The sequence below is a fragment of the Thermodesulfobacterium hveragerdense DSM 12571 genome, assembly GCF_000423845.1.
Lineage (GTDB): Bacteria > Desulfobacterota > Thermodesulfobacteria > Thermodesulfobacteriales > Thermodesulfobacteriaceae > Thermodesulfobacterium > Thermodesulfobacterium hveragerdense.
On the sequence record NZ_AUIT01000003.1, the window covers coordinates 57,672 to 114,104 of the forward strand.

Consider the following 56,433-nt stretch of genomic DNA (forward strand, 5'->3'; position numbering starts at 1 on the left):
CCCCTGCTAAAAGACTGACCATTCCAATAAAGGCAAATAAGGATCTGTCAAGTCCAAAAAGGATTCCAAATGTGTTATCTGCGGTTGCTCTTACAAAAAACACAAAGGGGTAACAATTCCTCCGCTACCCCCGAAGTTTAGGGTAATAGAAGTAAAAAGAATTTTTAAAATAAAGGCTATAGGAGAGATGGGTTCACCTACGATGGCTTTTTTATCGTCTCAAGTCCAAGACCAGGTAGTTTTCAGAAAATATAAACGTAAGGACTATAAGAATTAAACCACCTATGATGGGTTTAGAAAACAGATTTAGTTTTGAATTTTTGCTAATCTTTTCAAAAAACGGAAGGTTTCTATAAAAAGAAGCGAGATAAGTCCAAAAAAAGATTCCGCTAAAGCAGACTTTTATAAACAATAAACTGGTAAACATAGGGATAACTTTTAATGGTTCATGGAAGTAGGTAATCCCAAGGAAGGAGAAAAGGTATGAATAAAAAAATTGTTTCTAAAATCGCTTTACTATCTATTTCTTCACTTGTTTTCACGTTTAGCCTTATTGGCGAAGTAAAAGGAGTGGAAATTTTTGTTGAATACCTATTTCAGGGCCGTGATAAAGGCTTTTCTTCAAACCGGGAACTGATTGAGGATGCTATAAAAAAATGCATTCCAAACGCATTCTTGATGAAGAGCTACTTCCGGCCTAGCATGTAGTTTGTCCTGCGTTTGAAGACGTAGCTGTTTTCGCGATGCTTGCAACGTGATTTTTGGTGCTTGCGAACAAATATAAGGTTTTTCAGACACCACTTGACACATCAAAATACCTTGTTCTTAATGAAAGGTTTGTGAATGTAGGAGGAAGTGACCTTGGAGCTAAAAGCTGTAAGTTGGCTGGGGGGATGTGTTGGAACTGGTACCAAAAATCAGGTTCTCCTATGGACTACCCCATCGTAGCTGCCGAAATGCCTTTCTCAATACAACTTTTGGAATCTACTATACGTTCTCTTGAAAGCATAGTGAAAAGGAGTTCTGTTCTCAAAAAGTTCACGAGATGTGGTATCCCTTCTCCAAAAAGTTGTAGCTGAGTTTTCCAGTTAAAAAACTTCTGGCATAGAGAAAGAAGAAAAAAATGTCTCAGAAAAAAAGAAGAAACTTTTGGAATGACAACACAGATGCTATCTCAGTTTCAAACTTTCATTGCGTACGGACTTTTAGGTCCAGTTTGGTCCTACAGTATCCCTCCCTTTGTGTTTGCGTGTGCCGCTGACTTTTTACTCTATGTGTACGAAAAAGGAAACTGGGATTCTCTGATCCACGCCTTCCTTTTGTGGAAAGCTCTCTCTCCTGAAGCCGTGGAGCTTTCCAGGAATGATTCTATTTTGAATCGTGCCAAATTTTTCTACCTCTATCAGCGTGGAATCCTTGAGAATACTAACCTAACTCCATACGAGAAAGAGAAAGAGAAAAAGATAATCTGGGCAAATGCACTTTTGAACACGGCTCTTGTAGAATTCCCTGAGTTTCAGCATATGAAAGAAAAAATCCAGGTAGAAATCCAGAAGGCACATGAACGATACCAGATGTTGAAAAAAAACACACAGGAGATACGGGAAAAAGACCTTGTGCTTGCTTCTTTGAAATTCAAAGCTGACGAAGAGATCGTTGATACAAGCACAAAAGAACTATCTCCTGAAAAATAGCAGAAACTACTGGAGGAATATCAAAGATGGCCTGTGGTTTATTTATACTCCAATGATCCCACTCCTTTTAGAAAAGAAAATCTAAATTTCATAACTTCGCAACTAGAAAACGCAACAAAGCAAAACGATCCACGGCTGGCTACTGTATTTGTTCCTTCCAGTCTAAAAGTGGGGGTAGGAATAGGAGCAGGAATGCCGGGAGCAATAACCTTGGGAGCAGCAGGTGTAACTGGAGCGTTGTATTGGAGGAAGAAAAAAAGGATGTGAATTAAAATGGAAAAAATTCGCAATTTTTACCTAAATTTTTTCAAGATGAAGCAGTGCAAAAAGTATGGATAGAATTTTGGAAGAAGCATGAAAAGTTTATCTTGGTTCTCGGTGGGATGATTTTTTCACTGATTTTGCAACTATGGATGTCTGCCCTGTGAGTGACCACGGCTATAATTTTTCTAGTCTGGCGGTTTTACCGCCATGTAGTGTCTTTGTCTGGAGAAGAGGTGTAAGATGAAGGAAAACACTGAAATTCTCAGAATGATTCTAGAAAGACTTGACTTAATTGCCCAAAAACTTTAGGCTTTTGATCTTTTACTGGATTTTGAAGAAAAAAAAAAAAACATGTTATTAAAACGATGGCGAGGCGAAAAGTGATGGAAATTTTAGAGAGAATAGAAAGAAAAACATAAATAGCTAATGGCTATAAGACCTTACAAGAACAAAAAAGATTGTTGGATCGTTGATATTTCTCTAGGTCGGAAGCACCGTTTTAGGCAAATCTTCCACGGGACTTATGAGGAGGCCAAAGTCTTTGAACAAGAGCTAAAAAAGAACTTTCTGTCTATATATGAAAAGTTCCAAACAAGCCTAATATTTCAAATATAGCCTATGAATACCTTCAATATGTCGGGTTCACCAATCTCAAAAAACGTTCTCTGAAAAAAAGAGAATCATTCTGAAACATATAATTCCTTTTTTCGGCCACCTTACTTTCTAAAAGATTTCTCCTTCTTTGATAGAGGCTTATAAACTAAAAAGATTGAGAGAGTTAGAAAAAAAGGCGTGAAAGGAACCAGAGCGGTGAATGTGGAGCTAAACACCCTTTCTGCATTTGTAAGGTGGGCTATGGAGATGGGTTATGCCAACCAACCACTGAAAATCAAAAGATTAAAACATAAATACCGACTTCCCTAACCTTTAGACCTACAGACTACCGTGAAATTCATTGAAACTGCGAAGTCAGAACCCTTTTACTATGCTCTATTTCTCGTTATGTACCATATGGGGCTGAGGAAAAATGAAGTAGTCGCACTCAGATGGAATGATATTTTCTGGGAACATAGTTTTATCCATGTCCGTGGAAAAGGAAATAAGTGGAAAAGGAAATAAGGAAAGGTTTGTTCCCATGAGCCAAGTTGTTTATTCAGCATTGCAAAATCTGAGAGACACCATAAAAACAAACACCCAGATTGTCTTCCCTTCACCAAAAAATCCAGAAAAGACCATCCGAGACTTACGGAAGGCAATCAAAAGGATAGTAAAGAAAGCTGGCATAACCCAACACATCCACCCTCACCAGCTCAGACATTCCTTTGCAACTCACCTGCTTGAACAGGGAGTAGACCTGAGAACAATTCAGGCTCTTTTAGGATACAGGACATCAAGACCACACAGATATACACGAAAGTAGCCTTTCCTCAATTAAGAAAAGCCATAGAAATTCTTGAGTCTAATGTCGTCAACACGTTGTCACAACTGAACCACAGTCCCTGGAAGACCAGAAAAAATCGGGGCGAGAGGATTTGAACCTCCGACCCCCTGCTCCCAAGGCAGGTGCGCTCCCAAGCTGCGCTACGCCCCGAAAGTTTTTGCTTTGATTAAAATATAACTTATTCGTTAAATTTTACAACACTTAAATAGCTAAGATTTTTTTGAAATTTTTAATCCTGTACATGCCTTCGGATAAGGTTTAAAAAAAATAATTTGTTGTTCAGGCTTAGTCGTTTGATTTTAAGGCTATATAGTAGCTTTTAAACTTTGTTAAAAACTTGTTTTTATTTTAAATATGATTATAATTCTCAATATCAAAAACTTGAAAAAGGGGGGGTTATAAAATGAGGATAGCGGTGGCTACAGAGGATGGATATGTGGATCAACATTTTGGAAGATGTCCAAAGTTTACCATCGTAGAGGTGAAAGATGGACAGATTGTTAATCAGTTTGTTTTAGAAAACCCGGGTTACAGGGCGCATCAACCAGGGTTAGTGCCTACTTTCTTGAAAAATCAAGGGGTAGACTATGTTATAACTGGGGGGATGGGGCCAAATGCAGTAAATATGCTTAAGTCTTTTGGGATAAAGGTTATCCTTGGTGTAACAGGAAAAGTTGAAGAAGTGGTGAAAGCTTTTATTAGTGGAAGTTTAAAGGGAGGAGAAAGCCTTTGTGATCATGGAGAACATAAATGTCAACATTAAAAAATAACTTTTGGGTCTTGACTTTTTAAAGAGTATGGTTAAATTTAATAATGAAAATCATTTTCAATAAAAACCTAAAAGGAGGTGTTGGGTATGCCTTGGGGAGATAGAACAGGTCCATTTGGGTTAGGACCAAGAACAGGAAGAGGTTTAGGATATTGTTCTGGGGCTAATACCCCTGGGTTTATGTTTCCTGGAGGGTTAAGATGGGGTAGAGGCAGGAGAGGTGGTTGGGGTTGTTGGAGATGGTTTGCAGGTCTTGGAAGAGGTTGGAGAGGGTTCTGGAGAAGAACCTTTGGAGCAGGTTTTCCTTCAGTAGATGAAGCAGAAATACTAAGGCAGGAGGCAGAGATTTTAAGAAGAAATCTTGAGGCTATGGAGAAGCGTTTAAGCGAAATCGAACAGGGTAAATAAATTAAATAAAAACAAACAGGAGTTAATGCCATGAAAATTTGTATAACTTCTCAAGAAAGGATTTTAGAGGCAGAGATAGACCCAAGGTTTGGACGTTGCAGATATTTTATTTTCTACGATACAGAAACAGGTGAGAAAGAGGTAGTAGAAAATACCTGGAGAGAGGCTGTTCAAGGGGCTGGGGTTCAGGCTGCCCAGTTTGTGGCTTCTAAAGGGGTTCAAGTTTTAGTTACTGGTGGTAAGTTAGGCCCGAAAGCAGAAAGGATAATTAGTTTGGCTAACATAAAAATTATAGAAGTTCAGGGTAAAGTGATAGATGGAATAAATCAGGTTAAAAATCTGAGGTAGGAGGCCTGTACGATGGAAGAAAAAGGTTGTAGCTGTGAGACTCAATGTGGTCCTCAATGTGATTCAAAAAAAAGATTAAATGAAGAGGGTCAGGATGGGCTTAAAAATACGGTTTCTAAAATAAAAAGAAAAATTTTGGTGTTATCTGGAAAAGGAGGGGTTGGTAAAAGTACAGTATCTACTAACCTTGCTGTAGGGTTATCTCAAAAAGGATATCTTACTGGACTCTTGGATATTGATATCCACGGTCCTAATATTCCTAACATGTTAGGCTTACAAGGTATTCCTCTTTTGGTTACTGATGCCGGACTTTTTCCTTTGAAGCCTTTTGAAAATTTAGAGGTGATTTCGATAGGATTTTTCTTGCAGGAAAAAGATACTCCAGTAATTTGGCGAGGCCCCCTGAAACATCGGGTGATAGAGCAGTTTTTAACAGAGGTTCGTTGGGGACCACTTGATTACTTAGTGGTTGATTCTCCTCCAGGCACAGGAGATGAGGTGATTTCTATCCATCAACTCTTGGATAAGGTTGACGGAGCTGTCATAGTAGCTACCCCTCAAGAGGTAGCTTTAGCTGATGTAAGAAGGTCTATAAGATTTTGTTTAGAGACTTCGATCCCTATTCTTGGGGTTGTAGAAAACATGAGTGGGTTTGTTTGCCCACGTTGTGGAGATATAATCGAAATATTTAAGACAGGTGGAGCCGAAAAAATCGCTAAAGAGTATAACATTCCCTTTTTAGGGAAAATTCCTCTTGACCCAAGGATAGTCCAAGGTGGAGACGAAGGAAAACCAGTTTTATTATACTATCCTGACAGTGAACCTGCTAAAGCTTTTGCAAAAGTGGTAGATAAAATCGTGGAGTTGTTAAAACCTTGATAGATCTTACCATAGTTTTTGATAACTATAAGGGTGAACCAGGTTTTGAAACAGGTTGGGGATATAGCTGCGTTGTTAAGAGAAACGATGAATTTTTACTTTTTGATACCGGGGCCGACGGTCAAAAGTTGATCAGTAATATCAAAAAAGCCAAAATAGATCCTTTTTTGATCTCAAAAATTATTCTCTCTCATGCCCACAAAGACCATACAGGTGGTTTAAAAGAGATACAAAGTTTAATGCCTGAGGCTGAGATTTATGCCGGAGTCTCTTTTTATGAAGAGGTTAAAAAGTTATTTCCTTACGCAAGGTTGTTTAAAGTTTCTTCAGAAGTTTTAAAGGTCAACCAAGGGGTTTATCTTACCGGTGAGCTTGAAGGAGAGGTTAAAGAAACTGCCTTGGTTTTAGAAGCCAAAGATGGGGTGATAGTCCTTACAGGGTGTGCTCATCCTGGGATCGAAAAAATTATCGAAAAAGTTACCTCTGAGATCAAACCTAAGGTTTTAGCGATTTTAGGAGGTCTTCATCTGCTTGATAAAACCGAGGAAGAAATTAAGAACGTAATAGTTCGTTTAGAAAGCAAAGATGTCCGATTGCTCGCACCCTCACATTGCACCGGAGAACTTGCTTTAAAGCTTTTTAAACAACATTTTAAAGAAAGGTTTTTAAAGGTAGGGGTAGGGACTACAATCAATTTTGAGGACAAACAAGAAAAGGTTTTACAGGATAAAAAGGATGATAATTTCGGTTGCCAGTGGAAAGGGTGGAACAGGTAAAACTACGGTAGCGATTTCTTTAGCCTTAACCATAGGTGATGCCCAGATAATCGATTGTGATGTAGAGGAACCAAATGTTCGACTCTTTTTAACCTCAGAGATCAAAGAAACCTATCAAGTAAATACCCTGATTCCTGAGATAGACAAAGAAAAATGTACTTATTGTGGCTATTGTAGCAAAATATGTGTCTATAATGCTTTATCTGTGTTAAAGTTTGAACAAGGTGGAGAGGTTTTCTTTTTTTCTCATCTATGTCATGGATGTGGAGGTTGTATTTTACTATGTCCTGAAAAGGCTATTTATTCAGGATTCAGGCCGATAGGAGAAATAACCAAAGGTGTTAAAGAAGGCATAGAGTTTATAGAGGGGAAGCTAAACATTTCGGAGGTGCTTGCTCCTAAGGTAATCGAAGAAGCTAAAAAGTTTATCGATCCTGATAAGATTGCGATCATCGATGCCCCACCTGGTACTTCATGCCCTGCGGTGGCCTCAATAAAAGGTTCTGGTTTCTGCATTCTGGTTACAGAGCCAACCCCTTTTGGACTTCATGACTTAGAGCTTGCTTATGAAATGACCAAAGTTTTAAACATACCTGCCGGGGTAATCATCAATAAATCTCAGGAGGATAAAATTGTGGAAAACTTTTGTGAAAAGGTTGGCCTTCCTATTTTGATGAAGATACCTTTTAAAAGAGAGATAGCTGAGGTTTATTCAAAGGGCATTCCTTTGGTAGTTGGTATGCCTGAGTATCAAGAAAAGTTTTTAAATCTTATTGAAGCGATAAGGGGATTTATAAGATGAAACAGATTTTGGTGATAAGTGGAAAAGGTGGAACAGGTAAAACCTTTTTTACAGGTTGTTTGGCAGTAGGTATCTCAAACAAGGTTATTGTAGACTGTGATGTTGATGCAGCTAATTTGCATCTACTTTTACATCCTTTTATAGAGCAATCCTTTGAGTTTTTTGGAGGAAAGAAAGCCTCCATAGACAAAGAAAAATGCACCTTATGTGGGATTTGTAGAGAGGTTTGTCAATTTAGGGCTATAACTGATGATTTTCAGGTGGATACGATTTCTTGTGAGGGTTGTACCATTTGTAGTTATGTGTGTCCAGCCTCAGCCATTGTGTTTTATGAAGCATTATCAGGATACTACTTTATTTCTCAAACTGAGTATGGAAAAATGGTTCACGCAAAACTTGGGATTGCTCAAGAAAACTCAGGGAAATTGGTAGCTAAACTGAGAGAAATAGCTAAAGAAATAGCTGAGACAACCAAGGCAGATTTTATCATTCTTGATGGTCCTCCTGGGGTAGGTTGTCCGGTAATGGCCTCTATGACTGGTGTTGACCTTGCCATAGCCATTACAGAACCGACTGTAGCTGGTGTTCACGATGTAAAAAGAGTGATAGAGCTTGCTAAACATTTTAAGGTGGACCTAAAGGTGCTTATAAATAAGTATGACTTAAATCCTGAGATGAGCCAGCATATAACCACCCATCTTGAGAAAGAAGGAGTTGAGGTAATAGGTGTAATTCCCTTTTCTGAAGAAATTTTAGAGTCAGTAAAAGCTGGGATTCCTTATTTGAAATTTTCACAAAGTATTTTAGCCATAAAGATACAACAACTCATATATAAAATTCTTGAGAAGATCGCTTAGTTATTCTTTTGTAAACCGCAAAAAATCGAGATCAGGGTTTAGATTCATCAACCTTCGAAACAAAAATTCACATAAAGAATAATTTTAATTTTATAATCAATTAAATTTAAAAAATCGGTCTTGACTTTTATTCAGTTTTTTATATTGTAAGTGGTATATAGTGGTAAAAAGTGGAAGATAATGTTTAGGGGCAAGTTTAAGCACTCTTTAGATGAGAAAGGTCGGTTTAGTCTTCCAGTTAAGTTTAGGGAGGTTCTAAGGGTTAAGTATGGGAGTGAAAATTTAGTGGTTACCAACTATCCTGAGTGTTTGGTAGCCTATCCTGTAGAGGAATGGCAAAAGATAGAAGAAAAGTTGTTGGGGCTTCCCTGGGATGTCCCAGAGGTAAGGGAATATGTAAGGTATTTTTTAGGTTCTGCTGAGGAATGCCAGCCTGACAAACAGGGAAGGATTTTGTTACCCCAGTCTTTGAGAGAAGAAATTGGGTTAGGAAAAGAGGTGGTGCTGTTAGGAATGCTTTATCACTTTGAGATATGGAATCCAGTTCATTTAGAAAGCAGGTTTAGAGAGACAAAGAATAATTTCAACCAGATTATGCAGATGATAAACCCTTATCTGACCGGGAGGTAGAGTATTTCTTTCCATGAGCCTGTGCTTTTAGAGGAGGTTATAGATTTGCTTAAGGTGGTTCCAGATAAGATCTATGTAGACGGTACCGTAGGGATGGGTGGGCATAGTGAGGCTATTCTTGAAAGGTCTTCTCCTACAGGTGTTTTATACGGTTTTGAATGGAATGAGCCTTCTTTTGAGCTGGCTAAGCAAAGGTTGAGTAAGTATGGAGATAGAGCAAGAATTTTCAACCTAAGTTTTATTTACATAAAAGAAGTTTTACAGAAACAGGGTGTGTTAGCAGATGGGGTTTTATTAGACCTGGGTATTTCTTCTTTTTTGTTAGAATACAGCGGACGGGGTTTTTCTTTTCAAAAAGATGAGCCTTTAGACATGAGGATGAGTTTGGAAAAAGAGCTTACCGCAGAAAAAATCTTGAATACCTATGATGTAAAAAGGCTTTCTCAGGTTTTTTTAACAGGGGAGGTCCCAAGTGCCCTTAAATTTGCTCAGTTTATCTGCGACAGAAGAAAAAGAAAACCATTTAAAACCACTAAAGATTTGATAGAGGCGGTTAAGGAGTTTTATAAAAGTAGCAGAAAGAGCCTTCTTGCTGTGATCTTTCAAAGCTTACGAATAGAGGTTAACGAAGAACTTAAGAATTTAGAAAAAGTGCTAAAAGAGGTGCCAGAGGTTTTAAAAACAGGAGGAAGGATAGCGATAATTTCTTTTCATTCCTTAGAGGATAGGCTGGTAAAAAACTATTTTAAGGGTGACCCAAGGATAAAGCCTGTGTTAAAAAAGCCGGTTGTTCCTACTTTAGAAGAGATAAGAAGAAATCCAAGGGCCCGTAGTGCCAAACTAAGGGTGGGGGAAAAAATATGATAGCCAATAAAACCTTGGTCTATAAGCCCCATTTAGACCGTAGGGTTAGCCAGGATTCGAGCTCTCAAAAGAAAAACGTAACCAAGTTTTGTTTTAAAGAATGGATAAGACAGTTGGCTTTTAATACAGCTCTTATCCTAACCACGGTACTGCTATTTGTAATGTCAGTTGCTACAGCCTATAAAACCTATGTTTGGATTAAGCTAAAGGTAGAAAAACACCAGCTTCTTAGCAAAAATAAAGAGTTAAAAAATCAGTTTTATAGCTTAACCAGTCGGGAAATAGTGTTAGAAAAGGCAAAAAAACTTGGGTTAAGACCACCTCAAAACGGTGATTATATCTTTCTAAGATGAGTAAAAGACAGCATTACAGTTTATGGTGTTTTTTGGGCATATTTCTGTTTTTTTTGGTGTTGGTGCTCAATTTTTCTGTCGAAAAGGTTACCGGCAAATCTTCTCTTCCTGAGGTAAAACGAGGATATATCTTTGATAGAAACTACGAGCCTTTAGTCATTACTTTAGAAAACTATAAGGCTTACTATGTTATTAAAAACAACAACTGGATGGCTGAGTCTATCCCTGAGGTTGTAAAGGTTTACCTTCCTTCTACTTTAAACCTTCCAAAAAAAGGGATTATCCTTCTTTCTGAGGATTTGACGTTAGATGAAGTAGAGAGACTTGCCAGAGAGTCAAGCGTTCTTATAGAAAAATCTTTTAAAAGAAAAATACTGGTTCCAGAGATAGATTTTCTTATAGGAGAAACGTTTAATGGTTATGGGGTTTCAGGTTTAGAAAAAAGGTTTGATGTTTCTCTACAGAAGGGAGAGTCTTTGGTATTATCTTTAGACCTCAAAAAGGAAAAAAGGTTTCTAAATCTTAAAAAACAGTTAGAAACGAATTATCAATTAGGTTTAGCAGAAATAGACCTTTCTACAGGAGAGGTTTTAGCCTACGTAGATGAAAAAGAAACCCCGTTGTTTGAAGAAGCCTATCCTTCGTCAGTTTTTGGGATATCTAATAAAAATCAAAAGACGACTTTATGGGGTTTAGGAGAATACTTTTTGGCCAGTCTTTGTGGTCAGAATATTTCTATCGATTTTGTGAAAAAAAACAAAAAAGTTTGCAATCCAGAGTTGAAAAATTTCTCCAAAGACAAGATGATGTTTTTATTTGATAAATCAGTGGTAAGGGTTTATTTTAAGGAGAATAAAATGTTAATCGTAGTTTTAAAAGAAAAGGAAAATCCTTCTGAAGAAAAAAAGGTTAGTCTTTCTTCAGAACGGTTTGACTATTTATTTGCAGGTTTGTTATGAAAATTCTGAAGGATATTATTCAGGATGTGGAAATACTAAAGGTTTATCCTGAGGATGAAGGGTGGTTAACCACCCAAATATATGGAATTGCTGACAACTCTAAAGAGATATCAAAAGGCTATGTTTTTATAGCAAGGAAAGGGACTAATCTTAGGGGAGAAGACTTTATCCCTGAGGCTATTAACAGCGGGGCTAAGGTTATCGTTAGAGAGACCCCTATAGAGCCCCAAACAATTCCCTCAGGGGTTTATCAAATCCAGGTAAGAGATGTTAGAAAAGCTCTTTCTCAGATGGCTTTGAATTTTTTTGACCACCCTGAAAAGAAACTAACCCTTATAGGAGTTACTGGAACCAACGGAAAAACTTCGGTATGCTACTTCACAAAAACATTGTTACAAACTTTGGGGGTAAAAACCGGGTATATAGGAACCATTTTTTATGAGATAGAAAGAAGAATTCCTGCTGCTGAGACCACACCTTCTATCATAAAACTTGGTTGGTTGATGAAAGAAATGGTAGATAAAGGATTTAAAGTCTGTGTGATGGAGGTTTCTTCCCATGCTTTAGACCAAAAAAGAGTAGAAGGGCTTTCCTTTGAAATAGCAGGTTTTACTAATCTTTCAAGAGATCATCTGGATTACCATAAAACCATGGAAGCCTATTTTCAGGCTAAAAAGTTACTTTTTACCGATTATTTAACTCCAGAAGGCAAAGTAGTTTTATCTTTTGAGACAGAGTATGGAAAAAAACTTTATCAGGAGTTAAAAACCTTTTTACCTGAAAACCGGATCTATATCGTAAATGACGGTTGTTTGAGGGTAGAAATTTTAGGGATGGAAGAGGGGCTTGAGATAGAGTTAAAATTTTTAGAGACGGGTGAGGTGTATAGGGTCAAAACCTCACTTTTTGGAGAATACCAGGTAAAAAACCTGGCTACGACAGTAGGGATTTTGACGGCTTTAGGATATACTAAGGAAGAGATAGTTTTAAGGCTTAATGGACTTAGAAATCCGGTAGGAAGGTTAGAGCTGGTAGCTGAGTTTAACGGGGCTAAGGTGTTTGTAGACTATGCCCATACTCCTTCTGCTCTGGAATATGCCTTAAAAAGTTTATTACCTCTAAAGAAAAACAGGCTTGTCGTGGTTTTTGGTTGTGGAGGGAATCGAGATGCTGGTAAAAGACCTCTTATGGGTGAGGTAGCTGAAACTATTGCAGACTATGTAATTATTACCTCAGACAACCCTCGTTTTGAAGATCCTGAGAGTATCATCGATGAAATAAAGAAGGGGCTAAAAGGCATAAAACCCTGTGCAGTGATCCCAGACAGAAGAGAAGCCATCGAGTTTGCGATAAAACTTTTGGAAAAAGGAGATGTATTGTTAATCGCAGGAAAGGGGCACGAAACCTATCAGGAGATTCAGGGAAAAAGGTATCCTTTTTCTGACCAGGAAGAGGTTTTGGAAACTATAAAGAGGCTGAGAGGTTAAAGATATGAACGTAGAAAACGTGTTTTTTACCGAAGATATCATCAGAGCTACCTCTGGGATGTTGTTAAACGGAGACATGGGCTCGAGTTTTAGAGGGATTTCGACTGACACCAGGATCATTAAGCCAGGTTATCTCTTTTGGGCTTTAAAAGGTAAAAACTTTGATGGACATGATTTTTGGAAAGAGGCTATAGAAAAAGGGGCTAAGGGACTGATTATTTCTCAATTTCCTTCTGGTTTTAGGTTAGAAGAATTACCTAAAACCATCTCTGTTATTTTGGTAAAGGATACGTTGATAGCTTTAGGAGATTTTGCAAAATTTTGGAGAAAAAAACTTAATTTTGTTGCAGTAGCCATCACCGGTTCTTGTGGTAAAACCACCACTAAAGAGCTTTCCTTTGAAATTCTTTCACGATTTTTTAACACCTTTAAAAACTTAGCCAATTATAACAACCTTATAGGGGTTCCCCTTTCTGTCCTTTCCATCAAGGAAGACACTGAGGTAGCTGTTTTAGAGCTTGGGACCAACGCTCCTGGAGAGATTGCCCGCTTGTCAGAAATAGTTTTTCCTCAGGTTTCAGTAATTACCTGTGTGTATCCTGCTCATTTAGAAGGTTTGGTTTCTTTAGAGGGGGTTTTAGAAGAAAAAATATCTATTTTTAAAAACACAGACCCTAATGGGAAGTTAGTTTATTTCTATGATCAAGAACCTTTAAGAGAAAAGGCAAAAATTTTTAAACAGGGAAAGATCTCCTTTGGTTTTGAAGAAGGAGCTGACTTGAGGGTTCAAAACTTAAAACTGGATAAAGACAGGGTTAAAGTAGAAATACTCTTTAAAACCCAAAGAAGGTCGTTAACCTTACCTCAAATAGGGAAACATAACGTTTTAAACCTGCTTGCAGCAATAGCTGTGGGTTTAAATCTAAACTTAGAGTTAGATCTCATCATAGAAAAGGTAGAAAAAGAGGTTTCTTTTTATCAAAGGGCTAAATGTTATAAAAAAGGAAGGTTTTTGGTGATAGACGATACTTATAACGCCAACCCTGGTTCTATGAGAGCCTCTTTAGAGTGGTTAAAAACCTTTTCAAATTATCTACAAAAGATAGTTATTTTAGGAGATATGTTAGAATTAGGGTCTGAAAGTAAACGTTATCACGAAGAGATCGGAGATTTAGCTAAACAAATAGCTGATCAGGCCTACTTTATAGGGGAAAATGCTAAATTTTATGCCACTACCTTTTCTCCAAAGCCTTGTGAGGTCTTTGCAACCACAGAGGATTTCTTAGAAAATCTTAGATTTTTGAGGATTAAAGACCTATTCTCTGAAAATACGGTTATTTTAGTAAAGGGCTCAAGGGGTTTAAGGCTTGAGAGGGTGGTAGAAAGACTTTTGGAGGAACTTGAGTAATGCTTTATCAATTTTTGTACTCTTTAACCGATTATTTTTCGTTGTTCAACGTGTTCAAGTATATTACGTTTAGGATGATATGTGGTGCGATAACCTCGTTTTTTTTGGTTTATTTTTTGATGCCACCTTTTATTCGGTTTATGAAACTCAAACAGTTTGGACAGATAGTAAGAGAGGAAGGACCATCTCATCATAAAAAAAAGACAGGAACCCCTACGATGGGGGGGACTGTGGTACTTTTTTCTATACTGGTGTCCTGTATTCTTTGGTGTAAGCTTTCTAATCCTTTTGTATGGTTAGTCCTCTTGGTTACTATGGGTTTTGGTTTGGTAGGGTTTTTAGACGACTATTTAAAAATAAAAAGAAAGAAAAATTTAGGGCTTAGAGCCAGAGAAAAGATCCTTTTACAGGTTTTTTTGGTAGGTCTGTTTTATTTTATTACGTTTAAAGGGCTTGGGTTTTCCTCTCAGTTGGTTTTCCCGTTTTTTAAAAAATTGATTATAGATTTAGGGATTGGCTATCTTTTGTTTAGCATGTTGGTTATCCTTGGGAGTTCTAACGCAATGAACCTTACAGACGGGCTTGATGGTTTAGCCACGGTGCCTTTTGTTGTGGTTGCCGGGGTTTACAGCGTTTTAAGTTATGTCGTAGGTAACATAAAGTTTTCTACCTATCTTTTATTACCTTACATACCTTATGCCGGTGAATTAGCCATCGTTTGTGCCATCTTTATAGGAGCAGGATTAGGGTTTTTGTGGTATAATTCCTATCCAGCAGAGATTTTTATGGGAGACGTAGGGTCTTTAGGATTAGGGGCAGGGTTGGGGTGTATTTCTATTTTAGTAAAACAGGAATTTTTGTTGGTGATAGCCGGGGCTATTTTTGTGATGGAGGCACTTTCTGTAATGTTGCAGGTAGGTTATTTTAAGCTTACCCATGGAAAAAGGATTTTTAAGATGGCTCCGTTACATCACCATTTTGAACTTTTAGGTTGGCCAGAAAATAAAGTAGTCGTAAGGTTTTGGATTATTTCTTTAATTTTTGGTCTTATAGCTTTAAGTACTTTAAAAATTAGGTAGGTGAAAGATAATGGAAATCTCAGAAAAAAAGATAGTAGTTATCGGTTTTGGAAGAAGTGGACAGGCTGCTACTAAACTTTTACTTAAAAAAGGGGCTAAGGTTTTGGTTTCTGAGACCAACCCCAGAGAAAAATTTGATCCCTCTTTGATTTCTAAATTTGAAACCCAGGGGGTTGAGTTTAAGTTTGGAGGCCATGAGATAGAAGATTTTTTGAAATCCGATTTAGTAGTTGTAAGTCCAGGGGTGCCAAGAGAGGTCTATCAGGAATGTTTGGAAAAAGGTATCCCGGTGTTAGGAGAGATCGAACTTGCCTGGCAGTTTTTAAAAAGCAAAGACCAGGTTATAGCTATCACCGGTACCAACGGAAAAACCACTACTACTGCTATGGTTTCTGACCTTTTAAAGCTTTCAGGATATAAGGTGTTTACCGGTGGAAATTATGGTATCCCCCTTTCAGAACTGGTTTCTCGGGATACCGAGGTAGACAAAATCGTACTTGAGGTGTCCAGCTTTCAGTTGGAAACCATAGAAACTTTTAAGCCCAAAGTAGGGATTTTGCTTAACATTACCCCTGACCACTTAGAGAGGTATGAATCAGAAAAAGAGTATGCCTATTACAAGTATAGGCTTTTTGAAAATCAAACCTCTCAAGACTATAGCATCCTTCCTTTAAACGAACCTTGGTTTTCTCATTTTCAGGACTTGGTGAAGGGTAAGGTCTGCTTTTTTTCTGAAAAAGAAGACAAGGCAGCTCAAGCTTATCTGAAAGATGAAAACCAATTTGTATTAAGGATAGGGGATAAAGAAGAGGTATATTCTTTTAAGGGTTTTAAGTTATTGGGTTTACATAACAAGTTAAACTATATAGTGGCAAGCTTGGGGGCACGTCTTATGGGGGCATCTCCCTCAAGCGTTGAAAGACTGATAACAGAGTTTAAAGGGTTCCCCCACAGGATAGAGTATGTAACCTCTTTAGGAGGGGTGATTTTTATCAATGATTCTAAGGCTACTAACGTAGATGCCACTTTGCAGGCTTTAAAAGGGCTTGAGGGAAGATTTATTCTTATCATGGGAGGAAGACATAAAGGAGCCTCCTATAGTCCTCTAATTCCTTATATTAAACAAAAGGTTAAGGCTTTGGTGTTGATGGGTGAGGCAAGGTATGTGATAGCTGAAGAATTAGGTCAGGTAGTGGAAACCTATCTTGCGGAAAACTTAGCCCAGGCTGTGGCCATTGCTTTAAAATTAGCCGATCCTGGAGATTGTGTGCTATTATCTCCTGCTTGTTCCAGTTTTGACCAGTTTAAAAACTATGAAGAGAGGGGAGAGGTCTTTAGAGAACTGGTTTTTAAGTATGCCCCTCTTTTTCTTAAAAGCCACGAAATAAACGAGGTATACCATTGAGGTGGTTGATTGTAGCCGGAGGAACAGGAGGACATCTTTTCCCAGGGATAGCGGTTGCAGAAGAATTGCAGAGATTGGGTAAGGAGGTTTGTTTTGTTTCTGGCAAAAGAAAGATAGAAAAGACCATACTTAAAGATAGACCTTTTAAAGTTTATGAAATCGACGTAGAAGGGTTTTTAGGAAGGTCGATGTTAAATAAGTTTAGGGCTGGATTAAAGATGGTAAAAGGGATATTTCAGTCTTACCGGTTAATAAACCATCTTAATCCAGATATTATTTTTGCTACTGGTGGGTATATTTCTTTCCCTGTGGTGATTGCAGGAAAAATAAAAAACAAGGTTACTGCCCTTCATGAGCAAAACGTAGAACCCGGATTGGCTAATAAAATACTTTCTTATATGGTAAACAGGGTTTTTATAAGTATCCCAGGTAGCGAAAAGTCTTTCCCCAAGGGAAAGGTAGTTTTTTCAGGAAATCCTGTGAGAAAGTCTATCTTGGCAAAAAGGCCTAAGGAACATACAGGTTTAGGGTTGTTGATTTTAGGAGGGAGTTTAGGGGCGAGGTTTATTAACGAGTTAGCCTTAGAAATCATGCCTAAACTGTTGATCCATTTCAAAGATTTATTAGTTTTTCATCAAACAGGGATAGAGGAATACGAAAAGGTTAAGAATACTTACGAAAAAACAATACCTAAGGATTGGCAAGAAAGGGTTAGGGTTTTTCCGTTTATAGAGGATATGGGTTGGGCGTATTCTCAGGCAGACCTGTTTTTAGGAAGGGCTGGGGCTACCACCTTGGCTGAGCTTTTTGCTGTAGGATTGCCAGCTGTTTTTATTCCTTTCCCTTATGCTACCCGAGACCATCAAAAGAAGAATGCCTTGAGGGTAGCTGAAAAAGGAGGGGCGGTGGTTGTAGACCAAAAAGAGGCAACCCCAGATAAAGTTTTACAGGTTTTGAAGAATCTGCTTAACGATAGGAAAAAACTACAGGAGATGGCTGAAGTTATGAAAAGTTTTTTTGTTCCTTCTTCAGAAAAGATTATCATCGAGGAGCTTGAGAGGTTGGCTAATGTTTAAGGTTTTTGGTCATAAAGATGGGCCTAAAAGGATACATTTTATAGGGATAGGTGGCGTAGGGATGAGCAGCTTAGCCATGGTGTTGTACTCCTTAGGACATAAGGTCAGTGGTTGCGACCTTAACAAAAGTAAATATACCGAAATGTTAGAGAAACAAGGGATAAAAGTTTATTACCAGCACCATGAAGACCACCTTAAAAAGGTAGACATAGTGGTTTATTCGTCGGCGATTTCTCAGGACAATCCAGAGCTTTCTAAAGCTAAAGAAATGGGAATTTGGGTTATCCCTCGGGCTCAGATGTTGGCAGAAGTGATGAACCTTTATCCAAAAAGTATTGTGGTAGCAGGTTCTCATGGTAAAACCACGACTACCTCTATGATAGCAGAAATGCTGCTTAAATTGGATAAAAGCCCTACGGTCATAGTGGGAGGGATCATATCTAACATCAAAACCCATTCTGTTTTAGGTAAAGGAGATTATTTGGTGGCTGAAGCTGATGAGAGCGACGGTTCCTTTTTATGTTATAACCCTTATATAGAGGTAATCACCAACATCGACGTAGAACATTTGGATTTTTATGCAGACTTCAACGCTATCAAAAAGGCTTTTATCAATTTTATAAAAAAATGTTCTCCTGAGGGACGGGTTATAATCTGTGGAGACGACCCAGGGGTAAAAGAGGTACTTAAAGAGATTGCAGGACCTTTTTTACTATATGGTTTTTCGTCAGGAAATCAGTTGAGGGCAGAGGTTATAGAAGAGGACGAAGGTTATCCTTTAGTAAAGGTTGAGTTTCAGGAAAAGTTCTTAGGACAGATGAGGCTCTCTATCCCTGGTAAACATAATGTTTGTAATGCGTTAGCTGCTATAGGGGTGGCTTTAGAGCTTGGTCTTCCGATTAAACAGGTGATAGAAATTTTACAAGAGTTTAAAGGAGCAGGCAGAAGGCTTGAGTTTAAAGGTGTTTGGAAAGGAGCGGTCCTGATAGATGACTATGCACATCATCCTACCGAAATCAAAGCTTCTCTTGAAGCCTTAAGGAAGGTTTATAAAGATAAAAAGCTTGTGCTTATTTTTCAACCCCATCGTTATACCAGGACTAAGTTTTTATGGGATAAGTTTTTGTTAGCCTTAAAAGAACCTGATATTCTGGTTTTGACTGAAATTTATCCCGCAAGCGAAAAACCTATACCTGGGATTTCAGGTTATATCCTTTTTGAAAACCTAAAAAATCTTAGAGGAGGAAAACCTACGTTTTTTGTAGAAAACTTAGATAACATAAAAGAGCTTCTTGAAGATATATTAGATGAAAACCAGGTTGTTATTACTATGGGAGCAGGGAACGTTTATAAACTCCACAGATTACTCTTAGAAAAAGATGAGGCAAGACATTAAAGAATTTTTAGAAAAAAACAACATTTTTTACTTAGAAAACGAACCTTTAGCTTCCTACACTACCATAAAGATAGGTGGACCTTGTGATTTTTTGGTTTTTCCAGAAGAAAAAGAGGTTTTAGTAAAACTACTAGAGTTTTTGGAAAATACAGGGACACCTTTTTATATTTTGGGTGGAGGGAGTAATCTTTTGGTTGCAGACGAAGGTTTTAACGGGGTAGTGATTAGCCTAAAAAGATTAAAAGGGATTGAGGTTTTAAATGAGGAAAAAGACGAGGTAGTTTTGAAGGTCAAAGCTGGGACGGGGGTTAATGAGCTTATAAGTTTATGTCTTAAAAAAGGGTTTTCTGGTATGGAGTTTTTAGCAGGGGTTCCTGCAACCATAGGTGGGATGGTTAGGATGAACGCAGGGGCCTTTGGAAGAAGTATTTCTCAGATAGTAAAAAAAGTACTACTTTACCATAAGGGGAATTTAGACTATTGTGAAGTTAGTGAGGAGGACTGGAGTTATAGAAAGTTTAAAAAAGAGGGGGTTATTTTAGAAGCAGAGCTTAAGCTTGAAAAAAGTGAAAAAGAGGTGGTAAAAAGAAAAGTTTTAGAGTTTTTAAACAAAAGAAGACTTACCCAACCGATTTCTAAAAGGACCTTTGGGTCGGTGTTTAAGAACCCTCCTTGTTATTATGCCGGTCAGTTGATAGAGGCCTGTGGTTTAAAAGGGTATAGGATAGGAGGAGCAGGGATATCTAAAAAACATGCGAATTTTATCGTAAATTTAGGTAGAGCCAAGGCTAAAGAGGTGTTAGAATTGATGAAGTTGGCTAAAACAAAGGTGTGGGAAAAGTTTAGGGTAAAGTTAGACCCTGAGGTAAAGTTTTTGGGAATAAAAGATGAAGAGATTTTTTAGTTTGCTAAAGAGACCTGTTTTTTGGGGGAGTATAAGTTTTTTAGTTTTGGTAGGACTGGTGATTTATTTACTTTATTTTACAGATCTTTTTGTTTTAAAAGAGATTAAGGTTAGCCCTACCAAAAGGGTAAGTAAAGATGAAATAATTAAGCTTACAGGTCTTAAAGGAGGGGAGCGGTTTTTTGTTATCTCACTGAAAGATTTAAGAAAGCAGATACTGGCTAACAAAAACATAGAAGAGGTAACGATTGTTAGGCATTTACCTGGCACTTTAGAATTGGTGATCAAAGAAAGAGAACCTTTGGCTATAATAGTAAAAGATAACAAAGGTTTCTTAGTAGATAAAAAAGGCGTGATCATGGAAGGCATTTTACCAGAGGATTATTTCTTTTATCCTGTTTTAGAGTTAAAAAGTGAGGTATCGAAAGATAAATTTTTTGAATTTCTTTTTTGGTTAAAAAACAACAAAAACTATTTGCCTGTTTATGAAAACATTGCTAAAATTGTATTGGATGATAACAAGATAGTTATGGTGACCAAAAATCATATTAAGATTTATTTCCCTTTGGTTTCCGAAAGAGATTGGGTTTATTTTTATAAGAACCTCGACAAGATAATGGCCTATCTTTACGAAAACGGACAGACAGAAAAAGTAGACTTGATTCGGTTAGACTATCCTTTAGGACAAGCCTTAATCAAATTTAGGGAGTGATAAGATGGGTAAAGAGACAGGAATTTTGGTAGTAGATGTAGGGACTACCAAAGTATGTGCTTTAATAGGAGAAGAGAGAGAAGGAGAACTTTGGGTTACTGGGATTGGTATAGCCCCTTCTCAAGGATTAAAAAAAGGCATGGTTTTAAACATCGATGAAGCAACCCAAAGTATTAAAAATGCTATAGAAAAGGCTTTATCTCAGGCCAAAATAGGCATAGGAAGTATTTATGTGAGTATAGCTGGGTCTCATATCAGAACTATTTCTGGAATGGGGGTAGTAGCTTTAAGACAAAAGTGTGTTACAGAGGAGGATGTAGAGGAGGTCCTTAGGTCAGCTCAGAATTTAAACCTACCCCCTGAGACAGAGATTTTGCATGTTATCCCTCAGGAGTATGTTTTAGACCAGCAAGGGGGGATTCTCCAGCCTGTTGGGATGACAGGGGTGAGGTTAGAGGCTCATGTAAAACTTATAGTTTGCAACCGTTCTGCTTTGCAAAACCTACTTAGATGTTTTGAAAATCTCAATTTAGAGGTAGACGGGGTTATTTTCCAGGGCCTTGCTTCAGCCGAAGCAGTTTTGACCCCTGAAGAAAAGGAATTGGGAGTAGTGCTTTTAGACTTTGGTGGTGGGACTACAGATGTAGTTATCTACTGGGATAACGTTTTAAGAGGGGTGTTTTCTATTCAGGTAGGAGGGGAACATTTAACCAACGACTTAGCGGTTGGGCTGAGAACTTCGAGAAAAGAAGCAGAAAGGCTTAAGATAGAAAAAGGGGTTTGTTTAAGGGAGCTTGTGGAGGAAGAGGAAATTTTAGAGGTAACAGGTATAGGTAATCGTCCCCCAAGGAAAGTAAGTAAAAAGTTTTTGGCTGAGATTTTAGAACCCAGGGTTAAAGAGCTTTTTGAGTTGATAGAAAATGAACTTCGAAAAGAGGTTTTAAGCCAGTTTAAAGGTTTTGATTTTAAGTCTAAGATAGGAAGTGGAATGGTAATTACTGGAGGTTCTTCCCTTATACCTGGTTTGGTCTATTTAGCAGACCAGATGTTTGATTTGCCTGCTCGTGTAGGTTATCCTGTAAGACTTTATGGTCTTACAGAAGAGGTTTATCATCCTCAGTTTTCTACTGCAGTAGGGATGTTGCTTTATGCATACAAGTATGGAGAAAGGCCAGGGCCTAAAGAGGAGGGAGAAGGTATCATAGAAAAGATAAAACAAGGTATAAAAAAAATTTTTAAAGGAGGCTAAGATATGAGCATCTCTTTCGAGTTGTTAGAAGAAGAAATTCGGGTACAACCTAACATTAAAGTAATAGGCGTAGGAGGTGCTGGAGGAAACGCAGTTGCTAACATGATTAGAAATAAACTTTTAGGTGTAGAGTTTGTGGTAGCTAATACAGATTACAAGGTCCTTGAGTTGAACCCAGCCCCTATAAAGATCCAGCTGGGGAAAAGACTTACCAACGGAATGGGAGCAGGTGGGAAGCCAGAAGTAGGTAAGAGGGCTGCAGAAGAAAGCGAAAAGGAGATACGAGATGTCTTGAAAGATGCAGACATGGTGTTTATTGCGGCAGGTATGGGAGGAGGTACTGGAACTGGTGCAGCACCAGTGATAGCTAACATATGTAAAGAGCTTGGGGTTCTCACCGTAGCAGTAGTGACCAAACCTTTTTCTTTCGAAGGAAGGCATAGAATTAGGATTGCCGAGGAGGGTTTGGCAGAACTTTCTAAGTTTGTAGATACCTTGATTACCATCCCAAACGATCGGTTGCTCACCCTTGGTTCTCCCCAGGAAAGATTGGCAGAAATGTTTAAAAAAGCCGATGATGTATTATATTATGCGGTGAGAGGTATTTCAGATCTTATTCTTTCTCCAGGGTATATCAACCTTGATTTTGCAGACGTTAAGGCGGTGATGAGTGATAGTGGAGGTATGGCTTTGATGGGGATGGGAGAGGCAGTAGGAGAGGGTAGGGCAGAAATAGCTACCCAGATGGCAGTCTACAGTCCGCTTTTAGAAGACCTTTCTATTTCAGGGGCTAAAGGGGTGTTGCTTAACATAAGCGTTAACCCTGAAAATTTTACCATCCATGAGACCCAGGTAATAACCAGTATGGTTTCAAAGGAGATCCATCCAGATGCTAAGGTATATTTGGGTGTGGTTTTTGATGAAGCTTTGGGAGATGTTTTAAGGGTTACTGTGATTGCCACCGGGCTTGACTCTGCTAAAAAAGAAGAGAAAAACGGTAAGGTTGTCAACATAGAAGAAGGAGTAAAGAGAAGAGAAGAGAGAGAAAAAGTTAATAGATTAGAAGAAAATTCCTTAGAAGATACAGATGTGCTTGATATCCCAACATTTCTTAGAAGGAACGCAGACTAAAGAGGGGAGATTTAGAGAGGAGAGGGTATGAGAGAGGTAGCCACCTTTGAAGATCCTGTAAAAAAACAACCCCTCACCTTAGCTGTTTTTGAAATAGAGGAAGTTCATAGACCACCTTTTCAACGTGATCTTTCAGAAAGTTTAAAAAAACATTTAGAGATGGCCATAGAAAAGTTAGGCTTTTTGACCCCTATCGTTGTGGTGCATAAAGATGGAAAATATTATGTAGTAGATGGTCAACATCGTTTGGAGGCTATGCGGGATATAGGGGCAAGAGAAATAGTGGGGATAATCGTAGATGAAAGTCTGTATCATCATATCTTAGAGTTTAACACCGAGAAACCACCAAACGTTAAAGAAAAATCTAAGCAAGCCTATAGACTGTACCAGGAACTTTTAAAAGAAGATGAAAATTTCATAGAAGAAGAGTTGTTTACCTATTTTAAAGACCCTATGTATATTACCTTTGGTTTTGCGATAGAAGAGTTTGACCCTAAGTTTCCTGCAAGTTTTTATGAAAACTTTGTGTCTAAAATAGATGAATTTTTAAGGAAACCTTTAAAAGAGGCGGTAGAAGAGAGAAGAAGCAGAGCGCAAGCTTTAATCGATTTAAACCAAGTGGTTAACCAAAAATATACTGAATTTGGTTGGGATAATGCCCTTCTTAAGGGAGAGATTATCCGTAAAGCCGTACAAAAGGCTTTTGGTGTAAGGGTGAGAACCATAGAAGAAGAATTCTATGCTGCCATAGACAGAGTTAAACATGCTTGTGAAAGCCTTATTACACAAGATTTTGGAGAGGGAGAGTAATGGAATTAGAATATCCTGTAGATTTTAAACCTATTTTAAGGTATGTAGACGTAATACCTGCTGAGCAAGAAGGTCAACCTGTTTTTCTGCTAAGAGACCCTTTAGGGTTTATAGACGAACTGGTGGTAGTGCCTCAGTATCTTGCCTTTTTACTTGCTTTGATGAACGGACAAAATGACTTAAGAGACCTTCAGTCTGAGGCTACCAAACAGTTTGGTCAAGTAATTCCCTTAGAAGAAATAGTTAAAATAGTCAGGTTTTTGGATGAAAAAGGGCTTTTATGGTCTAAAACCTTTGAAGAAATCAAAGAAAAGGCCTATTCCAAATGGTTTTCTTATCCTTTCAGGGCTATGGCACATGCTAATTCTGCCTATCCTTTGTCTGCGGCAGAGGCTAAGTTTTTTGTAGAAGACATCTTAAAACTTGGGTCTTCTGAGGATGTCAAACCACCTAAGGTTTTGATAGCCCCCCATATTGACATAAAGGCAGCTGCTAAGTCTTATGCAGAAAGTTATAACAGGTTTAAAATCCCACCCGGCTCGAGAGTAATTATTTTAGGGGTTGGTCACCACTTAGACCTTCCTTTTTCTGTGCTTACAAAAGACGTAGCCACCCCTTTTGGTCTGATCAAAAACGATAGAGGAGGGTTGTTTTTCTTAAGAACTTCTAAAAAATTAGAGATATTCCCAGACCATATAGCCCACCGTTTAGAACACTCTATAGAGTTTCAAGCTCTATTTTTACATTATATCCTGAAAGACCAGTTTATGGTTTTACCTGTTTTGGTAGGTCCTATGCCTACCCTTTTTGAAAACCCTGAATTGACCGAAAAGTTTGCTGAGGGATTAGCTCAGCTTATGGAGGATGAGAACACTTACTTAGTCTTAGGGATAGATTTTTGTCATCTTGGGTTACGGTACGGAGACCCCTTTGAAGTTTCTGAAGAACATGCCAAACAAGCTTTAAAGAGCGATGAAAACCTTTTAAATCTTGTTTTTAATGGGACTAAAGACGAGTTCTTAGAAAAAGCAAAACAGTCTTTACCTTTAAAGGTATGCGGTCTTTCTACTCTTTATCTTACTAAACTGATTATGGACAAGTTAAGGGCCAAAGGCGAGTTAAAGTTATATCATCAAGAGTTTGTCCCCTTTGGACAAGGCTCAGCGGTATCCGTAGCTTCCGCAGGTTATGAGGTTTAACGAGTAGTTAAACTTCTAACTGCTTAAAAAGATTGCTTATTTTTGTATAATCCTTGATTCCAGGAGAAACTTCTACTCCAGATGAGAGGTCGATACCATAGGGACTTGCGGTTGAAATAGCTTGTTTTACATTTTCTGGGGTTAGCCCTCCTGCTAAAAAGACTTTATAGCCATGGTCTACCAACACCTTGGCTAAGCTCCAGTTAAAGGTTTGTCCTGTGCCCCCTGGTACACCTTTTACAAACGTATCTGTAAGGATCGCGTAAGCCTTTTCCCAGGGGGCAACAAGGTCTAACTCTACTTTATCTTTAATTCTAAAAGCCTTGATAACACGGGAAAGACCAATTTTTTTAGCAAACTCAACGGTTTCTTCCCCGTGAAGTTGAATTAAATCAATACCTATGTCTAAAACTTCTTTTACTTCCTCATAGGTTGGGTTAACCAATACCGCAACTTTTTTGATGGTTTCTCTTACATAACCTAATAGGTGTTTCAGGTTTTTCCCCACATACCTTGGGGATCGAGGGTATAACACAAAACCTACATAATCTAAAGGAAATCGGTTTAAAAACAGCAGATCTTCTTTACGGGTCAAGCCACAGATTTTTATTTTGGTTGTTTGGCCCATTATAGGTTTATTTTACAGGGGGCCTATCAAAATAGATGTTTTTTCCTTTTACACTTAAGGGTATTCCCATGATTACAGTGCCTTTTATCAAGTTTAACCGTTTAGCTGCAACTCCTATGGTATACATGATCCTGTTGTCCACACAAAGGTCTTTAGCCTTGGCTACAGCAGACCCTAAGGCAATGCCCATGTCTAAAAGCTTTATTCCACATACAGGTCCGTCAAAATCAAGTGAGCTTTTTTCCTGTTTTACCAGCTCTTCACACCTAAAACCACATATACCGCAATCTAACCCTAAGGGTTTGTTAAAATTAAGGGAGATTAAGATAACTGCATCAGAGTTTCTCACGTTATCTGCATCACGTTTAAAAAACTTAAAGGCTGCGCCTTTTTCTTCAGCAATTTTTTCCATCTCTTGAGCAAGCCTTTCCTTTTCTTCAGGATCAGTAATCAAACCGAAAACCAGATCATCTACCCCTTTTGCTTTAGGAGCAGTTCTTGCCGCAACTAATATTTGTTTAGCTAACTCTTCTACAATTTCCAATTCTGGATTGACCTTCATACCTACCCCCCTTATAGCATGATGGTTATAAAAACCCATGTTGTCTTAGAAATTCTAACGAAAGCTGCGATTTTTTTTCTTGCTGGTTTAGGTAAGGGGAAAGCCATTTATATACCATCTTGGCTATTATGTCTATTTCTATGTTGACTAAGTCTCCAGGCTTAAGATATTTTAACGTGGTTACCTGATAGGTATGAGGGATGATCATAAGTTCAAAGGAGTTCCCTTTTACCTTGTTTATGGTAAGGCTTATTCCGTCTACGGCAATCGATCCTTTTTCAACCAAATAAAACGCTAAAGCCTCAGGTATTTCTATTAAAAATTGATAAAAATCACCTAAAGGATTGATGTTTAATATCTTACCTATCCCATCTATGTGCCCAGAAACAAGGTGTCCTCCTAACCTGTCACCTACTTTTAAGGCTCTCTCAAGGTTGACCCAATCACCCTGTTTTTTGTACTTAAAGGTAGTCCTGTTTAGAGTTTCTGGAGAAATATGGGCTTTGAAGGTTTTAGGTTTTACCTCTATAGCCGTTAAACAAACACCATTTACTGCAATACTATCGCCGATTTTAGTGTCTTCTAAAACAAAAGAGGGTTGAATTTCTATGGTTAAACCTCCCTTTTCAGGGAGAAGGGAGGTAATCCTACCTTCTCCTTCTATCAGTCCTGTAAACAAGCCTTAGGTCCCTTCTTCCCAAGAAGTAAGATATTTTTGTTGTTCTGGAGTAAGGGTGTCTATTTTAATTCCCATGGCTGCAAGCTTTAGCTTAGCAACCTCTTTGTCTATTTCTTCAGGAACGGAATAAACAGTCTTTTGTAGCGTTTTATGATTCTTTACTATATATTCCACACACAAAGCCTGGTTTGCAAAACTCATGTCCATAACCCCAGAAGGATGTCCTTCCGCAGCAGCTAAATTGACCAGTCTTCCCTGAGACAGCACGTAGATTTTTTTTCCGTTATTTAAAGTATACTCTTCTACCTCTCTTCTGATGGTTCTTACCTGGGTGGAAATTTCCTTTAAGGACTTAAGATCTATTTCTACATCAAAATGGCCGGAGTTGCAGACGATAGCACCATCTTTCATCTTTAAAAAGTGCTCTTTTCTGATGACTGATTTGTTACCGGTGACTGTACAGAAAAAGTCTCCTATTTCAGCTGCTTCATCTAAGGGCATTACCAGATAACCTTCCATCACAGCTTCTAAGGCTTTTAGAGGGTCTACTTCTGTAATCACCACCCTTGCTCCCATCCCTCTGGCTCTCATCGCAAGACCTTTACCACACCAACCAAAACCACAAACCACAAACACCGAACCGGCAAGTAACCGATTGGTAGCCCTCAAGATGCCGTCAAGGGTTGACTGCCCTGTGCCATAACGGTTATCAAAGAGATGTTTGGTTAAGGCATCGTTTACCGCTATGATGGGATATTTAAGAAGTCCCTCCTTGGCCATTGCTTTAAGTCTGATAACCCCGGTTGTAGTTTCTTCTGTTCCTCCCCAGACTTTTTCAGTCTGTTCTGGTCTTTCTTTATGAAGGGTACTTACTAAGTCTGCTCCGTCGTCTATGGTGATTTGTGGTGTTTGATCAAGCACTGCGTTTATATGGGAATAATAGGTATCTCTATCTTCTCCTCTGATAGCAAAAACAGAGATGTTAAAATACTTTACCAGGGCTGCTGCTACTTCATCCTTAGTAGAAAGAGGGTTAGAGGCACATAAAAATACCTCAGCTCCTCCTTCTTTTAGCGTCCTTACAAGGTTGGCTGTTTCAGTGGTCACATGTAAACAAGCACCTATTTTTATTCCGGCTAAAGGTTTTTCTTTAGCAAAACGTTCTCTTATTTGCCTTAACACAGGCATATCCATTTCAGCCCATTCTATCAGCCGTAAACCTTCCTCAGCTAAACTTAAGTCTTTAACATGATATTCCATCGATTTTTGCCCCTCCTGAAGAGTTCTATTTATCAAAACCAGCAATTTCTTTGATCTTTTCTATCATGTCCAATTTTTCCCAGGTAAACTCTGGTTCAGTTCTACCAAAATGTCCGTAACAGGCAGTTTTTCTGAAAATAGGCCTTCTTAGGTTGAGATACTCTATCATGTGCTTAGGTCTAAAATCAAAAAGTTTGTGGATGATATCTAATATTTTTTCTACGAGTATATTTTCGGTGCCATAGGTATTAACATTAATGGCTAAAGGTTCTGGTATTCCTATAGCATAAGCTACCTGTACTTCAAGTTCTTTAGCTACTCCAGCAGCAACCAGGTTTTTAGCCACATATCTTCCGTAATAAGAAGGAGTTCTATCCACCTTTGTGGGGTCCTTTCCAGAAAAAGCACCACCTCCGTGATGTCCCCTTCCTCCGTAGGTATCCACAATAATTTTTCTTCCGGTCATTCCACAATCAGCCAGAGGACCGCCTATCACGAACCTACCTGTCCCGTTGATGATGATCTTTGTGTCTGGTTTTAAATGTTCAGGGGTGATGACTTTTTTGATTACTTCTTCGATGATGGCTTCTTTTAACTCTTTAAGGGTAACCGTTGGGTCGTGTTGGGCTGCGATTACTATTGTATGAACGTCTACCGGTCTTCTCATCTCATAACGTACAGTTACCTGGGTTTTACCATCTGGTCTTAAGAAAGGAAGGATGCCCTTTTTTCTAACCTCAGCAAGTCTCATGGCTAATCTATGGGCATACCAAATAGGCATAGGCATAAAATCAGGGGTTTCATCGCAAGCATACCCAAACATAAGCCCTTGGTCTCCAGCCCCTATCTCTCCATCCCGATCAACTCCCATAGCTATGTCTGGACTTTGTCTATCTATACTGATAAGGACCGCACAGGTCTGATAGTCAAACCCTAAGTCAGAATGATTGTAACCGATTTCCTTTACTACTCCACGGGCGATGGTAGGATAGTCTATACGAGCCTCTGTGGTAATTTCACCAGCGATAAGGATCATTCCTGTATTAACCAATGTTTCACAAGCTACCCTGGCATAAGGGTCTTTTTCTAAAATAGCATCTAAGATGGCATCGGAGATCTGATCAGCTACCTTGTCTGGATGTCCTTCTGTAACTGACTCTGAGGTAAATAAAAAATTTTGTACAAGCATGGGATTACCTCCTGCTTAGATTGTTAACTTTTAACGAAAATTTACTATAACTTTAAAATAAAGCAATAACAGAGAAAATTTTTTTGATTTTTATTGAAAAATGCTAAAAAACTTCTAAAATAGAACTTTTAAAGATGGAAAGGGTTTAAAAGTTCAGATGAGGTGATAAGATGAAAGGGTCTGAGATCAGACAAAGGTTTTTGCAATTTTTTAAAGAAAGAGGTCATGAGGTTGTTCCCAGCTCTCCTTTGATCCCAGCAGATGACCCAACCCTTCTTTTTACTAACGCAGGGATGGTACAGTTTAAAAAGGTCTTCTTAGGAGAAGAAACCAGACCTTATAAAAGGGCTACCTCTTGTCAAAAATGTATGAGGGCAGGAGGTAAGCATAACGACCTTGAAAACGTAGGGTATACCGCAAGGCATCATACCTTTTTTGAAATGCTCGGTAACTTTTCCTTTGGAGATTATTTTAAAGAGGAAGCCATTTCTTATGCCTGGGAATTTATTACTCAGGTTTTAGGACTGCCTAAAGAAAGAATCTATGTAACTGTATACAAAGACGATGAGGAAGCCGCCCAATTATGGAAAAAGATAGCAGGGCTTTCTGAAGAAAGAATCGTAAGACTTGGAGAAAAAGATAACTTTTGGATGATGGGAGATACAGGGCCTTGTGGCCCTTGTTCAGAAATCATTTTTGACCAAGGAGAGGGTTTTGGTTGTCAATCTCCTCAGTGTGGCCCTGGGTGTGATTGCGATCGTTTTCTCGAAATTTGGAACCTGGTTTTTATGCAATACGAAAGAAATGAAAAGGGAGAGCTAAAACCTCTTCCTAAAGGCTGCATCGATACAGGTATGGGACTTGAAAGAATAACCGCCGTTCTTCAAGAGGTCCCTTCTAACTACGATACTGACCTTTTTAAAGGAATTATGGATAAGATCTTAGAGATTACAGGAAAAGCCTTTAAAGAGAATAAAGAAACTGAAGTGGCTTTTAAGGTCATCGCAGACCACATCCGGGCTGCTACCTTTCTGTTGGCTGAAGGGATAGTTCCTTCTAACGAGGGAAGAGGTTATGTATTGAGAAGGATCATTCGTAGGGCTGAAAGGTTTGGACGTCTTTTAGGTTTAAAAGAACCTTTCCTATACCAGATTGTCCCCTCTGTGGTGACAGAATATAAAGAGGTGTATCCTGAAGTTTTACAAGGTCAGGAATTTGCAGAAAAAGTAATCAGGTTTGAAGAAGAAAAGTTTTTAGAAACCCTTGAGACAGGGCTTAACATCCTTGAAAAGGAAGTAGCTCAGCTCAGAGAAAAAGGTATCAATCTCATACCAGGAGATTTAATCTTTAAATTATATGATACCTACGGTTTTCCCTATGACTTGGTAAGAGACTATGCGATCGGGATGGGTTTTACCTTAGATACTGAGGGCTTTGAAAAATTAAGAGAAAAGGCAAGAGAAGAAAGCAGAAAAACCTGGAAAGGTACTTTAGAAAAAATGCCTGAGTTTATAAAAGAAAAGGCCAAAGAAGGAGTACAAACCTTTTTTGTAGGTTATGATACGTTAGAATCTTTAGCTAAGATATTAGGTTTAGAAAAAGAGAATGGGATTTACTATTTGATTACCAATGTTACTCCTTTTTATCCAGAAGGTGGTGGTCAGGTTTATGACCAAGGATGGGTGTTTGGTAAAGAGGGTAAAGCTCAAGTTTTAGAAGTGAATAAGGTAGGAGACCTTATCTACCATAGAGTAAAACTAATCGAAGGGATACTTAAACCAAACGAAGAAGTTCAGTTAAAGGTAGATGCAGAAAGAAGAGCCTATATCGCTAAGCACCATACCGCAACCCATCTTTTACATGCAGCGTTAAGAAAGGTTTTAGGCCCCCATGTAAGGCAATCTGGTTCGTTGGTAGAAGAGGAACGCTTGCGTTTTGACTTTACCCATTTTTCTGGTTTAACCCAAGAGGAAATAGACCAGGTAGAGGAGCTTGTCAACCGTTGGGTTTTAGAGAACCATCCTTTAGAGTTTGTATGGGTTAACAGAGAAGAAGCAGAAGTTATGGGAGCAATCGCCCTTTTTGAAGAAAAATACCAGGATGTGGTTAGGGTGGTTAAAATCGGTGACATTTCTATGGAACTTTGCGGTGGTACTCACGTGAAGAGCACAGGAGAGATAGGTTTAGTAAAAATTGTTTCAGAAAGTAGCGTGGCTTCAGGTATAAGAAGAATAGAAGCTGTAGCTGGTATGAAGGCCTATCAATGGGTAAAAAATCAGGAAAAGCGTCTGATGAACCTTGCTCATCTTCTTAAGACTTCCCCTAAGGAATTAGAGAAAAAAATAGAAGCCTTACTCACACTTTTAGAAGAAAAAGAAAAGAAGCTTAAACGTCTAAAGAGTTTTGACTTGAAACAAGATTTAGAACAAAAACTTTCGGAGGTAGAAGAGGTAGGAGGTATAAAAGTCTTGGTTTCTTCTTTTAAAACCGAAAAAATGGAAGACTTAAGGGAAATAGGGGATTGGTTTAAAAATAAGTTAGGTTCTTGTGTGATTTTTCTGATAGGAGAAAAAGAAAAGGGTAGTTTAGCCTTGTGTATGGTTACCAAAGACTTGGGGGATAAACATCCTGCTTCTAAGTTTTTTAAGGCCTTACAACCTTTGGGGCTTAAAGGAGGAGGAAAAGAACTTTTGGCCCAAGGAAGTTTTTCTGAAATACCAGAGGTTAGTAAAATTAAAGAAGAGATAAAAAAGGTTTTGGTTTAAAAGATGAAGTTTTATACCTTAGAATGGATAAGAGAGCTGTTTAAAGAGTTTTTAAATAGTGAAAATAGTTTTTTTATCGAAGAAAAAGGGGTAGGCTTTGAGCCAAAATTCTTTTTTTGGGCGTTACTTCATATTTACAAAAAACAGAATCTACCAGAAATATTTAAAGCCTTAAAGGTTGATTTAGAAGAGTTAGAATCTCTTTTTAATCGGCAAGAATTTGATTTTATGTTCTTGGTAGACCTATTACGTAAAGAGTTTTCCTTTTGGTTCCGGGATGTTTTACTGCATAAAGATTTTCAATCATCGGACCTTTTAAGAGTAGCTTGGGAGTTTCTAATGCTTGAAGAGCAACTTAGAAAACAAATCCAGATACCCCTTCTTGACCGTTTGAAAAAGCTTATTCTTGATGCAGAAGAGATCATAGAAAAAAGTTCCTTCTCAGAAACTACTTTTAATGAAAGACAATTTTTGAGATTGTTAAGATTTTTTAACGCTGTAGAAACCTTAGAGAGTTCTTTAAGTGCAAGGCTTGTTGAGAGGGCAAAAGAGGTAGAAAATAAGTTAAACCTTGGTTTTAAAAGTGACATACCACTTCTTTCAGAGGAAGAAAAAAAAGTATTTTATCAAAACCTTATGCAAGGGCTTAAACAAATAGGAGGTTGTTTGGATGGACGTTAAACAAAAGGTAAAACTGGTGATAGAAAGACTTAAAACTTTATATCCAGACGCTAAAATAGCCCTTAAATTTGAAAATCCCTTACAACTTTTAATCTCTACCATACTTTCTGCACAGTGTACTGACGAGAGGGTAAATGAGGTAACGGCAAAACTTTTTCAAAAATACCGGACAGCAGAGGATTTTGCTAAAGCCTCGTTAGAGGAACTTGCAGAAGATATCAAAAGCATAGGTTTTTATCAGCAAAAGGCAAAATACATAAAAGAGGCTTGCCGAATCCTTGTAGAAAAGTATAAAGGAGAAGTCCCTAAGACGATGGAATCCCTTTTAGAACTACCTGGGGTTGCAAGGAAAACAGCCAACATCGTGTTGGCTAACACTTACGGAATAGTAGAGGGCATTCCTGTTGACACTCACGTTAGAAGACTTTCTCAGAGGATTGGTTTGGTGAAAGCTAATCAGCCAGAAAAAATAGAAAAAGAGCTGATGGAAATAGTCCCTAAGGAAAAGTGGTTTATCTTTCCTCATCTTTTGCAAGCCCATGGAAGAAAGGTATGTTTAGCCAGAAAGCCTAAATGTGAAGAATGTGTGATAAAGGATCTCTGCGATGCTTATACATCCACAAATTGACCCGGTGATCTTTAAAATAGGCCCTTTTGAAGCCCGTTGGTATGGGTTGATGTATGTAATAAGTTTTTTCTGTGTGCTTTTTCTCACAAAGTATCAATTAAAGGAAAGAAACCTTACTCATCTTTATACTTTTTTAGAAAACCTTCTTTTTTACAGTTTTTTAGGATTAATCCTCGGTGCACGTTTAGGTTTTTGTTTTTTTTACTATCCTGATTATTTTCTAACCCATCCATGGGAGATAGTGGCTATTTGGAAAGGGGGTATGTCATTTCACGGAGGATTGATAGGTGCGTTGGTAGTAGGGTATGGTTATGTAAAGAGTAAAGGGCAGTCCTTTTTATGGTGGACTGATATGATAGCTGTATGTGCTCCCATAGGGCTTTTTTGGGGAAGGATCGGTAATTTTATCAACGGAGAGATTTACGGAAAACCTACGTCCTTACCCTGGGGTATGGTTTTTCCTGAGGGAGGGCCTTTGCCTCGACATCCTGTACAGCTTTATGAGGGGTTAGTGACCGGTCTTTTGTTGTTCCTTTTTCTCTGGATTTTAAGAAAAAAAGAGTGGGCTCCAGGGACAAAGTTTGCTATTTTTTTAATAAGCTATGGAGTCTTACGTTTCTTGTTTGAGTTTTTAAGAGAACCTGCCCAGAGTTTTGACCTTATTTTTGGCTGGATGACGATGGGACAGGTTCTTTGCTTAGGAATGATAGCCTTTGGATTTTTACTTCTTTATTTAGTTAGGATAAGGACTTTTCAAAAGGTTTTTTAAGGTTTTAGCTAAGGTTTTTACTTCTCTGAAATTAGTCTCAAAGAGGACTTGAGCCTCAGAAGAGTTTAAAGCCTTGATAAATTTTTTACACTCTCTGTAAAAAAGGTTTCTAAACCTTTTCCCGTAAGGGTTATCAAGCTGTATTTTTGCATATAATTTTTCGTCTTGATAGGCTAATCTTTGCAATATTTCAAGCTGTTTTAGAAAACTTGGGGTGGCTAAAGAGACTAATTCTTCAAGGCTAAAACCTGAATGTTTTATGATGTTTCCTAACAATACTAACCAAAAGTGGTTTAATACCTGAACTAATCCCATGATCTGGTCGTGTTTTTTGGGAGAGATTTTTATTAAGTTTAAACCATCTTGAGACATAACCTCGATGAACCAGTTTAACAGGTTCTTACCACGTATCGGAAAATAAACTATAGTTTTTCCTTTTAGCGAGGGTTCATAGGGACCAAAAAGGGGATGGGTAGCTAACACCTCAGGTTTTTTAAGTAAGCTTTTCATTGTCTTATAGGGTCCTAACTTTAGAGAACACACATCTAAAATCCAGTGTTCTTTAGTAGTAAACTCTGCAATTTCTTCTACTACTTTCGGGAACACAGGTATGGGGACAGAGATCAGGATAACTTTGGCCTCTTGTAAAAGACTCTTGTTGTCCAGTTTAGTATCTCTGTCTGACACAAGTACTTCATATCCTTTCCCTTGAAAAAACTTTGCGAAAAATTCTCCCATCTTCCCTTTTCCACCGATGATACCTATCTTAAAGTTATCTTCCATCTTAAGCTCCTTGTTTTATTAAAATTTAAGCTATTTCTGAAAGTTTTAACCTCTCCTCCCATCTTCTGGTTAGTTCTTCTTTAAGAATAGGATGTTTACTAAGGTCTGGGTCTTTTTCTATCAAAGAAAAGGCGTCTTCCCTTGCCCACAAAAGGATTGGATAGTCCTTTACTAAGTCAGCCTTTCTAAATTCGAGATATCCAGATTGTCTGGTACCTAAGAAATCTCCAGGGCCCCTTAGTTTTAAGTCTTCTTCTGCTATTTTAAACCCGTCGTTGGTTTGACATAGTATCTGTAAACGCTTGTAAGCTTCGCTTTCCATAGATATTTTATGAGCTATCAAAAAGCAATAAGACTGCGCCTCTCCCCTTCCAACCCTTCCTCTTAGCTGATGAAGCTGAGACAAACCGAATCTTTCAGCATGTTCTATTACCATAACCGTAGCATTGGGTACGTCTACACCGACCTCTACCACCGTGGTAGAAACTAAGATGTCTATTTCTTTGCGCTTAAACTGATGCATGATTTTTTCTTTTTCCAAAGAACTCATCTTTCCGTGTAAAATCCCTACTTTAAACTCTGGAAAAAACTTTGTTTGTAACTCTTCACCATAGGTAGTTACTGCCTTAAGGTCGAGTTTTTCTGATTCTTCTATCAGAGGAAGGATTACATAAGCTTGATGTCCCTTTTTTAATTCTTCTTTAACCGCTGCATAAGCTTTGTGTTTGTTATATTCTATAAAAAGTTTAGTAATGATAGGTTTTCTGCCTTTAGGCATTTCGTCTATTATCGAAAGGTCTAAATCCCCGTAGATGGTAAGTCCAAGGGTTCTGGGGATAGGGGTTGCTGTCATAACCAAGGTATCTGGGGTTATACCTTTAGCCTTTTCTCTTAAAGCTGCCCTTTGTAAAACACCAAAACGATGTTGTTCGTCTATGATAACCAATCCCAGTCTTTTAAACTCTACTTTTTCTTGAAAAAGAGCATGGGTTCCTATCACAAAATCTATAAATCCGGTAGCCAATCCATGATAAATTTCTCTTTTTTTAGCAGGAGGGACCCCTCCAGAAAGAAGGGCCACGTTTACTCCCATGAGCTGGGCATAACGTCTAAAGTTATGGTAATGTTGTTCAGCAAGGATTTCAGTAGGAGCCATCATCGCTACCTGATATCCGTTTTCTATCGCAGTGAGCGCAGCAATAAAGGCTACAACCGTTTTCCCACACCCTACATCTCCTTGTACTAACCGGTTCATAGGCACGGGACTTGCCATGTCTTTTTTGATTTCTTCTAACACCCTTTTTTGAGCTGAGGTAAGCTCAAAAGGAAGTTTGGCTAAAAAGGCTTTTACTTTTTCTCCGTAAGTTCTAAAAGATATTCCCTGTTCTTTTTTGACCTTGCTTTTTTTAAAAGCCAAGGCTAATTCTAAGAAGAAAAATTCATCATAAGCCAAGCTCTTGTGATAAACGCTTTCCTCTTTTTTAAGTAAAGAAAGGTCTTTTTCATCCTCTGGAAAATGCAAATTTTTTATGGCCAAGTTTAACGGCAAAAGCCTTCTTCTTTTTAAGAATTCTCGTGGAATAAAATTTTCCAAAAAATCTGCATAATCTTCTACCGCATTTTTGATGATCTTTCTTAGTTGCCTTTCACTCAAACCTTCAACCGCAGAGTAAATAGGCACAATCTTCCCTAACTCTAATTCGAGCTTATCCTCTTCTCCCTCTGGTATTATTTCAGGATGGACCATCTCAAAAACCCTACCGAATTTACCTACCTCCCCTATGGCATAAACTCTTTTGCCTGATGGTAAAAGATTCTTCAAAAAAACCTCCTTAAAGTTAAACCACCGAAGGAGAAGAATTCCAGTACCATCTGTAAGCTGGGCTTCAAAGACCTTTCTTTTTGAGGTATAAACAATTCCACTTTTTATGACTTCCCCAAAAAACACCGCCTTTTGTCCTTCTTTTAAGTTAGAAATAGGGATAAGATGTCTTCGGTCTTCATAATCCCTTGGCAGGAAAAACAACAGGTCTTCGATCGTATGAATGTCTTTTTTAGCAAACTTTTTGGCAATCTTAGGCCCTACCCCTTTTAAAAACTGAACAGATTTTTTTAATTCCTCTTTAGCTTTTTTGTACTCTTCTAAAGAAAAAGTCGGTTTTTGATAAAATTCCTGGTTTATCGGTTCTTCTGGAGGTTCTTCAACCTCAGAAGTTCCCTCTTTATTAATCCCTAAAGTAATACACAAATCAAACAACGCCTTTATTTTTTCCTTTTTTTCGTCTAAAGCTGCCTGGTCTAACCCGTAACAAAGCTCTAAAAATTTTTCTCGATAAGGTTCAAGTTCTTGAGGAAGTTGTTCTATTAACCTTAAAAGAGTTTGTTCTAAGTATTTTATCTTATGTAGGTTTTGAAATTGGTTTTTATAGGCAAACTCTAAGGGTTTAGTAAACTTTACCAACCAATCTTTTTTGCTAAACATTTTTTCTTCTTTCATGGTTTAGGCAAGGGTTGCAAAGAGCTAATTACAGATTCTTTAAAGGTTTCTTCAAAAAGTTTTTTTAACTTAAAAGCTTGATAAAGGTTGCCGTGTTTTAAAGCTCCTTTATAAAAAATGTTAAACTTATTTTTAGCCTCTCCAAATAGTATCAATTTCTGTTCTAAACTTAATTCCTTTTGGTAGTTTTTAAAGAGCTTTATAAGGGCTAAAGTTCTATAATAATCAAGCCCTTTGGTAGCAGAAAGCTGATCTTCTCTTCCGCCACTTTTGATTACTAAAGGTTTAGGTATCAATCCTACAGGGTTTTTTATCGCAACCCTTAACCAAAATTCGTAATCTTCGCATACCCAAAATTCTTCGTCAAAGACCCCAATTTCTTCAAAAAGTTCTCTTTTTATCAAAACCGTAGACATAGAAACAACGCATAACTTAACAGCCCTTTCAAAAAACCAGCCTTCAGCTTTTTTATGGATCTTTTTGGGGTTAAGTCTTTTTTTTCCTTTGTACCAGATCTCATCTGTTTGAACGATTTTATAAGAAGGGTATCTTTCAAAAAAAGCTAACTGGTCTTCAAGTTTGGTAGGGGTAAAGACATCGTCGCTGTCTAAAAAGGCGATATAACGTCCTTTGGCATGAAAAAGCCCTCTATTTCTGGCATGGGCTACCCCTTTTCTTGGCTTTTTTACATAGACTACAGAGTATCGGGTAATGAGTTTAGGGGTTAGGTCTGTGGATCCGTCGTCTACTACGATGATTTCTAAGTCTTTAAAGGTTTGGTTTAGCACACTCTCTATAGCCTTAAACAGGATGTAAGCTCGATTGTAAGTAGGGATGATTACGCTTACTACAGGGGAGTTCATCAGATAAAATTATACCCTCATTTTATGAGATTAACAGAGTTGTGGTATATTAGAAAGTTGTTATGGAAAAATTAACCCAAATTTTTAAACAGATAAATTTTAAATCTACCTTAATTCTATGGGGGGTTGTAGCTTTAGCTATATTTACCTTGTTTTTAAGTGCGATTTTTTCTTATAAGAACTCAAAGCTTTTAGCCCAGAAAGCCCTTGACGACCAAGCTATGATGATAGCTATCACCCTTCAAGGAGTTATGACTTATACCACCCTTGATGAGATCAACTACAACACCTTTTTAAACATCATTTTAAGCCAAAATTGGGAAAACTTAGAATTTATCATGCTTTATGACGAAGACGGAGACATTATCCTTCATTCTAACCCAGAACTGATAGGCTATAAAATAGACCCTGAAGAATTAATAGAGCTAAAGAGGCACAAACTACCCTATTATCGTTTTTATTCAGACCAAGAAGAACCTTATAAACAGATTTTTCTGGCAGATTTTAACTTTTATACTCAAAAATATAACCTTTATCTTAGGGTGGGGCTAAACATAAATACCTTTTCGTTTATCGTAAAAAGGGCTCAGTTTTTGTTTTTGTTAAAAATGTTGGCCTGTTTAGGGCTTTTAATAGCAGGTTTAATAGGCACTAAATTTCTTATTCGTTATGAACGTATGGAACTAAAGATGAAACAATTAGAAAGTATTTCTACCATGTCCAAGATTTTATCTCACGAGATCAGAAATCCCTTAGGAAGTATCAAGGGCTTTTCTCAGTATTTGGCAGAGAAGATAACAGAAAGAGATTATAAAAGGTATTTAGGAATTATTTTTAACGAGGCTTTAAGGATAGAAAGGTTAACAGATGAGTTGATTTTTTATGTCAACCCTGTCAAGATAGAGCCTAAGCAGTTTGACTTAAGAGAACTGGTAGAAGAGGTTTGGTTAAGTTTTAAAGATAAGTATCCTCAAGTAGACGTAACTTTTTTTATTAAGGGAGAGGATTTTAGTATCATAACTGATCCTGACAAATTAAAAGAAATAGTGGTAAACTTAATCCAGAATGCCTTTGATGCTGTGTTGGAAACCAACCAGGAGAAGAAAAAGATAAAAGTAGAAATAGAAGACAAAGGAGAAATCCTGAGGTTAGGAGTGATAGACAACGGGATAGGTATGGATGAAGAGACTTTGAAAAAAGCGTTTACTCCTTTTTTTACCACCAAAACTAAAGGATCAGGCTTAGGTTTGGCAATAGTAGAAAAGCTATGTGAGGCCATGAAGATTAAGATTAAAGTTCAAACCAAACCAGGAGAAGGAACAGCCATATGGTTAGAAATGCCAAGATTTTTATCTTAGAAGACGACCTTTCTTTTGCCACCCTTTTAGAGGTGTTGCTAAAAGAGAGAGGTTATCAGGTAGAAACCTGTGAAGACCCTGGGTTAGCCTTAAAAAAAGTGTTTGACTTTAACCCTGACCTTATCATTACGGACCTTAAGCTTCCAAAGATGAGCGGAATAGATTTTATCGAAAAGGTAAAACCTGCCTTACCTAATACTTTATTTTTAGTGATAACCGCCTATGCTACCGTAAGTTCTGCGGTAGAGGCCATGAAAAAGGGGGCTGTAGATTATATTACCAAACCCCTTTCCAGTCCTGAAGACTTTTTAAGTTTAGTTCAGAACATCTTAGCTAAAAAACCCAAGGAAGATTCTGAGGAAGACACCCAAGAAGAACTTCCTCCTTTAGAAATCTTATTTTTAGGGATGGAGGAAGTTTACGATAAAGTAGTAAAAGTAGCCCCTACAGACACTACTGTGATTTTATACGGTGAGACAGGTACAGGAAAGTCGTTGATAGCTAAGGTCATCCATCGTCTTAGCCGAAGGCCAGGTAAATTTGTAGAGGTTAATTGTGCAGCCATCCCTGAAACTTTAATAGAAGCCGAACTTTTTGGGTATGAAAAAGGGGCTTTTACAGGGGCCTTAAAGAGTAAACCTGGAAAGATAGAGTTAGCCAAAGATGGAACGTTGTTTTTAGACGAGATTTCAGAGATGAACCTTACCGTACAGGCAAAATTTTTAAGTGTATTGCAAAATAAAACCTTTGAAAGATTAGGAAGTTTAACCTCTATAAAGACTAACGCCAGGTTTATTACGGCAACCAACCGGGACCTTATCAAATTGGTTAAAGAGGGTAAGTTTAGGGAGGATTTGTTTTTTAGGATTAATGTTTTCCCTATAGAGGTAAAACCTTTGAGAGAAAGAAAAAAAGCGATTTTAAAGATAGCAGAGTATATCATCGATAGATTGTCTAAAAAGTTACAACGAGACCCCTTACCTTTGAACTCAAATTCTAAGGAATTTTTGTTGAAATATCCCTTTCCAGGTAACGTAAGAGAGCTTGAAAACCTGTTAGAAAGGGCTTTCTTGATGTCAGAAGGCAAAGAGATTGAGGTAGATTTGGGATACCTAAAGGCCCTCCCTTTTTATACAGAAAGTAAACCTTCAGAGAAATCAGGTTTTTTATCTGAAGAAGTAGTAGACCTTAGATCCTTAGAAAAAAACGCCATCATAGAAGCCTTAAAAAAGACCCAAGGGAATAAAAAAGAGGCGGCAAAACTTTTAGGGATTTCTCTGAGGACCCTTTATTATAAACTAAAGGAATACGACATTAAGTTTTAAGGTTTGTAACCACTCTGATAGTAAAAAGAGAAATTTTTACCATCCACATAGTTTCCTGAAGTTTAACCCTTTCCTCGGACCATAAGGAAGCCCTTTTTCATAAGCCTTTTTTTGGATCTCAACCCTGATTTTTTGAATTTCTATTTCCTTTTGCTGTATAGCCTCCCAATTAGGTGGGGTTTGTGCCCACAAGACACGCACTTCAGAAGAAAGCTGCAGTTGTTTTTGCCAGAGAGGCTGTATTTCTTGACAAAACTCTTTAACCTTGGTTGGATTTAGATTAGGAGGATAGTATTTACCTCCTACCAGCGTTTCCTTTTTCCCAAAGACTATACCTGTAAATACTAAACTCAAAAAACTAAGCATCATCAAGCCTTTAGCTATATTTCTCATTTATAAAACCTCCTTTCTCAAAGTTTTAAAGAATAGTCAATAAACACTTTCACATAACTTTTAGCAAAAAACATACCGTTTTTATAATGGCTCTACCAAACGTTATACAAAAGTGCATAAACTAAAAATTAGACTTAAGTTTGTAAAAATTGCAATTTTTGTATAAATTGCAATTTTAATATAGTTTAATAGTTTATTTTAGAGTTTTAAGATAGGTTCCTTTTAAAGAATGTTTTCCTGCTTCTTCTATCAGAATTTTAACCAACCTACCTTTTAGGTCAAGCCTTGGAGAGGAAAAATTCACTATTACGTTGGTGGTGGTGCGTCCCATAAGTTGGGTTTTCGATTTTGAGCTAAAACCTTCAACCAACACTTCCATTTCTTTACCTACGTATTGTTGGTAGATTTCTTGGGTAATGGTTTTTTGTAGCTCCTGAACAAGTTTTAGTCTTCTTTCTTTTTCTTCTTCAGGAATTTTGTCCTCGAAGTTTTTAGCTGTGGTAAACGGACGATCTGAGTACTTAAAAGAAAAAATTTCATGATACCTTACGGTTTTTAGCATTTCTAAGGTTTCTTCAAAGTCCTTTTCAGTTTCTCCAGGAAAACCTACGATGATATCGGTGGTGATGGCTATGTCAGGAATTAATTCTTTGAGTTTGGCTACTTTTTCTAAGTATTCTTCTTTAGTATACTTCCGATTCATTCTTTTTAGTATTCTGTTTGAACCAGCCTGAAGAGGAAGATGGATATGATGGCATATCTTGGGATTTTCAGCCATAATTCTTATCATTCGTTCTGAAAGGTCTTTAGGATGACTGGTAGTAAACCTTATCCTCCATAAGCCTTCTATGGCTGAGATTTGGTTCAAAAGTTCTGGAAAATCAGGATAGCCTTTTTCCTTTAGCCCATAGGAGTTTACGTTTTGTCCTAAAAGGGTAACTTCCCTTACCCCTAATTCTACCATCCTTTTTATCTCTTCTATGATTTCTTCTGGAGGTCTACTTGTTTCTCTTCCTCTAACATAAGGAACGATACAATAGGAACAAAAATTATCACATCCTTGCATTATCGTGACAAAAGCAGTAACCTTTTCGGTGGTTTTAGGTAAAGTTTCTTCAGGAAGCAATAAAGGTGGCTTAAATTCTTTAGTTAATTCGGTTAAGACAATAGGCTTAGGATCTTTTTGAAGTTGTTTTATAACTTCTTTTATTTGATAAAAACTTTGGGTTCCTAACACGAAATCTACATAGGGAAGTTTTTTAATCAGGTTTTCCCCTTCTTGTTGGGCAACACATCCCATAATACCTATAAGGAGATGGTTCTTTTTCTTTTTTAAGGGTTTATACCTTCCAACCTCGCTGTAAACTTTATGCTGAGGTTTTTCCCTTACAGAACAGGTATTGACTATGATAAGGTCTGCTTCTTCAGGATCATCGGTAGGGATATAGTCCTCTTTTAACAGAATAAGCACCTTTTCTGAATCGTTTTCATTCATTTGACAACCAAAAGTTTTTATATAAACCCTTTTTTTCATAGCGAATTTAATTATAATTCAAAATTAAGTAATTAAAATATCAATTATTTTTAGGAGTTAAATCATGTTAGTAGAGGAGATTACTTCTTTAGAATTTGAAGAGGCTAAAAGGCAAGTAAAGACGGTTATTTTCCCTGTAGGTTCTATCGAGGCTCATGGTCCTCATTTACCTTTAGCTACTGACCTTTATACTATCTATGAGGTCTGTAAAAAGGTAGCGGAGAAAAAAAAGGTCTTTATAGCCCCACCTCTTTATTACGGTCTTTGTAGAAGTACGAGTACTATTCCTGGGACGATAAGTATTACCGGGGAGGTATTAAAAAAGTTGATACTAAACCTTTTCCATCAGTTTTATCTTTGTGGTTTTAAAAATTTTATGGTTCTTTCTGGACATGCAGGAGGTACCCACAACGCCTATTTGGTAGACGCAGCTGAATCTTTTATATCGTTAGTTCCTTATTGTAATTTTTTTGTAGCCGACATTTTTCAGCTACTTAGGCCTTGTTTAAAAGATATGGGTATCCCTGAAAAGGATTTTCATGCAGGAGAATGGGAAACCTCCCTTATGCTTTACCTAAAACCAGAGTTGGTAAAAGAAGGGGGATTTGAAGATTATCCTAAATTTCCTAAGTTTAGGGTGGTGTTTGAGAAAGAAAAATACTGGGGTACCGGAATATGGGGCGACCCAAGAAAGGCTTCCGTTGAAAAAGGCAAAAAGATGGTGGAGTGGTTGGTAGAGTTTTTGATAAGCGAAATCGAAAAGATGGAAAAAGAGCTTGATGAAAAATGCTTGTTATAGATGGTGCTTACGGTGAAGGTGGTGGTCAGATTGTACGCACCTCTTTATCGCTTTCGGTAGTCACTGGTAAACCTTTTAAAATTTTTAACCTTAGAGCTAAAAGACCTAAATCAGGTCTTCAGCCTCAGCATTTAGCCTGTGTTAAAGCATTAGCCTATCTTTCAGAGGCAGAGGTAAAAGGGGATGAGTTGGGTTCTCAAGAGATACTTTTTATTCCCAAAAAACTTCCAGAAAAGTTGCACTATTCCTTTGATATAGGAACTGCAGGCTCAACCTTGCTTCTTTTCCAGACAGTTGTGTATCCTTTGAGTTTAAGTGAAGGTGGAGAGGTGGTGATCAAAGGAGGTACCCATGTTCCCTTTAGTCCCTGTTATCACTATGTAAAAGAGGTTTTTTTGCCGTTAGTAAAGCTTTTAGGACTTAAGTTAGACCTTAATCTTGAAGCCTATGGGTTTTATCCTGCAGGTGGGGGGAAGATAAGGGCTTTCATTAAACCCTGGAAGGAGTTTTTTCTGCCGACTTTACCAGAGTTTTTTATTCCTGAAAACCTCACCGTTTATAGTGTATCTTCTGAAAGAATTCCTGCCCATATCGTAGAAAGGCAATTAAAAGGTGTATTGTCAGAGTTACCAAACTGTGAGAACTTTATAGCCTATAAAGAAAGGGTGAAGTCTCGATCTGACGGAACGTTTGTTTTCTTAAAGGCTTTAGGTCAGAAAAAGGTTTTATATGCTGGATTTACCGAGTTGGGAAAACGTGGCTATCCAGCAGAGGAGGTAGGGAAAAAGGTAGCAAGAGAATGGAAAAATTTTCTAAGCACTAAATCTCAGTTTGAAGAACATCTGGCAGACCAGATTTTGATACCTATAAGTTTAGCCCTTTTAAAACAGCGGTCTGCTAAATTTTTTGGTTTTTCTGTAGCCAAGGTAACCAAACATCTTCTTACTCAAGCCTGGTTGATCCCTAAGTTTTTGCCTGAGTTAAAAATTACCATCGAAGACAAAGAAGGAGAAAAAGGATATGTTAGCCTTTACCGAGAATGAAAAAGAAATTAGGGAATATATTAGACATTGCTGGAAAAGAAATCCAGATTTAAAAAGATATCCTTTAGAAGAATGGGAAAAAGGTTTACAAACAGGGAAGATTCTCTTTTTTACCTGGAAAGATAAAGGCTTTTTTAGGCTAAACAAGGACTTTAAAAGTTTTCCTATGGGAACGTTTTTTAACGACCAGGTTTTGGTAAGAGGTTACCCTCAGATTCCCAGGATTTATGTATTAAAAACGGGATTGGTAAGATATATGACTTCTCCTTTTTATGCTGAAGAAAAGGTAGAAGGGTATAACGTAAGACTTTTTAAAGTAGGAGATGAAATCTTAGGTTTTACCCGAAGGGGATTTATCTGTCCTTTTGCTACCGATCGATGGGAAGATTTTTTACCCAATCTTCCTGAGTTTTTTGAGAAACATCCAAATTTGGTGGTTTGTGTTGAGGTAGCCGGACCAGAGAATCCTTTTGTTAGTGAATATCCTGCTTATATCAAAGAGGATATAAACTATTTTGTTTTTGATTTTATGAAAACAGGTGGAGGAGGATTTTTATCTCAGTCAGATAAGTTGAATCTCCTTGAAACCTATGGTTTTAACGCCCCTGAAATCTATGGGCCTTTTGACCCGGTTAAGGATTATGAAAACATAAGAGAACTTTTAAGGCGTTACCACCAAGAAAAAAGAGAAGGGGTAGTTTTTAAGTCCGAAGATGGAAAATACAGGATTAAATACGTTACCCCATTTTCTAATCTTGAGGACCTAAGGGTAGTCTTTCCTTATTTGGGAGAGGTAGACCCTCATTTTATTTACCTAAGATTGATAAGGCTTGCTCTGAACCTTTATGAGTTTGAAGAAATTAAAGAAGAGGTTTATAATAAACTATCTGCAAATCTTTTTGAAGAAGTTTTAGGTTTTTTTGAAAAAAATCAGGTGGTAAGCGAAACTTTTAGAGTAAGGTTTAAAAAGGAGAGCAGTTATCTGGCTATGCTTGCCCATTTTAGGGCAGCAAAGATAAACATCGAGGTTAAACAGGTAGTAAAGGAAAAAGGCTATTTAAAAGTGGAATTTGTAAAACTATATCCTAAGGCTACTCAGTTTTGGAGGTCTAAACTTGAAGGATGGGGTGAGGTTGACTAACGTCTATTTTCCGGTTTTTTTAAACTTAGAAGGAAAGCTTTGTGTGGTTATAGGAGGAGGTAAGGTCGGTGAAAGAAAGGTTTTGTCTTTGCTTCAGGCTAAAGCTTTTGTTAAGTTGATTTCTCCTGAAGCTACCCCAGCTTTACAAAGATTGGCTGAAGAGGGTCAGATAATCTGGGAAAAGAGAATCTATCAGCCAGGAGACCTTGAAGGAGCCTGGTTGGTGGTTGCTGCAACCAACGACCCTTCTACCCAAAAGTCTATATATGATGAAGCCAACGCAAAAAGGGTATTTTGTAACATGGTAGATGTTCCCGAATTTTGCAGTTTTATCGTGCCTTCCGTGGTAAAAAGAGGAAGTTTAACCATAGCCATCTCTACTTCTGGGGCAAACCCTGCCGTAGCAAGAAGGATAAGAGAAAGTTTAGAAAGGCAGTTTGGCCCAGAATATGAAATATACTTAAAGCTTATGGAGAACTTAAGAAAACAAATCCTTGAGTTAAACCTTTCTCCCACAGAAAAGGAGGTAAAACTTCATCGGCTTGCGATGGCCCCTATACCCCAATATGTAAGAGATAGAGATTTAGAGCTGTTAAAAAATATCATCGAAAAAGAAGGTCTTATCTTCCCTTTAGATCTTTTTGAGTCATGACATTCCAATAAAGTTGCCACAACACCTTAAAAGAAAAGGTAAAATCTTCTGGGTTTTTCTGTACCCATCTATCTACTTTTTCTAAGGAAAAAAAACCGCCTGTTTCTATTTCTAAAGGGTTGGGCTTAGGTGTTTTACTGGTAGTTCCTGTAAAAAGGACTAAACAGTCTATGTCGTTGTTCAGGTCTTTTGGGGTGATACGAAGTACTTCTTCTAATTTTGTTCTTATAGAGAGCTCTTCTTTTAACTCTCTTTGAGCAGTGGTTAAAAAGCTTTCTCCTACCAACACATGTCCTGAAGCAGAGGAAGTCCACAAACCAGGGTTTTCCTCAACCAACTTAGATTTTTTTTGAAGATAGATTTCCCCTTCCTTATTAAACAAAAAAATATGTACTGTTTTATGAAAATAGCCTTTTTGATGGATTTCCTCTCTTTTTAGGATGGTGATGGGGTTGCAGTTTTCATCAACCGCTTCTAACAGTTCTCGTTTGCGACTTTCCGGAGTTTCCTTAGCTTTCCTTCCTTTTTTATTGTTGAAATTTTTATTCATTTTATAATATATACCTTTGTAACTATAATTAGAGATAAATATTACAGAAAAATAAAAAAAATAAAGGGCTTGGGATTAATTTTTGACAACTAATTTTATAACTTCGTCAAGGTGTGAAACCAAGATAAAGTTTATTTTTTCTCTCAGTTCCTTGGGTATATCTTCCAAGTCCTTTGAATTTCTAACAGGGATAAGGACGTTTTTAACTCCCTTTCTTAAGGCAGCAAGACTTTTTTCTTTTATTCCCCCTACAGGAAGCACTTTACCCCTAAGGGTGACCTCTCCGGTCATCGCATAGTCTTTGGAAATGGGCTTTTTGGTTAAGGCAGATACCATCGCTACCGCTATGGTAATCCCAGCACTTGGTCCATCCTTAGGTATGGCCCCAGAAGGCACGTGGACGTGGATGTCATACTTTGAATAAAACTTAGGGTCAATCCCCAACTCTTTATACTTAGAACGAATATAGGATAAAGCTGCCTGGGCGCTTTCCTTCATCACCTCTCCTAAATGCCCTGTTAGGATGAGGTTTCCTTTTCCTGGCATAACTACCGCCTCTACGTAGAGCACCTCTCCACCGTTGGGGGTCCAGGCAAGGCCAGTAGCTACTCCAACTTCGTCTTCTTCTTGTTTAAGCTCTTCTATGTATTCAGGAGGCCCTAAAAATTCCACTAAATTCTCTTCGGTGACCTTAAAAGGTCCCTTTTCTTCTTCGGCAAGTTTTCTGGCTACCTTCCTACAGATAGCTGCAAGCTTTCTTTCTAACTCACGTACCCCTGATTCGTAAGTATATTCTTCGATAACCCTTAGAATAACCTCGTCAGAGATTTTAAGAATGTTCTTTTTAAGCCCGTGTTCTTTTAAAAGCTTAGGCAAAATGTGTCTTTTGGCGATTTCTAATTTTTCTTGATAGGTATATCCTGAAAGGTAGATTACCTCCATTCTGTCTAAAAGCACCCGTGGTATAGGTTCTGTCATGTTGGCTGTGGCTATAAAGAGAACCTTAGAGAGGTCAAAGGGAACGTCTAAATAGTGGTCTAAAAAGTCTTTGTTTTGTTCCGGGTCAAGAACCTCTAAAAGAGCTGCCGCAGGATCTCCGTGAAAATCACTACACAGCTTGTCTATTTCATCAAGTAAAAACACCGGGTTGTTTACCCCGGCTTGTTTTATTCCCTGGATGATCCTACCTGGTAACGCCCCTACGTAGGTTCTTCTATGCCCCCTTATTTCAGCTTCATCCCTTATCCCACCTAAGGCTACTCTCACAAACTTTCTACCTAAGGCTTCAGCAATGGATCTTCCAAGACTTGTTTTACCAACCCCAGGAGGTCCTACAAAACAAAGGATGGCACCCTTGGCCTTAGGATTGATTTTTTTTACCGCTAAGAACTCAATTATTCTGTCTTTTACCTTCTCTAAGTCATAGTGGTCTTTGTCTAACACTTTTTTAACATGTTTTAGGTCTAAGTTGTCTCTGGTAGACTTATTCCAAGGAAGATCTATCAACCATTCAAGGTAGTTTCTTATTACTGCTGCCTCAGAAGAGTCAGGGTGCATGTATTCTAATCGCTTAAGTTGCTTTAATGCCTCCTTTTCTACCTCCTTAGGCATTTTGGCTTTTTTAATCTTTTTCTTTAAATCCTCAATCTCGTCTTCGACGTCGTCAAACTCTCCCAGCTCCCTTTTTATAGCCCTTAGTTGTTCTCTTAAGAAATATTCTCTTTGAGACCTTCCAATCTCTTCTTGGGCCTGGGCTTGAATTTTGTTTTGAAGGGTGGTAATCTCTATTTCTTGTAAAAGGATTTCAGATATTTTTTTAAGCCTTTCTACCCCATCTAAGGTTTCTAAAAGGTCTTGAGCAGTTTTAACCTTTAACTTAAGGTAGACTGTGATAAGGTCTGCAAGCCTTCCTGGTTCTTCTATAGAATGAATAACCGTTGAAATCTCTGGATTTAAAATCCCTTTTAACACCAATAATTTTTCTGTGTTTTCCTTTACCGTGCGTATTAAAGCCTCTATTTCAGGGGTTATGATTTCCGGTTCCTTTTCTTTACAGGGCTCTATTTTTACCTTAAAACAGGGTTCAGTTTCCAAAAACCCTTGGATTTCACATCTTGAAAGCACCTGCACCACTACTTTTAGTCGGTTTTCAGAGAGATTAAGGGTTTTAAGGATAAGCCCGATAGTCCCAATTTTATAAAGGTCTTCTGGTTTGGGATTTTCTATACGAGAGTTTTTCTGGGTAGAAAGAACGAGTAGTTTATCTTTATTTAAGGCTTCCTCTATGGCTTTTAAAGATTTAGACCTTCCTACAAAAAGAGGAATTACCATCGAAGGGAAAAGGACGATGTCCCTTATAGCCATTAAGGGTAAAACTTCAGGAACGTCTATGATCTCCCCTTCTGAAACTTCTGCAAAATTAACCTCTAACCCTTCTTTCATACTGCTCCCTTTCTAAAAGTTTTTAATATTGTTAAATGTAAAACCTTATCTTGATTATTTCAAGATAATAAAGGAAAAAACCTGAAATTACTTTAAAGATCTTAGATTTTAGTCTCGAGCAATCTTGCCAAAATCGTGGTAGCCGTTAAAATACCCTTTATGGAACCAAAGGCCTGGGACCGGTTGATAGATGTCTATTCTTTTCCACATCCTACTCAAACTCTAAGGGTGGTTCAAACCCATATCTCTTATGTTTTTATCACAGACCTATTCGTTTATAAGATCAAAAAGCCAGTTAGCTTTGGCTTTTTAGACTACACCACCTTAGAAAAAAGAAAACATTTTTGTGAAAGAGAGGTGATGCTGAATCGAAGGCTATCTCCTGAAATATACTTAGGGGTTGTGCCTGTAGTGAAAACTTCTAAAGGATATAAGTTTGAGGCTGAAGGGGAGATAGTAGAATATGCCGTAAAGATGAAGAAACTTCCTGAAGAAGGGATGATGGTAAATCTCTTAAAAGAAAAAAAAATAACCGAGCCTCATATAGATTCTGTAGTTTCAGTGTTGGTTCCTTTCTATCAAAAGGCAGAAACCGGAGAAAAGGTAAACCCTTACGGAGATATAGAGGTTGTAAGGTTTAACACCGAGGAAAATTTTCTTCAAACCAAAGATTTTGTGGGATTAGCTTTAGCCAATTATAAGTATGAACATATTATATACTTTACACATAAGTTCTTGGAGGAAAATCAAGCCCTTTTTCAAGAAAGGATAGATAAGGGGTTTATCAGAGACGGACATGGAGATTTATATTCAGCTAACATCTGTTTTGAGAATGTAAACAAGGTTTATATCTTTGATTGTATAGAGTTTAATGAACGGTTTAGGTGTGGTGATGTGTGCTCAGACATAGCTTTTTTGGCTATGGACTTAGATTTTTATAGAGAAAGAAGTCTTTCTGACTATTTTATATCCCAGTATGTTTCTCATAGTCAAGACCAAGGGATTAAACAACTTTTGAATTTTTATAAGTGTTATCGGGCTTATGTTAGGGGTAAGATAGGATGTTTTACCTATGCCTCAACCGAACAAACAAGTCCTGAAAAACAAGGATTTTTGGAACAAGCCAGAAGGTATTTTGACCTTGCTTATCACTATGCAGGGGGAATTCCTAAGCTAATAGTATTTATGGGGCTTTCAGGTACTGGTAAAAGCTTTCTTTCGCAAAAGCTTATGGCTAAGCTTCCTGCGGTTTACCTTTCTTCGGACATAACCAGAAAACGTCTTTTGTGTTTAAAAGAATCTCAGCATTACTATGCAGAGTTTGAAAAGGGTATCTATGCCCCTGAGATTACTGAAAGAACCTACAAAAAAATGATAGAAATTGCTAAGGAAGAGCTCAGTTATGGCAGAGATGTAATCTTAGATGCTACGTTTAGGAATAGAAAATACAGGAACTGGTTGTTTGAGGGACTTAAAGAGGTTAAGGCTGAGGTTTTTTGGGTGTGGTGTACCGCTGAGGATAACGTGGTTAGGGAAAGGTTATTTGTGAGAAAGGAAAATACCTATTCTGATGCTTTGTGGGACATTTATCTGGCTCAAAAAAATAAATTTGAACCTCCTAATGAATGTGCTCCTTTACTGGTTTTAGACACAAGTTACCCTGTAGAAAGCCTTATAGAAGGTTTGAGAAATTTTTTGAAAATTTAGTCTTTACCACCTTGTCTTTTAAAATCAAATGATTATCTTTTTTTTCGTAATTTAATTCTTTATGTTTACAAAATCAAAAAATCATTAAGGAGGAGGTGGCAGTATGAAGATTAGGCCTTTACATGATCGTATTTTAGTTCAACGCATCGAGGAAGAACAGAGGACTGAATCTGGAATTATCATCCCAGATACAGCTAAGGAAAAACCTATCATGGGTAAGGTGATCGCGGTGGGGGATGGTAGGGTTTTAGAAAACGGCCAAAAACAGCCTTTAACCGTCAAAGAAGGAGATAAAATCCTTTTCAGTAAATATGCTGGAACTGAAATTAAGATCAAGGGTGAAGAATATCTTATCATGAGAGAAGATGACGTCTTAGCTATCCTTGAAGACTAAGTAAGGCTAAGTCCTAAAATATAATAAAATACCGAAAGGAGGGGAAGTTATGGCTGCAAAGGAAATCATTTATGGGGCTAATACGAGAGACAAAATTTTAAAAGGAGTTAACAAATTAGCTGACGCTGTAAAGGTTACTCTTGGTCCTAAAGGAAGAAACGTAATCTTGGAAAGGTCCTTTGGTTCTCCTTTGATTACCAAGGATGGCGTAACCGTAGCCAAAGAGATAGAGTTAGAAGATAAGTTTGAAAACATGGGCGCCCAGATGGTAAAAGAGGTGGCGTCTAAGACCAATGATGTTGCCGGAGATGGTACTACCACCGCTACCTTACTTGCTCAGGCTATCTTTCAAGAGGGTATCAAACTTGTGGCAGCTGGTATCAACCCCATGGCTATCAAACGTGGTATTGACAAGGCAGTAGACATCGTCGTTAAAGAGCTTGAAAAAATAGCTCAACCTTGCAAATCTCGTCAGGAAATCGCTCAAGTAGCTACCATATCTGCGAACAACGATGTAGCTATCGGAAACCTTATAGCTGATGCCATGGATAAAGTAGGAAAAGAGGGAGTTATCACCGTAGAAGAGTCTAAAGGTCTTGAAACCTATCTTGAAGTAGTGGAAGGTATGCAGTTTGATAGAGGATATATTTCTCCTTACTTTGTTACTGACCCAGAAAAGATGGAATGTGTTTTAGAAGATCCATATATCTTGGTTTATGATAAAAAAATCAGCTCTATGAAAGACCTTTTACCTGTGCTTGAACAGGTAGCCAGGTCTGGTAAACCTATTTTAATCATCTCTGAGGATGTAGAAGGTGAGGCTTTGGCTACTTTGGTGGTAAACAAACTTAGAGGAGTTCTCCAGTGCTGCGCTGTAAAGGCTCCTGGTTTTGGTGAAAGAAGAAAGGCCATGCTTCAGGATATCGCAATTTTAACCGGTGGTACCTTTGTTTCTGAAGAGCTTGGTATGAAGCTTGAAAATGTTCAGCTTAAAGACCTTGGAAGGGCAAGAAGAGTGGTGGTAACCAAAGAAAATACCACCATCATCGATGGGGCTGGAAAGAAAGAAGACATAGAGGCTCGTATCAAACAGATCCGTGCTCAGATCGAAGAAACCACCTCTGATTATGACCGTGAGAAACTTCAGGAAAGGTTGGCTAAACTTGTAGGTGGGGTTGCGGTAATCTATGTTGGTGCTGCTACTGAAACTGAGATGAAAGAAAAGAAAGCCAGGGTTGAAGACGCCCTTAATGCTACCAAAGCAGCGGTGGAAGAAGGTATCGTCCCTGGTGGTGGAACTGCTTACATTAGATGCTTACCAGCTTTAGAAGCTGTCAAACTTGACGGTGATGAACAGTATGGTGTAGAAATCATCAAAAAAGCTTTAGAAGCTCCTTTACGTCAGATTGCTTTTAACGCCGGTTTTGAAGGTTCTATCATCGTAGAAAAAGTAAAAGAAGGAAAAGATAGTTTCGGTTTTGATGCTGCTACTGGTGAGTTTAAAGATTTGATGGCTGCTGGGATTATCGACCCGAAGAAAGTAAGCCGTTGTGCCCTTCAGAATGCCGCTTCTGTGGCTGGGTTGTTGTTAACTACCGAGGCTATGGTAGCTGAAAAACCTAAAAAAGAAGAAAAAATGCCTGCCATGCCCGGAGGAGGAGAATTTTAAGCTCTGATTGAGTCTTTAGCCCCTGGGAATTTCTCAGGGGCTTTATTTATTTATTTATTTTCCTTTATTATTTTTCTTCGACCAGGTCCTTAAGTCTCCTAAAATTTTTTTTAGCGTTTCCACAGTTAGGACAAGTCCAGGTTTCAGGAAGGGCCTCAAAAGGAGTGTTTGGAGGGATGTGTTGGTGTTTATCCCCTTTTGAGGGAAGATAGATATAACCACAATTATTCAAAGTACAAACCCAAGCGTTTTTTAAATCTTTGGTTATCATGGCCTTACCTCACTTTGGAAATGTTTCTAATAATAAATTATTAACCAAAAATTTTGAAACGGTCAATAAAATTGGTAAAAATTTATCGTTAGTTTAGGAAGTCGGTTTTTTTTGTTGTCAAAAATTTAAAATTAAATAAAATAAAATAAAATTTATATAAGACTAAAAGGAGCAAAAGTATGGTTATAGGAAAGGTTTTAGTAATACTTCCTGTAACGTTTTTAAGAAAATTGGTAGAAGATATATTAAAAAACTACTTTCATGATATTTCTTTAGTTGCTACGGTAAAAGAAGCTTTGAGTTTGATCAGATCTGGTGAAATTCCTGATTTAATAATTTCATCCTACATTTTAGATGACGGTGATGTTTTTGATCTGTTAGAAACACTTGAAAAAGAGCAAAAAATCCAAAAAGTTCCGGTTTTATTGTTAACTTCAAAAGAGGACCCAGAGTTGATTGAGAGGGCTTTAAAAAAAGGTGTATTAGAGGTTATCCTAAAAAAGGATATACCTAAAAAACTTCCTAAGTTTTTAAAAGATTTTATCAAAATTATAGAACTACAAAATTTAGAAGGTAATATTCTTTACGTAGAAGATACAAATTTATACATAAAATTTTTAAGCCATATTTTAGAACATACTAAATTAAAAGTTCTATCTTTTCAAACTGTGGAAGAGGCTTTAAAGGCTTTTGAACAAAATGAAATAGACCTTGTGATAACCGACTATATTTTAGGTGGAGGAGATTCTGGGTTAGATTTGATTAGAAGTATAAGAGAAAACGACACAAGAGAAGATATTCCTATCATAGTGCTTACCGGGTATGATACTCCTGCAAGAAGGATAGAACTTTTTAAAGCAGGTGCGGATGATTACATCCCTAAACCCCCTCTAAAAGAAGAAATTTTAATCAAGATTTTTAATCATGTTACTAAAAAGAAAGTTTTAGATCGTTTAAAAAAGAAGTTAAAAGAATTAGAAAGTCTCTACATAAAAGATCCATTGACCGGTCTTTACAACCGCAACGTGATCGAAGATTTTTTGCTAAAAGAATTTGAAAAGGCCAAGAGACATAAATACGACATAGGTTTTATAATGGCTGATTTAGATAAATTTAAAGAGATAAACGATAAGTTTGGACATCTGACCGGAGATAAGGTTATCAAAATCTTTGCTCAGATCATTTTAAACAACATAAGAACGATAGATTATGGAATAAGGTATGGGGGCGAAGAGTTTTTGATAGTGTGCCCTCATATGGACTATCAAAAGGCAATTAGTAAGGCAGAAGAGATGAGAAAAGAAATTGAAAAAACTGATGTAGACGGAATTAAGATTACCGCAAGCTTTGGAGTTACCTCTTTGGATTTACATCCAGACAAATCTTTAGAGGAACTTATTGGTATAGCAGACCAGGCACTTTATACTGCCAAGGCTTCAGGCAGAAACACGGTAAAGTTTTTGTAATCTATATATTCAACCTATCTTTACACGTCTTATCGGACGAGGCCGTGTTTGAAAGTTTAAAATATGGAGTAATATTTTTAAAACCAGGTGAAATTGTTGCAAAGAATAGGTTGTAGGTAGAAAATGGGTAGATTTGAAAATGATATTTGGATAAAAATCATAGGAAAAAATTTTTTTAAAACTCTATATCAGAAAATTTGGGACAATTTGAACTTACAAGGGTAATTTAGACCTTGACGAAGCTTTTGATTTAACTTAAAATAAAATAATAAATATCTTGGTTTCCAATTTGTGGGGGATTTACTCAACTTGGTATGAGTTCAATCTTCGTTAAAATTAAATTCAACATCAAGCCCCACATCACAACCGATTTTATTTTTATCTTATCTTATCTTATCTTATCTTATCTCTAAACAAGACCTTAAAGTCCCAAAACTTGAACTTGGCTTTTTTGTCCACCAGAACTTTACTACTCTTTACCGCAGGCACCAAAGTGCAGTTTAATCTTAACCAAGCATATTTTTTTATATGGTTATCCAGTGCTGGTTAAGTTCCTTGGATAAGCTTTTCACCGGCAACAATTTAGGGGAGATAAACTTTTTTATTGTTTAAACTATAAAGAGAAGGAGGTAAGAGCTATGCCTTTAGTCAAGAAAGAGTCACCAGGTCCAAAGTCTCAAAAAACTACTACCGCCTCTTTAAAAGAGGCTGAAGAACAGCGTAAAAGAGCAAGAACTCTTGCCAAAAAGCAGCAGATTTCTGAGAGGATTGCCGCAGCCACAAGCCAGCTTGCCTCAGGTATTTCTGAAGCCGCTGCCGCGGTGGAAGAACTAAAAAATTCATCCCAACAGATTGCAGCAGGAGCAGAGGAGGCATCTGGTGCTTCTCAGGAAATGCTTGCAGCATTTAAACAGGTTGCTGGTTCTGTAAGAAGACAGATGCAGTCATCTGAGTTTTCTCAGGCAAAAATTGAAAATGCTCAGACCCTTGTTGTCAGAGTAAGTAACGACATACTTAATCTTGTTAAAAGTATAAATATTGCCGCAGAAAGGCAGACGGAATCAGTGCAGAAGGTCTCAGAACTTGAAGCTCAGTCGACAAATATCGGAGAGATAGTAAAAACTGTTGCCAAAATTGCCGATCAGACTAATCTTCTTGCCCTTAATGCAGCGATAGAGGCAGCCAGAGCAGGAAAGCATGGTAAAGGTTTTGCAGTCGTTGCTGACGAAGTAAGAACACTTGCTGAAACCTCTGAAAAATCGGCTAAACAAATTCAAGAGTTAGTTTCTCAGATTCAGGATGAAGTAAGAGTTATAGCAGAAGGAATAAATACCTCTGCAAAAAAAGTAAAGGAAGAGGCCGAAAAAGGGAAAGAAATAACCTCTCAGTTAGAAAAGATTAAGGTTTATATGGCAGAGATAGTAAAGGGTGCGCAGGAGATTGCTTCAGGTGCTCATGAGTCAGATGTTGCAACCCAGCAGGCCT

General features: G+C 37.7%; 58 protein-coding genes and 1 tRNA gene (2 of these 59 running past the window's edge). 44 read left to right on the forward strand and 15 right to left on the reverse strand.

Annotated elements, in window-relative coordinates; all coding sequences use genetic code 11:
• Positions 1-103, reverse strand: partial view of a chloride channel protein gene (locus G580_RS11930; RefSeq protein ID WP_028840851.1) — the 5' portion only. It extends 98 nt beyond the left edge of the window; only the first 103 of its 201 coding nucleotides appear in the window; its start codon is at positions 101-103; the stop codon falls past the left edge of the window.
• 380 nt (positions 104-483) lie between these two features.
• Here G580_RS11930 and G580_RS0102220 point away from each other — a divergent pair, with 380 nt between their 5' ends.
• From G580_RS0102220 to G580_RS0102245, 6 genes are all read left to right on the forward strand, one after another.
• Positions 484-708 carry a hypothetical protein gene (locus tag G580_RS0102220; RefSeq protein WP_028840853.1) on the forward strand — a complete coding sequence of 75 codons (225 nt, stop codon included), beginning with the start codon at positions 484-486 and terminating at the stop codon, positions 706-708.
• Positions 709-764: 56 nt separating this feature from the next.
• The gene (locus tag G580_RS09635; protein ID WP_144241967.1) at positions 765-1,079 is read left to right on the forward strand and encodes a hypothetical protein; all 315 of its coding nucleotides are present in this window, start codon (positions 765-767) and stop codon (positions 1,077-1,079) included.
• Positions 1,080-1,154: 75 nt separating this feature from the next.
• Complete coding sequence (locus G580_RS0102230) at positions 1,155-1,694, forward strand: hypothetical protein (RefSeq protein ID WP_028840855.1); 540 nt, start codon at positions 1,155-1,157, stop codon at positions 1,692-1,694.
• 1,056 nt (positions 1,695-2,750) lie between these two features.
• A complete protein-coding gene (locus G580_RS11835; protein WP_268745240.1) occupies positions 2,751-2,882 on the forward strand; it encodes a hypothetical protein in 132 nt (43 codons plus the stop codon).
• A 21-nt stretch (positions 2,883-2,903) separates the two neighbouring features.
• Positions 2,904-3,077, forward strand: a complete 174-nt coding sequence (locus tag G580_RS11940) for a tyrosine-type recombinase/integrase (protein ID WP_081856477.1) — start codon at positions 2,904-2,906, stop codon at positions 3,075-3,077.
• Positions 3,010-3,378, forward strand: a complete 369-nt coding sequence (locus G580_RS0102245; RefSeq protein WP_028840858.1) for a tyrosine-type recombinase/integrase — start codon at positions 3,010-3,012, stop codon at positions 3,376-3,378. Before G580_RS11940 ends, G580_RS0102245 begins: the two co-directional genes overlap by 68 nt.
• Positions 3,379-3,475: 97 nt before the next feature.
• On the opposite strand, the gene G580_RS0102250 is transcribed toward G580_RS0102245, so the two are convergent.
• Positions 3,476-3,549: transfer RNA gene (locus tag G580_RS0102250), tRNA-Pro, on the reverse strand.
• 253 nt (positions 3,550-3,802) lie between these two features.
• Between G580_RS0102250 and G580_RS0102255 the strand changes: the two genes are divergently transcribed.
• The 23 genes from G580_RS0102255 (at position 3,803) to amrB (ending at position 24,900) form a co-directional block, all read left to right on the forward strand.
• Positions 3,803-4,162 (forward strand): NifB/NifX family molybdenum-iron cluster-binding protein, encoded by a 360-nt coding sequence (locus tag G580_RS0102255; protein ID WP_028840859.1) that lies wholly within the window; start codon positions 3,803-3,805, stop codon positions 4,160-4,162.
• 93 nt (positions 4,163-4,255) lie between these two features.
• Positions 4,256-4,576 (forward strand): DUF5320 domain-containing protein, encoded by a 321-nt coding sequence (locus G580_RS0102260; RefSeq protein ID WP_028840860.1) that lies wholly within the window; start codon positions 4,256-4,258, stop codon positions 4,574-4,576.
• A 30-nt stretch (positions 4,577-4,606) separates the two neighbouring features.
• The gene (locus G580_RS0102265) at positions 4,607-4,924 is read left to right on the forward strand and encodes a NifB/NifX family molybdenum-iron cluster-binding protein (RefSeq protein WP_028840861.1); all 318 of its coding nucleotides are present in this window, start codon (positions 4,607-4,609) and stop codon (positions 4,922-4,924) included.
• Between the two features lie 12 nt (positions 4,925-4,936).
• Positions 4,937-5,803, forward strand: coding sequence for an Mrp/NBP35 family ATP-binding protein (locus G580_RS0102270; RefSeq protein WP_028840862.1), 867 nt, complete (start codon positions 4,937-4,939; stop codon positions 5,801-5,803).
• The gene (locus tag G580_RS0102275) at positions 5,800-6,579 is read left to right on the forward strand and encodes an MBL fold metallo-hydrolase (protein ID WP_028840863.1); all 780 of its coding nucleotides are present in this window, start codon (positions 5,800-5,802) and stop codon (positions 6,577-6,579) included. The genes G580_RS0102270 and G580_RS0102275 overlap by 4 nt, the downstream gene beginning before the upstream one ends.
• On the forward strand, positions 6,539-7,381 hold the full coding sequence (locus G580_RS0102280; protein WP_028840864.1) for a P-loop NTPase: 843 nt from the start codon (positions 6,539-6,541) through the stop codon (positions 7,379-7,381). The genes G580_RS0102275 and G580_RS0102280 overlap by 41 nt, the downstream gene beginning before the upstream one ends.
• Complete coding sequence (locus tag G580_RS0102285; RefSeq protein WP_028840865.1) at positions 7,378-8,238, forward strand: ATP-binding protein; 861 nt, start codon at positions 7,378-7,380, stop codon at positions 8,236-8,238. The genes G580_RS0102280 and G580_RS0102285 overlap by 4 nt, the downstream gene beginning before the upstream one ends.
• A 180-nt stretch (positions 8,239-8,418) precedes the next feature.
• Entirely contained in the window at positions 8,419-8,868 is a 450-nt protein-coding gene (gene mraZ, locus G580_RS0102290) for a division/cell wall cluster transcriptional repressor MraZ (RefSeq protein WP_028840866.1), read from the forward strand.
• Between the two features lie 3 nt (positions 8,869-8,871).
• Complete coding sequence (gene rsmH / locus G580_RS0102295) at positions 8,872-9,732, forward strand: 16S rRNA (cytosine(1402)-N(4))-methyltransferase RsmH (RefSeq protein WP_028840867.1); 861 nt, start codon at positions 8,872-8,874, stop codon at positions 9,730-9,732.
• Positions 9,729-10,085: a hypothetical protein gene (locus G580_RS0102300; protein ID WP_028840868.1), complete on the forward strand. Its 357-nt coding sequence runs from the start codon at positions 9,729-9,731 to the stop codon at positions 10,083-10,085. Before rsmH ends, G580_RS0102300 begins: the two co-directional genes overlap by 4 nt.
• A complete protein-coding gene (locus G580_RS0102305) occupies positions 10,082-11,044 on the forward strand; it encodes a penicillin-binding protein 2 (RefSeq protein WP_028840869.1) in 963 nt (320 codons plus the stop codon). Before G580_RS0102300 ends, G580_RS0102305 begins: the two co-directional genes overlap by 4 nt.
• Positions 11,041-12,531 carry a UDP-N-acetylmuramoyl-L-alanyl-D-glutamate--2,6-diaminopimelate ligase gene (locus tag G580_RS0102310; RefSeq protein WP_038041340.1) on the forward strand — a complete coding sequence of 497 codons (1,491 nt, stop codon included), beginning with the start codon at positions 11,041-11,043 and terminating at the stop codon, positions 12,529-12,531. Before G580_RS0102305 ends, G580_RS0102310 begins: the two co-directional genes overlap by 4 nt.
• Before the next feature lie 4 nt (positions 12,532-12,535).
• A complete protein-coding gene (locus G580_RS0102315; protein WP_028840871.1) occupies positions 12,536-13,939 on the forward strand; it encodes a UDP-N-acetylmuramoyl-tripeptide--D-alanyl-D-alanine ligase in 1,404 nt (467 codons plus the stop codon).
• The gene (gene mraY / locus G580_RS0102320; protein ID WP_028840872.1) at positions 13,939-15,018 is read left to right on the forward strand and encodes a phospho-N-acetylmuramoyl-pentapeptide-transferase; all 1,080 of its coding nucleotides are present in this window, start codon (positions 13,939-13,941) and stop codon (positions 15,016-15,018) included. The genes G580_RS0102315 and mraY overlap by 1 nt, the downstream gene beginning before the upstream one ends.
• Before the next feature lie 10 nt (positions 15,019-15,028).
• Complete coding sequence (murD, locus tag G580_RS0102325; RefSeq protein WP_038041341.1) at positions 15,029-16,423, forward strand: UDP-N-acetylmuramoyl-L-alanine--D-glutamate ligase; 1,395 nt, start codon at positions 15,029-15,031, stop codon at positions 16,421-16,423.
• On the forward strand, positions 16,420-17,499 hold the full coding sequence (gene murG, locus G580_RS09640) for an undecaprenyldiphospho-muramoylpentapeptide beta-N-acetylglucosaminyltransferase (protein WP_051172993.1): 1,080 nt from the start codon (positions 16,420-16,422) through the stop codon (positions 17,497-17,499). The genes murD and murG overlap by 4 nt, the downstream gene beginning before the upstream one ends.
• Complete coding sequence (gene murC / locus G580_RS09645; protein WP_038041346.1) at positions 17,492-18,895, forward strand: UDP-N-acetylmuramate--L-alanine ligase; 1,404 nt, start codon at positions 17,492-17,494, stop codon at positions 18,893-18,895. Before murG ends, murC begins: the two co-directional genes overlap by 8 nt.
• Positions 18,879-19,799: a UDP-N-acetylmuramate dehydrogenase gene (gene murB / locus G580_RS0102340; protein WP_028840874.1), complete on the forward strand. Its 921-nt coding sequence runs from the start codon at positions 18,879-18,881 to the stop codon at positions 19,797-19,799. The genes murC and murB overlap by 17 nt, the downstream gene beginning before the upstream one ends.
• Positions 19,783-20,511 (forward strand): cell division protein FtsQ/DivIB, encoded by a 729-nt coding sequence (locus G580_RS0102345; RefSeq protein ID WP_028840875.1) that lies wholly within the window; start codon positions 19,783-19,785, stop codon positions 20,509-20,511. Before murB ends, G580_RS0102345 begins: the two co-directional genes overlap by 17 nt.
• 4 nt (positions 20,512-20,515) lie before the next feature.
• The gene (ftsA, locus tag G580_RS0102350) at positions 20,516-21,760 is read left to right on the forward strand and encodes a cell division protein FtsA (RefSeq protein WP_028840876.1); all 1,245 of its coding nucleotides are present in this window, start codon (positions 20,516-20,518) and stop codon (positions 21,758-21,760) included.
• A gap of 3 nt (positions 21,761-21,763) precedes the next feature.
• Entirely contained in the window at positions 21,764-22,891 is a 1,128-nt protein-coding gene (ftsZ, locus tag G580_RS0102355; RefSeq protein WP_028840877.1) for a cell division protein FtsZ, read from the forward strand.
• 27 nt (positions 22,892-22,918) lie between these two features.
• Positions 22,919-23,701, forward strand: coding sequence for a ParB/RepB/Spo0J family partition protein (locus G580_RS0102360; protein ID WP_028840878.1), 783 nt, complete (start codon positions 22,919-22,921; stop codon positions 23,699-23,701).
• Positions 23,701-24,900 (forward strand): AmmeMemoRadiSam system protein B, encoded by a 1,200-nt coding sequence (gene amrB, locus G580_RS0102365; protein ID WP_028840879.1) that lies wholly within the window; start codon positions 23,701-23,703, stop codon positions 24,898-24,900. Before G580_RS0102360 ends, amrB begins: the two co-directional genes overlap by 1 nt.
• Before the next feature lie 7 nt (positions 24,901-24,907).
• On the opposite strand, the gene G580_RS0102370 is transcribed toward amrB, so the two are convergent.
• The 5 genes from G580_RS0102370 to metK are packed head-to-tail and all read right to left on the reverse strand — an operon-like array spanning position 24,908 to position 29,218.
• On the reverse strand, positions 24,908-25,528 hold the full coding sequence (locus G580_RS0102370) for a phosphoribosylanthranilate isomerase (RefSeq protein ID WP_028840880.1): 621 nt from the start codon (positions 25,526-25,528) through the stop codon (positions 24,908-24,910).
• Between the two features lie 7 nt (positions 25,529-25,535).
• Positions 25,536-26,090: a ferredoxin domain-containing protein gene (locus G580_RS0102375; RefSeq protein WP_028840881.1), complete on the reverse strand. Its 555-nt coding sequence runs from the start codon at positions 26,088-26,090 to the stop codon at positions 25,536-25,538.
• 25 nt (positions 26,091-26,115) lie between these two features.
• Positions 26,116-26,769, reverse strand: coding sequence for a riboflavin synthase (locus G580_RS0102380; protein WP_028840882.1), 654 nt, complete (start codon positions 26,767-26,769; stop codon positions 26,116-26,118).
• 3 nt (positions 26,770-26,772) lie between these two features.
• On the reverse strand, positions 26,773-28,029 hold the full coding sequence (gene ahcY, locus G580_RS0102385) for an adenosylhomocysteinase (RefSeq protein ID WP_028840883.1): 1,257 nt from the start codon (positions 28,027-28,029) through the stop codon (positions 26,773-26,775).
• 25 nt (positions 28,030-28,054) lie between these two features.
• The gene (gene metK / locus G580_RS0102390) at positions 28,055-29,218 is read right to left on the reverse strand and encodes a methionine adenosyltransferase (RefSeq protein ID WP_028840884.1); all 1,164 of its coding nucleotides are present in this window, start codon (positions 29,216-29,218) and stop codon (positions 28,055-28,057) included.
• 170 nt (positions 29,219-29,388) lie between these two features.
• Here metK and alaS point away from each other — a divergent pair, with 170 nt between their 5' ends.
• From alaS to lgt, 4 genes are read left to right on the forward strand one after another with little or no spacing between them, the layout of a single operon-like run.
• Positions 29,389-31,983 carry an alanine--tRNA ligase gene (gene alaS / locus G580_RS0102395; RefSeq protein ID WP_028840885.1) on the forward strand — a complete coding sequence of 865 codons (2,595 nt, stop codon included), beginning with the start codon at positions 29,389-29,391 and terminating at the stop codon, positions 31,981-31,983.
• A 3-nt stretch (positions 31,984-31,986) separates the two neighbouring features.
• Positions 31,987-32,664, forward strand: a complete 678-nt coding sequence (locus G580_RS0102400) for a hypothetical protein (RefSeq protein WP_028840886.1) — start codon at positions 31,987-31,989, stop codon at positions 32,662-32,664.
• A complete protein-coding gene (gene nth, locus G580_RS0102405) occupies positions 32,654-33,292 on the forward strand; it encodes an endonuclease III (RefSeq protein WP_028840887.1) in 639 nt (212 codons plus the stop codon). The genes G580_RS0102400 and nth overlap by 11 nt, the downstream gene beginning before the upstream one ends.
• Positions 33,270-34,061, forward strand: a complete 792-nt coding sequence (gene lgt / locus G580_RS0102410) for a prolipoprotein diacylglyceryl transferase (protein WP_028840888.1) — start codon at positions 33,270-33,272, stop codon at positions 34,059-34,061. The genes nth and lgt overlap by 23 nt, the downstream gene beginning before the upstream one ends.
• On the opposite strand, the gene G580_RS0102415 is transcribed toward lgt, so the two are convergent.
• The 3 genes from G580_RS0102415 to G580_RS0102425 are packed head-to-tail and all read right to left on the reverse strand — an operon-like array spanning position 34,026 to position 38,204.
• Positions 34,026-34,844, reverse strand: a complete 819-nt coding sequence (locus G580_RS0102415) for a prephenate dehydrogenase/arogenate dehydrogenase family protein (protein WP_028840889.1) — start codon at positions 34,842-34,844, stop codon at positions 34,026-34,028. The two genes, lgt and G580_RS0102415, sit on opposite strands and share 36 nt — an antisense overlap.
• Before the next feature lie 25 nt (positions 34,845-34,869).
• Positions 34,870-37,326, reverse strand: a complete 2,457-nt coding sequence (gene recG / locus G580_RS0102420) for an ATP-dependent DNA helicase RecG (protein ID WP_245542828.1) — start codon at positions 37,324-37,326, stop codon at positions 34,870-34,872.
• Positions 37,327-37,337: 11 nt separating this feature from the next.
• The gene (locus G580_RS0102425) at positions 37,338-38,204 is read right to left on the reverse strand and encodes a glycosyltransferase family 2 protein (protein WP_028840891.1); all 867 of its coding nucleotides are present in this window, start codon (positions 38,202-38,204) and stop codon (positions 37,338-37,340) included.
• A gap of 62 nt (positions 38,205-38,266) precedes the next feature.
• Between G580_RS0102425 and G580_RS0102430 the strand changes: the two genes are divergently transcribed.
• On the forward strand, positions 38,267-39,562 hold the full coding sequence (locus G580_RS0102430; RefSeq protein ID WP_028840892.1) for a two-component system sensor histidine kinase NtrB: 1,296 nt from the start codon (positions 38,267-38,269) through the stop codon (positions 39,560-39,562).
• On the forward strand, positions 39,532-40,887 hold the full coding sequence (locus tag G580_RS0102435) for a sigma-54-dependent transcriptional regulator (RefSeq protein WP_028840893.1): 1,356 nt from the start codon (positions 39,532-39,534) through the stop codon (positions 40,885-40,887). Before G580_RS0102430 ends, G580_RS0102435 begins: the two co-directional genes overlap by 31 nt.
• 36 nt (positions 40,888-40,923) lie before the next feature.
• Here the strand turns inward: G580_RS0102435 and G580_RS0102440 are convergent, their stop codons facing one another.
• Positions 40,924-41,280, reverse strand: a complete 357-nt coding sequence (locus tag G580_RS0102440; protein WP_028840894.1) for a hypothetical protein — start codon at positions 41,278-41,280, stop codon at positions 40,924-40,926.
• Between the two features lie 193 nt (positions 41,281-41,473).
• Positions 41,474-42,814 (reverse strand): tRNA (N6-isopentenyl adenosine(37)-C2)-methylthiotransferase MiaB, encoded by a 1,341-nt coding sequence (miaB, locus tag G580_RS0102445; RefSeq protein ID WP_028840895.1) that lies wholly within the window; start codon positions 42,812-42,814, stop codon positions 41,474-41,476.
• 64 nt (positions 42,815-42,878) lie between these two features.
• On the opposite strand from miaB, the gene G580_RS0102450 reads away from it, so the two are divergent.
• Genes G580_RS0102450 through G580_RS09655 form a run of 4 tightly spaced genes read left to right on the forward strand, consistent with a single transcriptional unit; the run spans position 42,879 to position 46,449 of the window.
• On the forward strand, positions 42,879-43,613 hold the full coding sequence (locus G580_RS0102450; protein WP_038041350.1) for a creatininase family protein: 735 nt from the start codon (positions 42,879-42,881) through the stop codon (positions 43,611-43,613).
• Positions 43,601-44,656, forward strand: a complete 1,056-nt coding sequence (rtcA, locus tag G580_RS0102455) for an RNA 3'-terminal phosphate cyclase (protein ID WP_028840897.1) — start codon at positions 43,601-43,603, stop codon at positions 44,654-44,656. Before G580_RS0102450 ends, rtcA begins: the two co-directional genes overlap by 13 nt.
• Positions 44,634-45,797 carry an RNA ligase gene (locus G580_RS09650; RefSeq protein ID WP_051172995.1) on the forward strand — a complete coding sequence of 388 codons (1,164 nt, stop codon included), beginning with the start codon at positions 44,634-44,636 and terminating at the stop codon, positions 45,795-45,797. Before rtcA ends, G580_RS09650 begins: the two co-directional genes overlap by 23 nt.
• Positions 45,772-46,449 (forward strand): precorrin-2 dehydrogenase/sirohydrochlorin ferrochelatase family protein, encoded by a 678-nt coding sequence (locus G580_RS09655; RefSeq protein WP_245542829.1) that lies wholly within the window; start codon positions 45,772-45,774, stop codon positions 46,447-46,449. Before G580_RS09650 ends, G580_RS09655 begins: the two co-directional genes overlap by 26 nt.
• On the opposite strand, the gene G580_RS09660 is transcribed toward G580_RS09655, so the two are convergent.
• Positions 46,418-46,999: an NUDIX hydrolase gene (locus tag G580_RS09660; RefSeq protein WP_051172997.1), complete on the reverse strand. Its 582-nt coding sequence runs from the start codon at positions 46,997-46,999 to the stop codon at positions 46,418-46,420. The two genes, G580_RS09655 and G580_RS09660, sit on opposite strands and share 32 nt — an antisense overlap.
• A gap of 75 nt (positions 47,000-47,074) precedes the next feature.
• The gene (gene lon / locus G580_RS0102475) at positions 47,075-49,441 is read right to left on the reverse strand and encodes an endopeptidase La (RefSeq protein WP_028840898.1); all 2,367 of its coding nucleotides are present in this window, start codon (positions 49,439-49,441) and stop codon (positions 47,075-47,077) included.
• A 159-nt stretch (positions 49,442-49,600) separates the two neighbouring features.
• Between lon and G580_RS0102480 the strand changes: the two genes are divergently transcribed.
• The 3 genes from G580_RS0102480 (at position 49,601) to groL (ending at position 53,211) form a co-directional block, all read left to right on the forward strand.
• Positions 49,601-51,148 (forward strand): bifunctional aminoglycoside phosphotransferase/ATP-binding protein, encoded by a 1,548-nt coding sequence (locus G580_RS0102480; RefSeq protein ID WP_028840899.1) that lies wholly within the window; start codon positions 49,601-49,603, stop codon positions 51,146-51,148.
• Between the two features lie 103 nt (positions 51,149-51,251).
• Entirely contained in the window at positions 51,252-51,542 is a 291-nt protein-coding gene (gene groES / locus G580_RS0102485; RefSeq protein WP_028840900.1) for a co-chaperone GroES, read from the forward strand.
• 49 nt (positions 51,543-51,591) lie between these two features.
• The gene (gene groL / locus G580_RS0102490; RefSeq protein ID WP_028840901.1) at positions 51,592-53,211 is read left to right on the forward strand and encodes a chaperonin GroEL; all 1,620 of its coding nucleotides are present in this window, start codon (positions 51,592-51,594) and stop codon (positions 53,209-53,211) included.
• Positions 53,212-53,278: 67 nt separating this feature from the next.
• Here the strand turns inward: groL and G580_RS0102495 are convergent, their stop codons facing one another.
• Entirely contained in the window at positions 53,279-53,482 is a 204-nt protein-coding gene (locus tag G580_RS0102495; protein ID WP_028840902.1) for a rubredoxin, read from the reverse strand.
• A 179-nt stretch (positions 53,483-53,661) separates the two neighbouring features.
• On the opposite strand from G580_RS0102495, the gene G580_RS0102500 reads away from it, so the two are divergent.
• Both G580_RS0102500 and G580_RS0102505 read left to right on the forward strand, forming a co-directional pair.
• Entirely contained in the window at positions 53,662-54,948 is a 1,287-nt protein-coding gene (locus tag G580_RS0102500; RefSeq protein WP_028840903.1) for a diguanylate cyclase, read from the forward strand.
• 638 nt (positions 54,949-55,586) lie between these two features.
• Positions 55,587-56,433: the beginning of a methyl-accepting chemotaxis protein gene (locus G580_RS0102505; protein WP_028840904.1), read on the forward strand. It continues 1,058 nt past the right edge of the window; the window shows 847 of its 1,905 coding nt (coding positions 1-847); its start codon is at positions 55,587-55,589; its stop codon lies off the right edge, out of view.

Excerpts from the sequence above, each read along its gene's own strand:
- G580_RS0102220 (WP_028840853.1), top strand. The coding sequence starts at position 484 with ATGAATAAAAAAATTGTTTCTAAAATCGCTTTACTATCTATTTCTTCA.
- G580_RS0102230 (WP_028840855.1), top strand. The coding sequence starts at position 1,155 with ATGACAACACAGATGCTATCTCAGTTTCAAACTTTCATTGCGTACGGA.
- G580_RS0102245 (WP_028840858.1), top strand. The coding sequence starts at position 3,010 with ATGATATTTTCTGGGAACATAGTTTTATCCATGTCCGTGGAAAAGGAA.
- G580_RS0102255 (WP_028840859.1), top strand. The coding sequence starts at position 3,803 with ATGAGGATAGCGGTGGCTACAGAGGATGGATATGTGGATCAACATTTT.
- G580_RS0102260 (WP_028840860.1), top strand. The coding sequence starts at position 4,256 with ATGCCTTGGGGAGATAGAACAGGTCCATTTGGGTTAGGACCAAGAACA.
- G580_RS0102265 (WP_028840861.1), top strand. The coding sequence starts at position 4,607 with ATGAAAATTTGTATAACTTCTCAAGAAAGGATTTTAGAGGCAGAGATA.
- G580_RS0102270 (WP_028840862.1), top strand. The coding sequence starts at position 4,937 with ATGGAAGAAAAAGGTTGTAGCTGTGAGACTCAATGTGGTCCTCAATGT.
- G580_RS0102280 (WP_028840864.1), top strand. The coding sequence starts at position 6,539 with ATGATAATTTCGGTTGCCAGTGGAAAGGGTGGAACAGGTAAAACTACG.
- G580_RS0102285 (WP_028840865.1), top strand. The coding sequence starts at position 7,378 with ATGAAACAGATTTTGGTGATAAGTGGAAAAGGTGGAACAGGTAAAACC.
- mraZ (WP_028840866.1), top strand. The coding sequence starts at position 8,419 with ATGTTTAGGGGCAAGTTTAAGCACTCTTTAGATGAGAAAGGTCGGTTT.
- G580_RS0102300 (WP_028840868.1), top strand. The coding sequence starts at position 9,729 with ATGATAGCCAATAAAACCTTGGTCTATAAGCCCCATTTAGACCGTAGG.
- G580_RS0102305 (WP_028840869.1), top strand. The coding sequence starts at position 10,082 with ATGAGTAAAAGACAGCATTACAGTTTATGGTGTTTTTTGGGCATATTT.
- G580_RS0102310 (WP_038041340.1), top strand. The coding sequence starts at position 11,041 with ATGAAAATTCTGAAGGATATTATTCAGGATGTGGAAATACTAAAGGTT.
- G580_RS0102315 (WP_028840871.1), top strand. The coding sequence starts at position 12,536 with ATGAACGTAGAAAACGTGTTTTTTACCGAAGATATCATCAGAGCTACC.
- mraY (WP_028840872.1), top strand. The coding sequence starts at position 13,939 with ATGCTTTATCAATTTTTGTACTCTTTAACCGATTATTTTTCGTTGTTC.
- murD (WP_038041341.1), top strand. The coding sequence starts at position 15,029 with ATGGAAATCTCAGAAAAAAAGATAGTAGTTATCGGTTTTGGAAGAAGT.
- murC (WP_038041346.1), top strand. The coding sequence starts at position 17,492 with ATGTTTAAGGTTTTTGGTCATAAAGATGGGCCTAAAAGGATACATTTT.
- murB (WP_028840874.1), top strand. The coding sequence starts at position 18,879 with ATGAGGCAAGACATTAAAGAATTTTTAGAAAAAAACAACATTTTTTAC.
- G580_RS0102345 (WP_028840875.1), top strand. The coding sequence starts at position 19,783 with ATGAAGAGATTTTTTAGTTTGCTAAAGAGACCTGTTTTTTGGGGGAGT.
- ftsA (WP_028840876.1), top strand. The coding sequence starts at position 20,516 with ATGGGTAAAGAGACAGGAATTTTGGTAGTAGATGTAGGGACTACCAAA.
- ftsZ (WP_028840877.1), top strand. The coding sequence starts at position 21,764 with ATGAGCATCTCTTTCGAGTTGTTAGAAGAAGAAATTCGGGTACAACCT.
- G580_RS0102360 (WP_028840878.1), top strand. The coding sequence starts at position 22,919 with ATGAGAGAGGTAGCCACCTTTGAAGATCCTGTAAAAAAACAACCCCTC.
- amrB (WP_028840879.1), top strand. The coding sequence starts at position 23,701 with ATGGAATTAGAATATCCTGTAGATTTTAAACCTATTTTAAGGTATGTA.
- G580_RS0102370 (WP_028840880.1), bottom strand. The coding sequence starts at position 25,528 with ATGGGCCAAACAACCAAAATAAAAATCTGTGGCTTGACCCGTAAAGAA.
- G580_RS0102375 (WP_028840881.1), bottom strand. The coding sequence starts at position 26,090 with ATGAAGGTCAATCCAGAATTGGAAATTGTAGAAGAGTTAGCTAAACAA.
- ahcY (WP_028840883.1), bottom strand. The coding sequence starts at position 28,029 with ATGGAATATCATGTTAAAGACTTAAGTTTAGCTGAGGAAGGTTTACGG.
- metK (WP_028840884.1), bottom strand. The coding sequence starts at position 29,218 with ATGCTTGTACAAAATTTTTTATTTACCTCAGAGTCAGTTACAGAAGGA.
- alaS (WP_028840885.1), top strand. The coding sequence starts at position 29,389 with ATGAAAGGGTCTGAGATCAGACAAAGGTTTTTGCAATTTTTTAAAGAA.
- G580_RS0102400 (WP_028840886.1), top strand. The coding sequence starts at position 31,987 with ATGAAGTTTTATACCTTAGAATGGATAAGAGAGCTGTTTAAAGAGTTT.
- nth (WP_028840887.1), top strand. The coding sequence starts at position 32,654 with ATGGACGTTAAACAAAAGGTAAAACTGGTGATAGAAAGACTTAAAACT.
- lgt (WP_028840888.1), top strand. The coding sequence starts at position 33,270 with ATGCTTATACATCCACAAATTGACCCGGTGATCTTTAAAATAGGCCCT.
- G580_RS0102415 (WP_028840889.1), bottom strand. The coding sequence starts at position 34,844 with ATGGAAGATAACTTTAAGATAGGTATCATCGGTGGAAAAGGGAAGATG.
- recG (WP_245542828.1), bottom strand. The coding sequence starts at position 37,326 with ATGTTTAGCAAAAAAGATTGGTTGGTAAAGTTTACTAAACCCTTAGAG.
- G580_RS0102425 (WP_028840891.1), bottom strand. The coding sequence starts at position 38,204 with ATGAACTCCCCTGTAGTAAGCGTAATCATCCCTACTTACAATCGAGCT.
- G580_RS0102430 (WP_028840892.1), top strand. The coding sequence starts at position 38,267 with ATGGAAAAATTAACCCAAATTTTTAAACAGATAAATTTTAAATCTACC.
- G580_RS0102435 (WP_028840893.1), top strand. The coding sequence starts at position 39,532 with ATGGTTAGAAATGCCAAGATTTTTATCTTAGAAGACGACCTTTCTTTT.
- G580_RS0102440 (WP_028840894.1), bottom strand. The coding sequence starts at position 41,280 with ATGAGAAATATAGCTAAAGGCTTGATGATGCTTAGTTTTTTGAGTTTA.
- miaB (WP_028840895.1), bottom strand. The coding sequence starts at position 42,814 with ATGAAAAAAAGGGTTTATATAAAAACTTTTGGTTGTCAAATGAATGAA.
- G580_RS0102450 (WP_038041350.1), top strand. The coding sequence starts at position 42,879 with ATGTTAGTAGAGGAGATTACTTCTTTAGAATTTGAAGAGGCTAAAAGG.
- rtcA (WP_028840897.1), top strand. The coding sequence starts at position 43,601 with ATGCTTGTTATAGATGGTGCTTACGGTGAAGGTGGTGGTCAGATTGTA.
- G580_RS09650 (WP_051172995.1), top strand. The coding sequence starts at position 44,634 with ATGTTAGCCTTTACCGAGAATGAAAAAGAAATTAGGGAATATATTAGA.
- G580_RS09660 (WP_051172997.1), bottom strand. The coding sequence starts at position 46,999 with ATGAATAAAAATTTCAACAATAAAAAAGGAAGGAAAGCTAAGGAAACT.
- lon (WP_028840898.1), bottom strand. The coding sequence starts at position 49,441 with ATGAAAGAAGGGTTAGAGGTTAATTTTGCAGAAGTTTCAGAAGGGGAG.
- G580_RS0102480 (WP_028840899.1), top strand. The coding sequence starts at position 49,601 with ATGGAACCAAAGGCCTGGGACCGGTTGATAGATGTCTATTCTTTTCCA.
- groES (WP_028840900.1), top strand. The coding sequence starts at position 51,252 with ATGAAGATTAGGCCTTTACATGATCGTATTTTAGTTCAACGCATCGAG.
- groL (WP_028840901.1), top strand. The coding sequence starts at position 51,592 with ATGGCTGCAAAGGAAATCATTTATGGGGCTAATACGAGAGACAAAATT.
- G580_RS0102495 (WP_028840902.1), bottom strand. The coding sequence starts at position 53,482 with ATGATAACCAAAGATTTAAAAAACGCTTGGGTTTGTACTTTGAATAAT.
- G580_RS0102500 (WP_028840903.1), top strand. The coding sequence starts at position 53,662 with ATGGTTATAGGAAAGGTTTTAGTAATACTTCCTGTAACGTTTTTAAGA.